This window comes from Cupriavidus gilardii, assembly GCF_017598945.1.
In the GTDB taxonomy this organism is placed as follows: domain Bacteria; phylum Pseudomonadota; class Gammaproteobacteria; order Burkholderiales; family Burkholderiaceae; genus Cupriavidus; species Cupriavidus gilardii_E.
Genome location: NZ_JAGFTW010000010.1, coordinates 1 through 55,524 on the forward strand (window position 1 = coordinate 1; position 55,524 = coordinate 55,524).

Consider the following 55,524-nt stretch of genomic DNA (forward strand, 5'->3'; position numbering starts at 1 on the left):
CGCCGGCAAGCCCTTCAAGGTTGCCATTACCGCGTGTATGCGCAAGCTGCTAACGGTCCTCAACGCGATGGTGAAGTCCGGTCAGCCATGGCAGAACAACATGCCCACTTGACACGGTTGCTCTCCCCTGAGGGGAGAGGGAGAACACACTCGATACACGTCGATACCGACAACCACGGAGACCCCATGTCCGACACCATGTACTTCGAAGACTTTGTCGTCGGCAGCCGGCGCGAACTCGGTTCGCGAGCGATCACCGAGGACGAGATCGTCAGCTTCGCCACGCAGTACGATCCGCAGCCGTTCCACGTCGACAAGGAGGCCGCCAAACGCAGCATCTACGGCGGGCTGATCTCGAGCGGCTGGATGACCTGCGCGGTGATGATGCGCATGCTGGTCGATAACATGACGTCGAAGTCGGCCAGCATGGGCTCGCCCGGCGTCGACGAGATCCGCTGGCTCAAGCCGGTCTATGCCGGCGATACGCTGACCGTGTTCGTCTCGGTGCTCGACAAGCGGCCGTCGCAGTCCAAGCCCGATCGCGGCGTCGTGCACACGCAGTGGGAGGCGGTCAACCAGCGCGGCGAGCTGGTCTGCACCGTCAAGGGCATGGGCATGTACGGCCGCCGACCCGCCTGAACCGCTTCGCCACGGCATCGGCCACCTCATTGGCTAAATTGCCGATCACATCGCCGGCCACATCGCCGGCCACCTCATTCGACAAGGAGACACCATGCGCACCATCGCTTCGCTGGAGGAGCTGGAAAGCCTGCAAGGGCAGGAGGTCGCCGTCAGCGACTGGACCGAGATCACGCAGCACCAGGTCAACCTGTTCGCCGAGGCGACCGGCGACCATCAGTGGATCCACGTCGACCCCGAGCGCGCACGGCGCGAGTCGCCGTTCGGCGCGCCGGTCGCGCATGGCTTCCTGACGCTGTCGCTGCTGCCCGCGCTGATGCAGAGCGCGATGCAGATGCCGGGCGTCAAGATCGGCGTCAACTACGGCCTGAACCGCGTGCGCTTCACCGCGCCGGTGCCGGTCGGCAGCCGGCTGCGCGCGCGCATCAAGCTGCTGAAGGTCGAGCGCATCGCGCCGCCGCCCAATGCACCGGACCTGGTCGGCGCGCAGTCGACCTGGGAGGTCACCATCGAACGCGAAGGCAGCGACCGTCCGGTCTGCGTCGCGGAATCGATCAGCCGGCGCTATTCCTGACGCCCCGGCGCGGTGCGCCGCACCGCTTTGCGTCATCGCACCATCGTGATGCAAAGCGCCGGCGCACCGCCACGGTGCGGCGATGTCAAGGCAGTCTCCCACGCGGCTTGATGCCGCGTTCTTTTTTGGTGGCACGCTAGTTGCAGAAGTCCCTCCCGGGGTGCGTTGTTCCTCGAACACAAACACAAGCTAGGGAGCTGCAATGAAACGACGGGAAATGTTGATGCTGTCGGCGGTGGCCGCCGCGGCGATGATCGGTACCAGCCCGCTGGCGTTCGCGCAATCGAAAGAGCCGATCAAGGTGGGCGTGCTGCATTCGCTGTCGGGCACGATGGCGATCTCGGAAACGTCGCTGAAGGACGTTGCGCTGATGGCGATCGACGAGATCAACAAGAGCGGCGGCGTGCTGGGCCGCAAGCTGGTGCCGGTGGTGGTCGATCCCGCGTCGAACTGGCCGCTGTTCGCCGAGAAGGCACGCCAGCTGATCAGCAACGACAAGGTCGCGGTGACCTTCGGCTGCTGGACCTCGGTCTCGCGCAAGTCGGTGCTGCCGGTCTACGAGGAACTGAACGCGCTGCTGTTCTACCCGGTGCAGTACGAGGGCGAGGAGATGTCGAAGAACGTCTTCTACACCGGCGCCGCGCCGAATCAACAGGCCATTCCCGCCGTCGAGTACCTGATGAGCAAGGAAGGCGGCGGCGCCAAGCGCTTCTTCCTGCTGGGCACCGACTACGTGTACCCGCGCACCACCAACAAGATCCTGCGCGCGTTCCTGAAGAGCAAGGGCGTGGCCGACAAGGACATCGAGGAGGTCTACACGCCGTTCGGCCACAGCGATTACCAGACCATCGTCGCCAACATCAAGAAGTTCTCGCAGGGCGGCCGCACCGCGGTGATCTCGACAATCAACGGCGATTCCAACGTGCCGTTCTACAAGGAACTGGGCAACGCGGGCCTGAAGGCCAAGGACGTGCCGGTGGTGGCGTTCTCGGTCGGCGAGGAAGAACTGCGCGGCATCGACACCAAACCGCTGGTCGGCCATCTGGCCGCATGGAACTACTTCATGTCGGTCAAGAACCCGGAGAACGAGGCCTTCAAGAAGCAATGGGCGGCCTGGGTCAAGGCGAACAATCTGCCGGGCGGCGACAAGCGCGTGACCAACGATCCGATGGAGGCGACCTACGTCGGCATCCATATGTGGGCGCAGGCGGTCAAGAAGGCCGGCACCACCGACCCGAACAAGGTCCGCGCCGCGATGATCGGCCAGACCTTCAAGGCACCGAGCGGCTTCACGCTGACGATGGGCGAGAACCACCATCTGTACAAGCCGGTGATGATCGGCGAGGTCAAGGGCGACGGGCAGTTCTCGGTCGTGTGGAAGACGCCGAAGCCGCTGCGCGCGCAGCCGTGGAGCCCGTTCATCGCGGGTAACGAGGGCAAGCCGGACAAGGTGATGTGAGGGTTGTTGGGGGAGGGTGGTGAAACCACCCCCTCTCCCCAGCCCTCTCCCCCTGAGGGGGAGAGGGAGAACACCATCGCAAAGGCCAGTGCACCACGTGTGTTGTCCTCTCCCGCTTGCAGAAGAGGAAAACACAGTTGGACCGCCGGTTTTCTCCCCTCTCCCGCTTGCGGGAGAGGGGCGGGGGAGAGGGCAGCGGCGCTCGCCAGCCCACCTCCCCCCGTTCTTCGTTGACCGCTTGATCCCCGACCACAGCACCGATTCCATGTCCCGACCCCTGCTGCCCCGCGCCCCCTGGTGGCGCGCCACGCTTGCCGCGCTGCTCGCGCTGCCGCTGTTGCTGGCGGCGCCCGCGCTGTGGGCGGCCGCCGCGCTGACGCAGGCCGATCTGCAGCCGCTGGCCGAAGACGATTTCGATGCCAAGCGCGGTGCCATCGCCGCGCTGGCCAAGGCCGATCCGAAGCAGGCCGGTCCGATCCTGCAGGCGCTGCAGGACGATACGCTGCAGTTCGCACCGGGCATCGGCATGGTGCGCGTCGAAGGCGAGCGCGCGCTCGATGCGATCACCGGCAAGCCGGTCGAGGTCGATGCCGGCGCGCTGCAATCGCTGACACTGAACAACAGCCTGCGCGCCCAGGTCGACGGCGCGGCCGGCAGCCTGCTGCTGTCCTCGCCCGACGCCGCGGTGCGCGCGCAGGCCATCGCCGCACTGCTGGAACGTCCCGAAGACGCGCCGCGCGAGGCCGTCGCCACCGCGCGCCAGTCGGAAGCGGACGCCGCCTTGCGTGCCCGGCTCGACGTGATCTGGGCCAATACCGTGCTGGCCGACGGCAGCCGCGACGAACGGCTCGAAGCGATCCGCATTCTCGGCCGCGACAGCGATCCGGCCACGCGCCAGCGGCTGCAGCCGCTGATCGAGCGCGGCGACAACGGCCAATACCGCGAGCCCGACCCGCAACTGCGCGCCGCCGCGCAGCAGGCGCTCGACAACCTGCGCGCCAGCGAGCGCCAGGCCGAGTTGATCGGCAATCTGTTCGCCGGCCTGAGCCTGGGCAGCGTGCTGCTGCTGGCGGCGCTGGGCCTGGCCATTACCTACGGGCTGATCGGCGTGATCAACATGGCCCACGGCGAATTTCTGATGATCGGCGCCTATGCCACCTGGCTGGTACAGACGCTGTTCCGCACCTATCTGCCCGATGCCTTCGACTGGTATCTGCCGGCGGCTTTGCCCGCGGCCTTCCTTGCCGCCGCTGCGGTCGGCTTCGTGCTCGAACGACTGGTGCTGCGCCATCTGTACGGCCGCCCGCTGGAAACGCTGCTTGCCACGTTCGGCATCAGCCTGCTGCTGATGCAGGCGGTGCGGATGCTGTTCGGCGCGCAGAACGTCGAGGTCGCCAATCCGAGCTGGATGAGCGGCGGCGTGCAGTGGATGCCCGGTCTGGTGATTCCGTACAACCGCATCGTCATCGTGGTGTTCGCGCTAGCCGTGGTAGCGATCGCGTGGGCGGTGCTCAATCGTACCCGGCTGGGCCTGTTCGTGCGCGCCACCACGCAGAACCGCACGATGGCCGCCTGCGTCGGCGTGTGGACCTGGAAGGTCGACAGCTATGCGTTCGCGTTCGGCGCCGGCATTGCTGGCCTGGGCGGTTGCGCGCTGTCGCAGATCGGCAATGTCGGGCCCGACCTGGGGCAGGCCTACATCATCGATTCGTTCATGGTCGTCGTGCTCGGCGGGGTGGGGCAGCTGGCCGGCACCATCGTCGGCGCCTTCGGCCTGGGCATCATCAACAAGTTCATCGAGCCGTTCTACGGCGCGGTGCTGGCCAAGATCATCGTCCTGGTGCTGATCGTGCTGTTCATCCAGAAGCGGCCACAGGGACTGTTCGCGCTCAAGGGGCGCAGCGCGGAGGCATGATGCAAAGCTCGATCGATCCCGGAAGGTCCGCCTTCACGCTGGCCGTGCCCGCGCGCCAGCCCCTGTTCTCTGCGCGCGGCTGGCTGGCGCTGGCGGTAGTCGCACTGCTGGCGGCCGTGGCGGTGCCGGTGTGCGCGCTGGTCCTGCCCGACACGCATCCGCTGCATCTGTCGGCCTATGCGCTGACGCTGATCGGCAAGATCATGTGCTTTGCGCTGGCCGCGATCGCGCTCGATCTGGTCTGGGGCTACTGCGGCATCCTGAGCCTGGGCCATGGCCTGTTCTTCGCGCTCGGCGGCTATGCGATGGGCATGTACCTGATGCGCGCGATCGGCCGCGAGGGCGTCTATCGCAGCGAGCTGCCGGACTTCATGGTGTTCCTCGACTGGAAGGAACTGCCGTGGTTCTGGCACGGCACCGACCATCTGGGCTACGCGCTGCTGCTGGTGGTGCTGGTGCCGGGTGTGCTGGCCTGGCTGTTCGGCTTCTTTGCCTTCCGCTCGCGCATCAAGGGCGTCTATCTGTCGATCATCACGCAGGCGCTGACCTATGCCGCGATGCTGCTGTTCTTCCGCAACGAGACGGGCTTTGGCGGCAACAACGGCTTCACCGATTTCAAGCGTATCGCCGGCTTTGCCATTGCCGCGCCCGAGACGCGCACCGTGCTGTTCGTGCTGACGGCGTTCGCGCTGCTGGGCGGGTTGATCGCCTGCCGCTATATCGTGACCTCGAAGCTGGGCCGGGTCGTTACCGCGGTGCGCGATGCGGAGACGCGCGTGATGTTCTCCGGCTACAACCCGCTCGGCTACAAACTGTTCGTCTGGACCTTCTCGGCGGTGCTGTGCGGCATCGCTGGTGCGCTGTACGTGCCGCAGGTCGGCATCATCAATCCGGGCGAGATGTCGCCCGCGAACTCGATCGAGATGGCGGTATGGGTCGCGGTTGGCGGGCGCGGCACGCTGATCGGCCCGGTGATCGGCGCCTTCCTGGTCAATGGCGCGAAGACGCTGTTCACCGCCCACTTCGCCGAGTACTGGCTGTTCCTGCTCGGCGCGATGTTCGTGCTGGTGACGCTGTATCTGCCGAACGGCGTGGTGGGGCTGCTGGCGCGCCTGCGGCGCGGCGACGCGGCGCAGGCATCGACACCCAAGCCTGCGCCCGTGGCGGTGCCGGCCGGCAGCGGAGGCAAGGCATGAATGCCGCACTGAATCCGGCCCACGATGCCGCGCAGGCAGAGAGCGGCGACGCTACCGGCCTGGGCCGCGTGCTCGAGCGCGGCGCCATCGATGTCTCGCACGGACCGATCCTCTATCTGGAGGACGTGACCGTGCAGTTCGACGGCTTTCGCGCGCTGAACAAGCTGACGCTGTCGATCGACCACGGCGAGCTGCGCTGCGTGATCGGACCCAATGGCGCCGGCAAGACCACGATGATGGACGTGATCACCGGCAAGACCGGGCCGCGCAATGCCTCGGTCAGCGGACGCGTGTTTCTCGGCCAGAGCATCGACCTGATGCGGCTGAACGAGCCGACCATCGCGCAGACCGGCATCGGCCGCAAGTTCCAGAAGCCCACCGTGTTCGAGCAGCACGCGGTGTGGGAGAACCTGGAGCTGGCGATGAAGGCCGACAAGCGCTGGTGGTCGTCGCTGCGGGCGCGGCTCGATGGCGATGGCCGCCGCCGCATCGAGCAGACGCTGGCGCTGATCGGGCTGGAAGACGAGGCCTATCGGCCGGCCGGGCTGCTGTCGCACGGCCAGAAGCAGCGGCTCGAGATCGGCATGCTGCTGATGCAGCGGCCGCAACTGCTGCTGCTCGACGAACCGGTGGCTGGCATGACCGACGAGGAAACGATGCAGCTGGCGGCGCTGCTCAATGGCCTGCGCGGCAGCTGCTCGATGATGGTGGTCGAGCACGACATGGAGTTCGTCGCCGCGCTGGCCGGCGAGTCCGGCAAGGTCACGGTGCTGGCGGAAGGCAGCGTGCTGGCCGAGGGCACGCTGGACGCGGTCAAGCGCGACGAGCGCGTGATCGAATCGTATTTGGGGCGCTGAACTGCGGCGCTGCATTGGAACGCAGAAAGGAAGACCGATGCTGCAAGTCAGCGGATTGAACCAGTACTACGGCGGCAGCCATATCCTGCGCGACGTCAGCTTCGAGGTGCCCGAGGGCCGCCTGACCACGCTGCTCGGCCGCAACGGCGTGGGCAAGAGCACGCTGCTGAAATGCCTGATGGGTGTGGTGCCCACGCGCAGCGGCACCATTCGCTGGAACGGCCGGACGCTGGACAAGGCGCCGCCCTACGAGCGCGTGGCTGCCGGGCTGGCCTATGTGCCGCAGGGACGCGAGATCTTTCCGCGGCTGACCGTCGAGGAGAATCTGTTGATCGGCGCCGCGAGCCGCGGCAAGCCGGCCGGCGTGCCGGATCGCATCTATCAGTTGTTTCCGGTGCTGCGCACGATGCGGCAGCGGCGCGGCGGCGATCTGTCCGGCGGGCAGCAACAGCAGCTGGCGATCGGGCGCGCGCTGATGAGCGAACCGAAGCTGCTGATTCTCGACGAGCCCACCGAAGGCATCCAGCCGTCGATCATCCAGGACATCGGCCGCGCGCTGCGGCTGCTGGTCGACGAGTTCGGCATGACGGTGCTGCTGGTCGAGCAGTACTACGAGTTCGCGCGCCATCTGGCCGATCACTACGTGGTGATGAGCCGCGGCGAGGTGGTGGCCAGCGGCGAGGGCAGCCGGATGGAAGACGAAGGCGTGCGGGAAATGATCGCGGTCTAGGCCACCGATCGTTCGTCCTCGCTCAAACGATGCGCCATCCCGATTTCCCCGCCGACGATCCCGCCGCGACGCTGGCCATGCCGCCGGCGTGGCACGCGCAGCTGCGGCTGCGTTTCGCCGTGCGCGGCGAACGCACGGCACTGGTCGAACGCCGTCATGTCGGGCCGCTGATGGTGCAGAAGCCGCTGTATCCCGAGAGCGGCATCTGCCATGCGGTGGTGCTGCATCCGCCGGCCGGCATCGCGGGCGGCGACGTGCTCGATCTCGATATCGCGCTGGAGCCGGGCGCGCACGCGGTGCTCGCTACACCGGGCGCGACCAAGTGGTACAAGTCGCTCGGCCGCGATGCCAGCCAGCGGGTGCGCATCTCGGTCGCGCCGGGCGCACGACTTGATTGGCTGCCGCAGGAGAACATCGTGTTCGACGATGCGCGGGCGCGGCTCGCTACCGTCGTCGACGTCGCGCCGGGCGGCAGCGCGATCGGCTGGGATGCATTGGTGCTGGGCCGGCAGGCCTCCGGCGAACAATGGCGGCGCGGCACCGCGTGGATGGACACGCGGATCGGGCAGGGCACGCGCACGCTGTGGCGCGAGCAAGCCCGCCTCGATGCGGATTCGCCGCTGCGCCAGGCGCGCGTCGGGCTCGACGGCCTGCCGGTGCTCGGCACGTTGTGGGCGGTCGGGGCGGGTGCGACGCAGACGCTGGCGGAAGCGCTCGCGGAGAGCCTGCCGTATCGCGCCGATCTGCGCGCCGGCGTGACATGTCTGGCCGACACCGAGCAGCCGATGCTGCTGCTGCGCGCGCTGGGCACGCATATCGAGCCCGTACGCGAACTGATGATCGCGGCGTGGAGCGCGTTGCGCGTGCCGATCCACGGGGTAGCGGCCAGGCCGCTGCGGCTGTGGTCGACGTGATCATCGATGTGATGATCGATGTGATGATCGATGTGATGATCGACGCGGCGGCCGATGGGATGACCGACGTCCCCGGCGAAGCCGAATACGAAGAACCGAACACCGAGGACAGGCGATGGAACTGACGCCCAGAGAGAAGGACAAGCTGCTGATCTTCACCGCCGCGCTGCTGGCCGAGCGCCGCCGCGCGCGCGGACTGAAGCTGAACTATCCGGAAGCGGTGGCGCTGATCACCGCCGCGATCATGGAAGGCGCGCGCGATGGCCGCACCGTCGCGGAGCTGATGCACGCCGGCACCACGGTGCTGGCGCGCGAGGACGTGATGGACGGCGTCGCCGAGATGATCCCGGAGATTCAGGTCGAGGCGACCTTTCCCGACGGTACCAAGCTGGTCACCGTGCATCAGCCGATCGTCTGACACGGGTCGCCCGCATCGCAGCGGCTCATCGCATTTTCCGTATTCCACTGAGGACCACCATGCCCGGTTTCATTCGCTCGCTTTCCGTTCAGCACCCCATGCAACGCGGCCTGCCACGCGCTGCTGTTTCCATTGCCGGTTTGGCCGCGATGCTGGCCAGCGCGCCGGCACTGGCTCACCCGGGCCACGACGTGGCAAGCGTCGGCGCCAGCCTGGCCTCCGGTCTGTTGCATCCGCTGACCGGCGCCGACCATTTGCTGGCGATGGTCGCGGTCGGGGTCTGGAGCGCACTGGCGGTGGGCGCGGGCGGTGGCGGTGGCGTGGGCGTGCTGCGCGTGCCGCTGGCCTTCGTCGCGCTGATGCTGGTCGGCGCCGTGCTGGGCCTGGCCGGCTTGGCGTTGCCCGCCGTCGAGCCGATGATCGCGGCCTCGCTGCTGGTGGTGGGCCTGCTGGTTGCGCTGCGCGCGCGGATGCCCGCGGGCGCGGCGATGGCGCTGGTTGGCGGCTTCGCGCTGTTTCACGGCTATGCGCATGGCGCGGAGTTGCCGGCGAGCGCGGGCGCGCTGCCGGCCGTGCTGGCCTATGTCGGCGGCTTCGCGGCGGCGACCGTCGCGCTGCATCTGGCTGGCATCGCCGCCGGCACGGTGCTGCGCCGGCATGCACCGTGGCTCGCGCGAGCCGCGGGGGCCGGTGTCGCGCTCTATGGCGTCGGCCTGATGGTGGCCTGATCCCAGGCCTCACCCAAGACAGGAAACGCCATGATCCCCGGTGAACTGATGCCCGCCGACGGCGAGCTCGAATTGAACGTTGGCCGCGCGACGATACGGCTGACGGTCGCCAATACCGGCGACCGGCCGATCCAGGTCGGCTCGCACTTCCACTTTCACGAGACCAACGCCGCGCTGGACTTCGATCGCGATGCCGCGCGCGGCTTCCGGCTCAATATCGCCGCCGGCACCGCGGTGCGTTTCGAGCCCGGACAGTCGCGCACCGTCGAGCTGGTGGCGCTCGATGGCGACCGCATCGTCTACGGCTTCAACGGCAAGATCATGGGAGCGCTGTGATGGCGTTGAAAATCGGACGGCAGGCCTATGCCGAGATGTTCGGCCCGACCATCGGCGACCGCGTGCGGCTGGCCGACACGGCCCTCGTCATCGAGGTGGAGAAGGACTTCACGATCTACGGCGAGGAGGTCAAGTTCGGCGGCGGCAAGGTGATTCGCGACGGCATGGGCCAAAGCCAGCGGCTGGCGCGCGACTGCGTCGACACGGTGATCACCAACGCGCTGATCGTCGACCATTGGGGCATCGTCAAGGCCGATATCGGCATCAAGGACGGACGCATCGCCGGCATCGGCAAGGCGGGCAATCCCGATATCCAGCCGGGCGTGACGATCGTGATCGGACCGGGCACCGAGGTGATCGCCGGCGAGGGGATGATCGTGACCGCCGGCGGCATCGACAGCCATATCCACTTCATCTGCCCGCAGCAGATCGAGGAGGCGCTGATGAGCGGCGTCACCACGATGATCGGCGGCGGCACCGGCCCGGCCACCGGCACCTTTGCGACCACGGTGACGCCGGGACCCTGGCATATGGAGCGGATGCTGCAGGCGGTGGACGCCTATCCGATGAATATCGGCCTGCTGGGCAAGGGCAACGCCAGCCTGCCGCAGCCGATCGTCGAGCAGGTCGAGGCCGGCGCGATCGGGCTGAAGCTGCACGAGGACTGGGGCACCACGCCGGCGGCGATCGATACCTGCCTGTCGGTGGCCGATGCGACCGACGTGCAGGTCGCGATCCATACCGACACGCTGAACGAGGGCGGCTTCGTCGAGGCGACCATCGCCGCGTTCAAGGGCCGCACCATCCATACCTATCACACCGAAGGGGCGGGCGGCGGCCACGCGCCGGACATCATCAAGGTCTGCGGCGAGGCCAACGTGCTGCCGTCGTCGACCAATCCGACACGGCCCTACACGATCAATACGATCGACGAGCATCTGGACATGCTGATGGTCTGCCATCACCTCGATCCGTCGATCGCCGAGGACATTGCCTTCGCCGAAAGCCGGATCCGCCGCGAGACCATCGCGGCCGAGGACATCCTGCACGACCTCGGCGCGTTCTCGATGATCTCCAGCGATTCCCAGGCGATGGGGCGCGTCGGCGAGGTGATCCTGCGCACCTGGCAGACCGCGCACAAGATGGCGGTGCAGCGCGGCAAGCTGCCGGGCGATCCGCACGATGCGCGCGGCGGCCATGACAACTTCCGCGTCAAGCGCTATGTCGCCAAGTACACGATCAATCCGGCGCTGACGCATGGCGTCGCGCACGAGGTCGGCTCGATCGAGGTCGGCAAATGGGCGGACCTGGTGCTGTGGAAGCCGGCGTTCTTCGGCGTCAAGCCCAGCCTGATCCTGAAGGGCGGCATGATTGCCGCCGCGGCGATGGGCGACCCCAATGCCTCGATCCCGACGCCGCAGCCGGTGCACTACCGGCCCATGTTCGCCAGCGCCGGCGGGGCGCTGCACCGGTCGTCGCTGACCTTCGTCTCGCAGGCCGCGCTCGCCACCGATGTGGGCGGGCGCTACGGCCTGCAGAAGACGCTGTCGGCGGTGCGGGGCACGCGTACGGTCAGCAAGCGCGACATGGTCCACAACGACTGGCAGCCGACCGTCTCCGTCGATCCCGAGACCTACCAGGTGGTCGCCGACGGCCAGCTGCTGACCTGCGAGCCGGCGACCGAGCTGCCGATGGCGCAGCGCTATTTCCTGTTCTGACCATGCACAAGATCGACAAGCATCTTCCCGCGCCGCACGGCATCGCACCGGTGCTGGTGCGCCGCGCGCCGAAGCTGGTGCTGCCCTTCGCCGATCGCAGCAAGAGCCGCCTGCGCGCGGTGCTCGACAACGGCGAGGAAGCGGCGATCTTCCTGCCGCGCGGCACGGTGCTGCGCGGCGGCGATCTGCTGGTGACCGCGGACGGCCTGTTCGTCGAAGTACAGGCCGCCGCCGAATCGGTGCTGCAGGTACGCGCCGACGATCCGCACGCGCTGATGCGCGCGGCCTACCACCTGGGCAACCGGCACACGCCGATCGAGATCGGGCGCGACTATCTGCGTCTGGAATACGACCCGGTGCTGGCCGACATGCTGGTCCGCCTTGGCGTGCATGCCGAACGCGCCGAGCTGCCGTTCGAACCGGAAGCGGGCGCCTACGGCGGCGGCCACAAGCACGGCCACGACGCGACTTTCGCGGAGGACTATGCGGCGGCCCAGGCGGTGTTTCACCAGCACCATGGGCACTCGCACTCGCACCCGCATGATGATCAAAAGCATGTGCATGGCCATCACGTGCATCATGCAGGTTGCGATCACCAGCACTGAGGGGTAGCCGTGAGTCCAGCCAACCGCAGCTTTGCGCAATCGTTGCGACAGCGTCAGTCCGACGCCGAGCACCGGCTGTGGTTTCATCTGCGCGCACATCGGATGCTGGGCTACAAATTCAAGCGGCAGGTGCCGATCGGGCGGTATATCGTGGACTTTCTGTGCATGCGCCTCGGCCTCGTCGTTGGGGCAGACGGTGGGCAGCATGCGAATGGCGCGGATATTGTCCGCGATCAATGGCTCGCCAGTCAGGGGCTCAAGGTCTTGCGGTTTTGGAATCATGACGTGCTTCAGCAGACCGAAGCCGTGCTGGAAGCAATTCGTATCGAAGTGGAAGCGTTGGCTGCCCTCTCCCCCATCCCCTCTCCCGCAAGCGGGAGAGGGGAGCGTGGTGCTGGCGAGCGGGCACGCAAATCCACCCGCAGGCCTGCCAGGGCCGCCAAGGCCCGCGCCCATGCGCGCCGCGACGGTTTTCTCCCCTCTCCCGCGCGCGGGAGAGGGGCTGGGGGAGAGGGCACGGCGTCTCCTGCGCGAAGCGCTCCATCTATCGCAACGTCGCCAGCCGACCGATGACCCAACTCCCCCAACTGCTCTCGCTGCTGCATCTGGCCTCGCCGGCGCTGCCGATCGGCGGGTTCAGCTATTCGCAAGGGCTGGAGGCGGCGATCGATTGCGGCATCGTGCGGGATGCAGACAGCGCGCGGCAGTGGATTCGCGACAACCTGCTGCACGTGCAGGCTCATGCGGAAGCGCCGCTGTGGCTGCTGTTGCATCGCGCCTGGCGGAATGGCGATCGCGAGGGCGTGCGGTACTGGAACGACTGGTTCCATGGCAGCCGCGAGAGCGCCGAACTGCGGCTCGAAACGGAGCAGATGGGATGGTCGCTGGCGCGGCTGATCGGTCAGATGGAATGGGGCGAGGCGGCGTTGCGCGATGCGCTGGCGGCGATGTCGCCGGTCTGCCTGCCGACGGCGTTTGCCGCGGCCTGTGTCGCGCTGCAGGTCGACGAGCGCGACGGGCTGGCGGCCTACTGCTTCAACTGGGTCGAGAACCAGATCGCCGCGGCGATCAAGGCAGTGCCGCTGGGGCAGGTGGCCGGCCAGCAGATCCTGCGCGGCATGCATGGCTGCGTACTGGAGGCGGTGGCCGAGGCGACGCGCCGGGCCGATGCCGAACCGCCTGCGCTGTCGACGCTGTCGCCGATGCTGGGCCTGCTGTCGGCGCGGCACGAAACGCAGTATTCGCGGCTGTTCCGCTCCTGAGCGCGGCCGCACATCCAATCGGAACAGACATCATGACCCGTACCAAGACACTTCCTCCGCTGCGCGTCGGCGTCGGCGGCCCGGTCGGCTCCGGCAAGACCACCTTGCTGGAGATGCTGTGCAAGGCCATGCGCGAGCGCTACGACCTGGTGGCGATCACCAACGACATCTACACCAAGGAAGACCAGCGCCTGCTGACGATTTCCGGCGCGCTGCCGGCGGAACGCATCATGGGCGTGGAAACCGGCGGCTGTCCGCATACCGCGATTCGGGAAGATGCGTCGATCAACCTCGAAGCGGTCGACCGCATGCTGGCGCGTTTTCCCGATGCCGACGTGGTGTTTATCGAATCGGGTGGGGATAATCTGGCGGCGACGTTCAGTCCGGAATTGTCGGACCTGACGATTTACGTGATCGATGTCGCCGGCGGCGAAAAGATTCCACGCAAGGGCGGGCCGGGTATCACCAAGTCGGATCTGCTGGTCATCAACAAGACCGACCTTGCGCCTTATGTCGGCGCCAACCTGGAGATAATGGAAAGCGATGCGCGCAAGATGCGCGGGGAGCGCCCGTTCGTGATGGGCAGCGTCAAATCAGGGAAGGGTCTCGATGCGGTAATCCGATTTATCGAGCGGCAGGGCATGCTGGCGATGTAGCCGCGCGGCGGCCGCCATCACGCGGCATTTTGTCCGACACTGCGCTTGCGGGCGAGGGCCCGTGCCACCGAGGCGACCAGGTCCTGGTCGTCATTATCCAGCCTTGCCATATAACGCCGCGCATTGCGTTGCGCGGTCGTTTCTTCGGCGCCGAATGGGGTGCGTAATTCCTCCACCGTCAATACCGAGTTCTCGCTTTCGAACTTCAACATTTCGCTGGGAGGAACGCCGAGGGTATCGGCCAGGGTGCAGATGTTGATCAGGGCCACATTGCGCAGCCCCCGTTCGATGCCGCTGAGGTAGGAGCGCGCCATTCCGCTTTCGAGCGCGAGTTTTTCCTGCGACCAGCCCCTTTGTTTGCGCAGGGCCGTTAGTCTTTGGCCAAATAGCTTGAGAGGATCGCCGATCATGGTCAGGGGGAGAGAGGAATTTGAGGGAAGTTAAGGGATTCGGCCGGTCGACTCGACATCCTAGAGTCCGTCGCACAATCGGTGTCAGACAGCATAACGCTGCCATACAAACACTATAGGTTGCAGAGAGTGTTGAAAATCCGCACAAGCATCGGGAAACGAACCGCACGCAACGCTTTTTTCTCATGTTTGCAAGGGAATGTCATACAGGTGTTCACCTGAACCGGTTTCTCAATTAACGAAAGAACCGCTCCTCTTTGTTAAGGAATGCCGGTGCACGTGATTCCTTCGGAGCCCTGTACGGCGGCGAAAACCGGCCGCCCAATGGAAAAGGCCCCCGGCTTTCGCCTGGGGGCCTTCGTTGCGCGGCCTGCTATTCACGCGCCCTTCGCACACGCAGGCGCCGGTCCGGCCGGGCGGATCACCGACCCGCCGGTTCTGGCACTCGCGCCGCTCAACGGCGGGCGTATTGGGTGGCGCCAAACAGGATCTCGCGCTCCTTGTCGGTATGCAGCGGCTTGCGCTCGCGCGCCAGGACTTCGACGCCGCGCTTGACCGCGGGGCGTTCGGCGATCGTATTGAACCAGCGCTTCAGGTTCGGATAGTCGTCCAGCTCGACGCCCTGGTTCTGCCAGCTGCGCAGCCACGGGAAGGTCGCGATATCGGCGATCGTGTAATCGTCGCCGGCCAGCCAGGGCCGGTTCGACAACTGCTTGTCGATCACGCCATAGAGGCGGCGCGCCTCGTTGGTATAGCGCTGGATCGCATATTCGATTTTCTCCGGCGCATAAATGCGGAAATGGTGCGCCTGCCCGAGCATCGGACCGACACCGCCCATCTGGAACATCAGCCATTGCAGCGTTTCGTATTTGCCGCGCACGTCCTCGGGCAGAAACTTGCCGGTCTTGCCGGCCAGATACACCAGGATCGCGCCCGATTCGAACAGGGAGATCGGCTGGCCGTCCGGTCCTTCGCTGTCGACGATCGCCGGGATCTTGTTGTTCGGACTGATCTTCAGGAATTCCTCGCCGAACTGATCGCCGGCGCCGATATTGATGGGGTGGACCTGGTAGGGCAGGCCGCACTCTTCCAGCATGATATGAACCTTGTGGCCATTGGGCGTGGCCCAGCTGTAGACATCGATCATCGAGGAAGCTCCTGGACGGGAGAAGGGCGCCGCCGGCTCGCCGGCAGGACACCGTGCCAGCCGCTGCAGGCAGCCGTTGGCGCCTGCCGGTGCGGGCAGCGGAACGCCGGTTGAATGGACCGACGCATTTAATCACAGAAGAAAAAAACGCGCAGACAGGCTGCGCGCGTGGATGGCAGGCTGCCGTCGCAGCCGCCCTGGAGTGTCTTGTCGGACGACGGCTTCAGCCGCCGCGCGTGACCGGCATCTGGATCTCGTCCGGATTCAGGCTCATATGCTTGGCCAGCTCCAGCTTGGCGATCGAGTTGCGGTGCACCTCGTCCGGGCCGTCGGCCAGACGCAGCGTGCGCTGATGCGCCCACCACGAGGCCAGCGGGAAGTCCTCCGACACGCCGGCCGCGCCATGGACCTGGATCGCCCAGTCGATGACCTTCAGCGCGACGTTCGGCGCCACCACCTTGATCATCGCGATCTCAGCCTTGGCCACCTTGTTGCCGACCGTGTCCATCATGTATGCGGCCTTCAGCGTCAGCAGACGGGCCATTTCGATCTCGCAGCGCGCTTCGGCGATGCGTTCCTGCGTGACGCCGTGACGGGCGATCTGCTTGCCGAAGGCGACCCGCTCCAGGCTGCGCTTGCACATCAGTTCGAGCGCGCGCTCGGCCACGCCGATGCTGCGCATGCAGTGGTGGATCCGGCCCGGGCCGAGGCGGCCCTGCGCGATCTCGAAGCCGCGGCCTTCGCCGAGCAGGATGTTCTCCGCCGGCACGCGCACGTTCTTCAGTTCGATCTCCATATGGCCGTGCGGCGCGTCGTCATAGCCGAACACGGGCAGATGGCGCTTGATGGTGATCCCCGGGGTATCGGCCGGCACCACGATCATCGACTGCTGCTCGTGGCGGCCCGCGTCCGGGTTGGTCTTGCCCATCACGATATAGACCTTGCAGCGCGGATCGCCGGCGCCCGACGACCACCACTTGGTGCCGTTGATCACGTAGTGGTCACCGTCGCGCTCGATGCGGCAGCGGATATTGGTCGCGTCGGACGACGCCACGTCGGGCTCGGTCATCAGAAAGGCCGAGCGGATCTCGCCGCGCAGCAGCGGCTCCAGCCACTTGTCCTTCAGTTCTTCCGAGGCGTAGCGCTCCAGCGTTTCCATGTTGCCGGTGTCCGGCGCGGCGCAGTTGAAGACTTCCGGCGACCAGGGCACCCGGCCCATGATTTCGCACAGCGGCGCGTATTCCAGATTGGACAGCCCTTCGGGCGCGCGCTTCGAACGCGGCAGGAACAGGTTCCACAGGCCGGCTTCGCGCGCCAGCGGCTTCAGCTCCTCGATCAGCTGGCTCGGCACCCAGGCGTTGCCGGCCTTGCGGTTGGCCTGGATCTCGGCGTGGAAGCGCTTCTCGTTCGGATAGATGTGCTGGTCGAAGAAGGCCAGCAGCCTGGCGCGCATCTCCTTGACCTTGGGCGAGTATTCGAAATCCATGGTGTCTCCTCACAACCCCTGCGATTTGGCCCCGCCGCGCTGCAGGACCGTACGGCGACGGACCGGCAGGCGGCGGGCGGGCGCGATATACGCCGACTGAGGGCACTCTATCTCATTGCGCGGAATATGAAAAATGAATTTTCTGGATTCGACGGTATCAATCTGCTGCATTCCATGACACAATCGCCGCCATGCAGCTCTCCCGCATCGACCTGAACCTGTTCGTCGTGTTTGACGCCATCTACACCGAAGGCAGCATCACGGCGGCCGCCCGGCAGCTGAACCTGACGCAGCCGGCGGTCAGCCATGCGCTCGGCCGGCTACGCACGCTGTTCGACGACCCGCTGTTCGAGCGGCGCGGGCAGGGCATGGCGCCGACGCCGCTGGCGCGCTCGCTGGCCGGAGAGGTACGCACCGCGCTGCAGTCGTTCGCGCGCACGCTGCAGGACACCCCGCACTTCGATCCCGCAGCGACGGTGCGGCGCTTCACCATCGGCATGCGCGACGCGCTCGAATCGACGTTGCTGCCGCCGCTGATGTCGCGCGTCGCCGCGGTGGCGCCGCACGTCGATATCGCGGCAGTCCGCTTCGATCGGCGCGAGATGGAATCCGAACTGCTGGCCGGCACGCTCGATGCCGCGATCGACATCCTGCTGCCGGTCTCGCCCGCGATCCACCACGCGGCCTTCATGTCCGATCCGATGGTGGTGCTCGCCAGGCGCGACCATCCGCTGGTGAAAAAGGAACTGACGCTGGAGCGCTATCTGGCCGCCGAACACGTGCACGTGTCGTCGCGGCGGCGCGGCGCAGGGCTCGAGGATCAGGCCCTGCACCGGATGGGCATGACGCGCCGGGTGCGCCTGCGCTGCCAGCACTACGCGGCGGCGTGCCGCATCGTCAGTTGCACCGATCTGCTGGCGACGCTGCCGCTGCGCTATGCGCGCATCGCCAACGAGGCGTATGGCAATCGGCTGCTGACGCTGCCGTTCAAGGTGCCGTCATTGGAACTGCATCTGTACTGGCATGCGGGTGGGGAGAACGATGGCGCGAATCGGTGGCTGCGGGAGCAGCTTGGGGCGGTGATTGGGGAACTCGGGCGCGGCGCCGCCGACGTCGATGCACGGCGAGGGGCCGATACCTGAGCCGTGACGGCACGCGTTGCCCGATCGCGTCCTCATGCGGCCCTTAAGGCGATCCAGTGACCGTTGCCGCAAGTTGCGGTTCGCCATTTCGGTGCGTGACGACATCGCTGCGTGACGAGGCAGGGGGAAGGTCGGCCCTGGACCCGTCGGCCGATGGGCTGTCCAGCCCGCGCTGTTCCGCTGGGGCGCCGATCGGTTCCTCGGGCGGCCGATTTGCAGCTTCGGCGCCGTTACTCGTCGACGCTGGCGACCCTGGCAACGGTGGCGCGACCGAAGCGTCGATCCGAGGAATGTTGCGCAGTTGTCGTGCCGCCGCTTCCGCCCGCAGGACCTGCTCGTTCGCAACGGCCGGCGCAGCCGCTGGCCGCTGCCTGTGGGTGCCGCGGCCCGCGCTCAGTGCGGCGCTTGCTGGATAGTGCAGGTCCGTTCGCCGGGGTCCGGTACGTCGGTGCAGTTGCTCGTTGCCATTTGCCGGAATGATGACGAATTGCGCAGTGCCGTTGTCCTGCTTGTCGAGCTTGCGTGCCGCAAAGGATCGCAGTACGCCAGGGACATCTCCTACGCGCTGGAGGTCTCCGTCGCCGCGCTCCAGGCGGTGGAGCAGCATGGCTCGCGTCGGCGCGAGGGCGGCCAGGTTTGGGTCAAGCGCCTCCGAGGCGGCGAGCGCATTGTCATCCGACTCCAATGCTGCGTTGTCCCGGGGGCCGTATAGCGAATGGGGCCGATGCATCAGGAAGGCGTTTCGTTCCTGCCCCGACAGCGGCTTGAATGCGGCGCCATCCACGCGGCGGCAGCCCTCCTCGAAAGCATTGGCAAAGGCCTGGGCAATAGCTTCGAACAGTGCGGAGATGATGCTGGACAGGCCACGAGGGCGATCGCTCGGGCCATGCGCGAGCATTGGCACGTCGAGATGCGGGTCGCGCCAGGCGATCTGGCCGATTTCGGTGCGGATTCCCGCCTTGAACTCGGTGGTCTCCCGACCGGTGAGCCAATTCCAGGCGTTGCGGATCGTTGTGTGAGCGGAATCGAAATAGACGTCGATCTGGTGGTCGATTTCGAGAATCGGATTGAGCGTGCTCATGCAGCGCGTTTTTCCAGTCTCGTCCCGATAGGAATACCAGTTCATCAGCTTGTTGATCCGCCATCCGCTTCCGTCGGCCAACGGCGAAATGCGCATGGTTATCTCGGTTGGCCGTGCATGCAGACCGAACCCGCGTTCGTGAAAGATCCTCGCCAGCGCCTCGCCTTCCGCATTCCAGATCGCCCGTTGTCCGAGCGTTGCGGCGAGCACGGCGGCATGTCCCGGATGCCAAAGCTGACCGCCCTCAACCAGTTGGGATTGCAGCTCGCCCTGAATGAATTCCAGCAACCTGGCGCCGGCGTCCTCGGGCGAGTCGGGCGCCGCGCTTTGCATCAGTGACCGGACCTGTCTGTCCGTATTGCTATCGTGTTTGCCGGCAAACTCGATGCGGCAACCTTGCGTGAAAAACAGCGCATGCGCGCTCGCTGCAAGGTCCATGCCCATTTGCTGGATATTGCTGCTTCCTGTCTTCGGGAATTCCGGGAAAGGGATGTCGATGTGGGCAATGTCGACAAAGGCTTTGGCACGTTGCTGGATTCGGGATTCACCAGGCATGGGATGTCCAATTGATAAAGGATGGAATCAATGGGAGCGATATGCCGCGCGCCGACCCTTGGGCTATCGTCTGTTTACTGCATGGTTGTCGCGATATGGCGGACGCGCAGGCGGACGCTCCGGTTACCACCGGACCTTGCAAGACAATGCGTGAATGTTCGCGGCGTTGTCTGGTAGTGGTGGCGGTGGGTCATGCGCGGAAGGCTGAATTGTTCCTTGCCGGCACCCACGGCGCTTTCCATGGCGAAGCCGGATTTGCGCGTTTTGACACTTCTGTAATCCCGGGCCGCCCGTCGTCGGCGATCGGCGGTCGGCGGTCGGCGTCAGCGGTCGCAGAATGCCTGCGCAATCCGGCTCAGCGCTTCGGCACAGGACGCCGACACTTTGAGAGCAAGCAGCGAGTCGGCGCGCGTCCGTCCGAGGTTGATGGCGGCGATCGGCTTGCCGGCCTGCGCGGCGGCTACGCAGAAGCGATAGCCCGAATAGACCATCAGCGACGACCCCACCACCAGCAGCGCATCGGCGCGTTGCAGAGCGTCGTGGACCGCCGCCACGCGATCGCGCGGTACCGAGTCGCCGAAGAACACCACATCGGGTTTGATCACGCCGGCGCAGCGCCGGCAATGGGGCACGGAGAAATCGTGCAGGTCCTCGGCTTCGAGATGCGCATCCCCGTCCGCGGAAGGCACGGCCGACAGGCCGGCGATGGCCGGGTTGGCCGCTTCGAGTTCGTGCTGGATGTCGGCGCGCGGATGCCGCTCGCCGCAGTTCAGGCAGACCACCGTGCCGAGGCTGCCATGCAGCTCGATCACGCCGGTGCTGCCCGCGGCCTGATGCAGGCCGTCGACGTTCTGCGTGACCAGCGCCTCGATGTGTCCCGCCTGCTGCAGCCGCGCGAGCGCGAGGTGCGCCTCATTGGGCCGGGCGCGCGACATGATCGGCCAGCCCACCATGCTGCGCGCCCAGTAACGCTGGCGGCGCGCATGCGAGTCGAGAAATTCGCGGTGCTGGATCGGCGTGCTCGCCCGCCAGTTGCCATCGGCATCGCGATAGCCGGGGATGCCGGAATCGGTGCTGATGCCGGCGCCGGTCAGCACCAGCAGGCGCGGGTGCCGGCGCACGAAGTCGATCAGCGCATCGGCATCGCCATGTGGCGGTACGCCGGCCGCCAGGGCGCCGATAGCGTCGAAAGAGGCGACAGCGTCCAGCCTCACGGCGAAGCGGCCTCCTGGGGGTGCCGTGCCAGCCAGTCCCTCAATTCCTGCCGGTAGCGCTCCATTTCCTCGTAATAGAAATCGAAGATGCAGGGGCTGCAACCGCTGCCGCAGCAGGCGTCGTCGTCGGGCCGGTTGGGCGGCAGCGGGCGGGGATCGTCGTGGGGAGAGGGGGTGGACACAGCGAACGGGCGAAAACCTATAGCAACGGCCAGTATACGCTTGCCGCCCCGGGGCTGCCCGTCGCGACACAGGCCCGGAGGGCCTGTGGCCGCCGTCAGTCGAGCTTGATGCCCGCCTGCTTGACCACCGCGGCCCAGCGCGTCTTCTCGGTGGCGAAGAAGCGGTTGGTCTCGGCGGGCGTCATCGTCACGACCTCGGCGCCCTGGCCGGCCAGTTGCGCGCGCACTTCCGGCGAACGGATGATGCGCACCAGTTCGGCGTTCAGGCGCGTCACCGCGGCGTCCGGCATCTTGGCCGGCGCCATCACGCCTTGCCACGTGCCCGACTCGAAGTTCGCCACGCCCTGTTCCGCGATGGTCGGCAGATTGCCCACCAGCGGCATGCGGGTGCGCTTGGACACCGCGATCGCCTTCAGCTTGCCGCTCTGCACGTGCGGCAGCGTGGCCAGCATGCCGTTCATCAGCACCTGTGCGGTGCCGCCGACGGTATCGGCGATCGCCTGCGCGCCGCCCTTGTACGGCACGTATTGCCATTTGGCGCCGGTGGCCTGCTGCACGGCCACGCCGGCCAGATGCGGGGCGCTGCCGATCGCCGTGACGGCGAAATTGAGCTCGCCGCGCTTGGACATCTCGACCAGGTCCTTCAGCGTATTGGCCTGCACCGACGGGTTGACCACCAGCATATGCGGCGAATAGGCCAGCATGGAAACGCCCTTCAGATCCTTGGCGGGATCGAAGGTCAGCTTGGTGTAGACCGACGGGCTGATCGCCAGCGCGCCGACATCGCACAGCAGCAGCGTGTGGTTGTCGCCGCCGGACTGCGCCACGAAGGCCGCGCCGACGTTGCCGTTGGCGCCGGGGCGGTTGTCGACCACCACCGGCTGACCGAGCGCTTCGCCGAGCTGCTTGCTGATCAGCCGGGCGATGATGTCCGACGACCCGCCGGCAGGGTAGGGCACCACCAGCCGGATCGGCCGGTTCGGCCAGGTGTCGGCGGCCAGGGCAGGCGTCGCCAGCGGGGCGGCGACAGCGGCGAGGGCGGCGGTGGAGGCGAATTTGAGGAAGCGGCGGCGTGCTTGCATGATGTCTCCGGGAACGGTTATTTGTCAGTCGTCATACAACAATGGTCGCCATCATAAGAGCCGGCATGCGCGCCGTCCAGCGGTAAGACAGCGAAATTTGGCATGTTTCAGGGAAATCCCGGAGGCGAGAGCGGAGGCTCTCGTTATATGTCGTCAGACAATGAAAAACGCCACTTTTGCCATGGACGAAAGCAAAAAAGGCTGGCACGGCTCTTCGCCGTGCCAGCCTTCATCCGGCCAGCCCTGACCGAATGTGTCCTGATCAGGCGATCCGCTGCTTCGCCTTCTGCGCGTACTGCCAGCCCATCTCGGCCATCGGCCGGGCCCGCCTGCCGGCGTCGACCGCCTGCGCCGACGACGCCGTGCCGTCGACCACGCGCTTGGCGATGCCCTGCAGGATGCCGGCAATGCGGAACATGCTGAAGGCCAGATAGAAGTTCCAGTCGCCGGTGATCTCGCGGCCGGTGCGCTGCTCGTACATGCGGCGATACGTCGCCTCGTCGGGAATGCCGAGCGCCGCATAGTCGAGTCCGGCGATGCCGCGGAACTGGCCCGGCGCGATATGCCAGCTCATGCAGTGGTAGCCGAAGTCGGCCATCGGATGGCCCAGCGTCGACAGTTCCCAGTCGAGCACCGCCAGCACGCGCGGCTCGGTGGGGTGGAACATCAGATTGTCGAGCCGGTAGTCGCCATGGACGATGCTGGTCAGGTCCTGGTCTTCCTCCGGGATATGGTGAGGGAGCCAGTCCATCAGCGCGTCCATCGCCTCGATCTTCTCGGTCTCGGACAGCTTGTACTGCTTGGTCCAGCGCTCGATCTGGCGCGCGAAGTAATTGCCCGGCTTGCCGTAGTCGCCCAGGCCGATGGCCTGGTAGTCGACGGTATGCATCGCGGCGATGACGCGGTTCATCTCGTCGTAGATCGCGGCGCGTTCGCTCGGGCTCATGCCGGGCAGCGACTGGTCCCACAGCACGCGGCCGTTGACGTACTCCATGATGTAGAACGCGCGGCCGATCACGGCCTCGTCTTCGCACAGCGCGTACATGCGCGCGACCGGCACGTCGGTGTTTGCCAGCGCCGCCATCACGCGGTACTCGCGCTCGATCGCGTGCGCCGACGGCAGCAACTTCGACTTCGGCCCCGGCTTGGCGCGCATCACGTAGGTGCGGCCCGGCGTGATCAGCTTGAAGGTGGGATTGGACTGGCCGCCCTTGAACTGCTCGACCGTCAGCGGCCCGGCGAAGTCCTCGACATGGTCGCGCAGCCAGGCTTCGAGCGCAGCGGTATCGAAGCGCTGCTGCTCGGCGACCGGGCGCGTGCCCTCGAACTGGGAAAGATTGCTGCTCATGCTGTCTCCGGTATCTTTTTTATCGGGATCGGGTCGGTAACGATGCGGCGGCGCTGTTCAGCCGCGGTCTTCAACCATAGTTGGGCTTGCGCTTTTCCAGGAAGGCGCTGATGCCTTCGCCGCCGTCCGGGTGATGCAGCGCGGCGACGAAGTTCTCGCGTTCCCGGGCCAGATGTTCGTTCAGCGACAGCGTGCCGGCCTGATTGATCAGCCCCTTGATGCGGCCCATCGCGTGCGAGGACTGCGCGGCCAGCGATTCGCCCAGGCGCAACGCTTCGGCCAGTGCCTGGCCTGGCTCGGTGACGCGGTTGACCAGGCCGAACTGCGCGAGCCGCTGCGCGTCGACGGTCTTGCCTTCGATCAGCAGTTCCGACGCCAGCTGACGCGGCAGCGCGCGCGCCAGTTCATACGAGCCGCCGCCGTCCGGCGTCAGGCCGACCTTGACGTAGGCCATCACGAACTTCGCATTGCTGGCGGCCACGACGAAATCGCAGGCCAGCACCACCGAGAAGCCCGCGCCGGCGGCGGCGCCTTCCACCGCGGCGATGATCGGCTTCGGAAACGCATGCAGGCTCTCGATCCATGCATGCAGCATCGTGATGCTGTCGGCCTGCACCTGCGGCGGCTGCGCGCGATTGCCCAGCAGCCGGTTCAGGTTGCCGCCGGCGCAGAACATGCCGTCGGCGCCGGTCAGCACCACCGAGCGGATGCTGCTGTCCTGCTCGGCTGCCTGCAGGGCTTCCTTCGTCGCGTGGTAGATCTCCGGGCCGAGCGCATTGCGCATTTCCGGATTGGAGATAGTCAGCACCAGCGTCGCATCGACGCGTTCGGACAGCAGTTGGGCAGGCATGGCGGCTCGGCTCGGTGGCGTGTTGGGGGGAAAGGAGCGCCCCGGGGAGGGCGGCCCGGAAACGTCAGGCTTCCTCGGTCAGCAGCGACAGGCCGAGGCTGGCACGGCGCCACAGCCAAGGGCTCGGACGATAGCGCATGTCGCCGGTCAGCCGCTCCATATTGCGCAGCACTTCGAGGATCAGCTGCGGGCCGATCGCATCGCCCAGCGCCAGCGGACCCTTCGGATAGCCCAGGCCAAGATTGACGGCCAGGTCGATGTCCGACGGCGTCGCGATGCGCTGCTGCGCGATATCCGAAGCGATATTGACGATGCACGAGACGATGCGCTGGGCGACGAAGCCGGCCGAGTCGCGGATCACCGTGACCGGCACGCCGTCGCTGGCGAACAGGCCGTGGGCGGCGTCGCGCATCGCGGCGCTGGTGGCGGGCGTCGTCATCAGCGTGCGGCGCCTGGTGGCTTCGAACGGCAGCAGCGTGTCGATGGCGATCACGCGGCTCGCATCGAGCCCCTGCTGCAGCGCGCAGGCGGTCGCATCCAGACCCAGCGGCGTCACCACGATCAGCGCATCGGCCGACGGTGCGTTGCCGCCCTCGGGCGTGATGCCCATCGCGGTCAGCAGCTTGACCACCATCGCATGGCCGCGTTCGCTGTCGCGGCTGACCCAGACGCTGGCCGGACGCGCGTTAGGCACCGGGGCCGTGGCGGGCAGCTGCTTCTGGCCATCGACATAGCGGTAGAAGCCGCCGCCGGTCTTGCGCCCTAGCAGCCCGCCGACCTGGCGGATCGCCGTGATCGGCGACGGACGATAGCGCGGCTCCTGGTAGAACTGGTTGTAGATCGACTCCATCACCGGGTGCGACACGTCGAGCCCGGTCAGGTCCATCAGCTCGAACGGGCCCATGCGGAAGCCCGCCTGCTCGCGCATGATCGCGTCGATGTCGGCGAACTCGGCCACACCTTCCTGCGCGGCCTTCAGCCCTTCGATGTTCATGCCGCGGCCGGCATGGTTGACGATGAAGCCCGGCATGTCCTTGCAACGCACCGGCGTATGGCCCATGCGACGCGACAGCGCCATCAGCGCATCGCCCACCGCCGGATCGCCGGACAGGCCGTCGATCACCTCGACGACCTTCATCAGCGGCACCGGATTGAAGAAGTGGTAGCCGACGATGCGGCCCGGGTGCTTCGCGCCGACCGCGATCGCGGTGACCGACAGCGACGAGGTGTTCGACGCGATCACGGCATCCGGACGCACGATGGCTTCGAGCCCGGCGACCAGGTCGCGCTTGACTTCGAGCCGCTCGACGATGGCCTCGAGCACCATGTCGCAGTCGGCCATTTCCTCGAGCGCGCCGCACGGCTGCACGCGCGCGAGCGTGGCGGCGGCATCGTCGCTGCTGATCTTGCCCTTGTCGGCAAGCTTGGCCAGCGTGTCCTGCAGATACTGCCGGGCGGCCGCAACGGCCTGGGGATTGGTGTCGAACAGGCGGACGGTCAGGCCCGCCTGCGCGGCGATCTGGGCAATGCCCCGGCCCATTGCGCCGGTGCCCACGATGCCGAGGGTGTCGATAGTCAAAGTGCTCATCGTGCTTCCAAAAAGTTGTGGTTAAATTAGCACGCTCGTGCGGTTTTTGCACCCGTTGCGTGAACACCGCCGCGCAGGCGCGTGCGCTGATCGGCCAAAAAAAGCCGAGGCGCGGCCACCGATCCCGTCCGGGAGAACGCAGCACAACAAAGGAGACACCCCATGCTGAAGCTCTGCGGCTTTGCTGCCAGCAACTACTACAACAAGGTCAAGCTGGCGCTGATGGAAAAGAATGTGCCGTTCGAGGAGGTGCTGGCCTGGATCGGCGAGACCGACCTGGACGCCTCGCCGCTGGGCAAGGTGCCGTACATCGTGGTCGATGGCGGCACGCTGTGCGAATCGGAGGTGATCGCCGAATACCTGGAGGCCGCCTATCCGCAGAACCCGCTGCTGCCGGCCGACCCGCTGGCCGCCGGCAAGGTGCGCGAGCTGGTCACGTATCTCGAACTGTATCTGGAACTGACGGTGCGCGAGCTCTACCCCGAGGCGTTTTTCGGCGGCAAGGTCAGCGATGGCGTCAAGGAGCGCCAGCAGAAGCTGCTGAACCGCTACATTCCCGCCTTCGCCAAGCTGGCGAAATTCTCGCCGTATATCGCGGGCGACCGCTTCACGCTGGCCGACTGCGCCGCGGTGGTGCATCTGCCGCTGGTGTCGGCCGCGACCAGGATCATCTACGGCGCGGACATGCTGGCCGACCTGCCGGTCAAGGACTATCTGAAGCGGATGAGCGAGCGGCCGACCGTGCAGAAGGTCAACGCGGAACGCAAGGCCAATACCGAGTTGATGCTGAGCCGGAACAAGTAGGAACGCGATCGCGCTTCGACACCACCCCCTCTCCCCAACCCTCTCCCCCTGAGGGGGAGAGGGAGAACACCATCCGGTGGGCGAATGTTCGTGCTGCTCGTCGTGACCGCACCGGTTTTCTCCCCTCTCCCGCTTGCGGGAGAGGGGCGGGGGAGAGGGCAGCGGGCGGTCGCATTGCGGCGACTGCCCGCTCTACCTTAAAGCTTGCGCAACCGCTCCAGCGCCAGCCCCAGCGTCTCCTCCCGCTTGGCAAAGCAGAACCGCACCACGCCCGATTCGCGCGGCTGCGAATAGAACGCCGACACCGGAATCGCCGCGACGCCGATCTCGCGCGTCAGCCACATCGCGAAATCCGCTTCGCTCATGTCCGAAATCGCCGAATAGTCGACGCACTGGAAGTACGTCCCGTCCGACGGCAGCAGCTTGAAGCGCGTATCGGCCAGCCCGGCACGGAAGAAGTCGCGCTTGGCCTGATAGAACGCCGGCAATTCGAGATAGGGCGCCGGGTCCGACATGTAGTCGGCCAGCCCGTGCTGCACCGGCGTATTGACGGTGAATACATTGAACTGGTGGACCTTGCGGAATTCGGCCATCAGCGCGGCCGGCGCGGCGACATAGCCGACCTTCCAGCCGGTCACGTGATAGGTCTTGCCGAAGCTCGACACGACGAAGCTGCGCCGTGCCAGTTCCGGATGGCGCGCCACCGACTGATGCGCCTGGCCGTCGTAGACCATGTGCTCGTAGACCTCGTCCGACAGCAGCAGGATGTCGGTGCCCGCCAGCAGCGCGGCCAGCTGCCGCATGTCGTCCTCGCGCCAGATCGTGCCGGTCGGGTTGTGCGGCGTGTTGATCAGGATCATCCGCGTGCGCGGCGTGATCGCGGCGGCGAGGCGGTCGAACGGGATGCGGAAGTGCGGGGCGTCCAGCATCACCGGCACCGGCTTGCCGCCGGCCAGTTCGATCGCGGGCAGATAGCTGTCGTAGCACGGTTCCAGCACGATCACTTCGTCGCCCGGATGGACCGCGCACAGGATCGCGGTCAGCAGCGCCTGCGTCGCGCCGGCGGTCACCGTGATCTCGCTGTCGGCGTCGTAGGCGCGGCCGTAGAGCTTGCCGATCTTGTCGGCGATGGCCTGGCGCAGCTTCGGCACGCCGGCCATCGGCGGGTACTGGTTCAGGCCGCCCTGCATCGCGCGCGTGACCGCGTCGACGATCTTCGGATCGCAGTCGAAGTCCGGAAAGCCCTGACCCAGGTTGACCGCATTCTTTTCGGCGGCGAGCGCCGACATCACGGTGAAGATCGTGGTGCCCACGTTGGGCAGGCGGGACGGGGGAGGGCTGAGCGGAGCGTCGGCAGACATGGCGTCAATCGTCAATTCGTCAATCGGTTGGCAGGGAGATGTCGAGCGGAATCGGGGCGAGCGGCGCAGTGGCGCGCCGGGGCTCGCTCGCGCCGCATCGACCGGCGATTCTAGCGCGCCGGCCGCGCGGCCAGCCACGGCGCGAAGGCCTGCGGCGTCAATACCGCGACGCCGCTGCTGCGGCGCAGCCGGCCGGCCAGCTTGAGCACCGCCTTGTCCTTCGACACCAGGCAATCGGCGCCGGCAAAGTGCGCCAGCTCGATGAACTTCTGGTCGTCGCCGTCGCGGCACCGCGGCAGCCGGGTCGCCTCGGCCTGCGTCGGGCAGGGCGGCGCGACCGCGGTGGTCAGCCGGTCCACGGTGGCCAGCGCCTCGTCGATATCGACCTCGAAGCGCGCGAACTGCGGATAGGCCAATACGCGGCGCAATTCCTCGCGGCAATCGGCGCGGATCAGCGGCGCGATCGCGCCGTCCTGCAGCGCGGTGCGGATCGGCTCGGCATGCCGATCGCGAAAGACCAGCAGATCGATCCAGACGTTGGAGTCCAGTACCACGCGGGGTGCGGAATCAGGGGCCGGGGGCGATGCGGGATCGGCAAAGGGTTCGGTGCCGGATGCGGTGTCCGGCCCGGTAGAGGGGTTGAGCATTCGTTACAATCTGGACTTTGTTTCTGCCGCATTCTGCCATGTTGATCGTTCTGTCGCCCGCCAAGTCGCTGGACTACGAGACGCCGCCCCGCGTCCGGCCCCCGCTCGATGCCAGCCACCTGCCGCGGCTGATCCCGCGTTCGGCGCAGCTGATCGAGCGTTTGCGCGCGCTGGCGCCGCAGGAAATCGGCACGCTGATGGACATCTCCGACAAGCTGGCGGTGCTGAACGCGACCCGCTACGCCGACTGGTCGCCGAAGTTCACCGCGCGCAACAGCAAGCCCGCGGTGCTGGCCTTCAACGGCGATGTCTACGAGGGGCTCGACGCGCCCAGCCTGTCGGACGACGACCTCGCCTTCGCGCAGCGCCATGTGCGCATCCTGTCGGGCCTGTACGGCGTGCTGCGGCCGCTGGACTGGATGCAGCCATACCGGCTGGAGATGGGCACGCGGCTGGCGAACGAGGCCGGCAAGGACCTGTACGCGTTCTGGGGCGACGACGTGACACAGCTGCTGAACAAGGATCTCGCCGGGCTGAAAGGCGAGGGCGCGCCGACGCTGGTCAATCTCGCTTCCGAGGAATATTTCAAGGCGGTCCGTCCCAAGGTGCTGAACGCGCGCGTGATCACGCCGGTGTTCGAGGACTGGAAGGGCGGCCGCTACAAGATCATCTCGTTCCATGCCAAGCGGGCGCGCGGCACCATGACGCGCTTTGCCGTGACCCGCCGCATCACCGACCCGGCCGGCCTGAAAAAATTCGCCGAGGACGGCTATGCCTACGACGCGAAGGCGTCGGACGCGACGCGCTGGGTGTTCCGGCGCCGGCTGGAAGACTGACGCCGCCGCGCCGGCGCATCGGCCGCCGGCCACACGCCACGGCGTCCCACCACGAATTCGTCTTGCGAGGCTCTGACATGAAGACCGCAGCGCTGCATATCTCCAGCCGGTTCGATTCCGGTGCGATCGAAGTCGAGGCGCTGGATCGCGCCGACGATATCCGGCTGCGCATCCGCGCCGATTCGCATGCCGACTTCCGCCAGTGGTTCCATTTCGGGCTGCATGGCGCGGCCGGGCAGGCCTGCCGGCTGCAGTTCCTGAACGCCGGCGATTGCACCTATCCGGACGGCTGGCGCGACTACCGCGCCGTGGCCTCGTACGACCGCGTGCAGTGGTTCCGCGTGCCGACGCGCTTCGACGGGCAGGTAATGACGGTCGAATTCACGCCGGCCCACGACAGCATCTGGTTCGCCTATTTCGAGCCGTATCCGGAGGAGCGCCATCTCGCATTGCTGGGCACCTGTCAGCGTTCGCCGCGCGCGCGGCTGACGCATCTGGGCAGCACGGTGCAGGGCCGCGACATGACGGCGGTGACGATCGGCGCGCCGGCTGACGGCGACAATGACGGCGGCAATGACGGCCGCAAGACGATCTGGATGATCGCGCGCCAGCATCCGGGCGAGACCATGGCGGAGTGGTTCGTCGAAGGCGTGCTGCAGCGGCTGACCGGCACCGGTATCTGGGCCGGCGACGGCGTGGCCGAGCGGCTGCTGCAGAAGGCGGTGTTCCATATCGTCCCGAACATGAATCCGGACGGCTCGGCACTGGGCAATCTGCGCACCAACGCCGCGGGGGCCAATCTGAATCGCGAATGGATGGCGCCGAGCCTCGATACCAGCCCGGAGGTCTACCACGTGCGCCGTGCGATCGAAGCGACCGGCTGCGACCTGTTCTTCGACATCCACGGTGACGAGGGGCTGCCGTACAACTTCGTCGCCGGCAGCGAGATGCTGCCGAGCTTCACCGAGTCCCAGCGCGTCGCGCAGGCGCGCTTCGTCGAGGCCTTCAAGCGCGCCACGCCGGACTTCCAGGACGTGCATGGCTATGCAGCGAGCAAGTACAACGCCGATGCACTGAAGCTGGCCTCCAAGTACATCGGCCACGCGTTCGGCTGCCTGTCGCTGACGCTGGAGATGCCGTTCAAGGACAACGCGGACCTGCCGCAGCCCGAGGTCGGCTGGAATGGCGCCCGCAGCGCGCTGCTGGGCGCGGCGATGCTGCAGGCGATCCTGGCGCAGCTGGACTGAGCGCCGCTGCCGGGCCGGCCCGGCAGCGATGCGGTGGGGAACTTCAGCGCGACGGCTTGCTGGTCTTCTTCGTCGATTTGCCGGCGCTGCTCGAACCGCCGGACTTGGCCGCGGCCTTCTTCGCGCTGCCCGATGACTTGGCCGACGTGGCCTTGCCCGATCGGCTCGACTTGGTCGCCTTGCCCTTGGCCTTTGCACCCCTGGCCGTCGCATTGCGCGGGGCCACGCTGACCGCGGGTTTGGCGGCCGGCTCGACGATGATGTCGCCGTCGTCGTCCAGCAGTTCGTAGGCCAGCATCATGCCGTCGTCGTAGCCGCAGCGGACCTTGACCGGGTCCCAGCGCGATTGGCCCGCTTGGCCCGACTGGCCGTTGCGGCGGTGCGCGGCGGCCGAGAAGGTGACCACCGAGGTCACCGGCACCGCCTGCTTGCCGCGCGAGAAGCGGCCTTCCCAGCTTTCGACCGAGGCCTGTCCGGATGCCAGCGCGCCGGTCGGAATGCGCAGCGCGTCGTAGGTCGCCGAGCGCGGCACCACCCAGCTCGCATGCGCGGCGCAATCGGCCACATCGGCGCTGGCGTTCTCGCTTTGCATCAGCTGCTGGCGCATCTGCGCACGATATTCGGCCAGGCTGACGCGGCCCGTGGACGGCAGCGTGACGGTCTTGGTCGGGGAGTTGTCGTTGTCCGGCGGCGGCACCGCCGGCTTGTCGGAGTAGGAAGTCGCGCCGCGCGGTGCGGGCGCGGGGGCCTGCGCAGCAGGGCTGGCGGCCGGCGCCTGGGCCTGCTGGCCCGCGGTGTTGCCCGGCTCGTCGGGCGCGGTGGCACAGGCTGCCAGCATCAAGGCGGCGGTTGCGGCGGCGAGGGCGCGCAGCCGCATGGAAATTCGTCGGATCACGGGATCTGCTTGCTTCGGGGGCGAAGTGGTTGGCAAAAGACTGCCATGATAGAGGAAACCCTTTGCACAAAGTTCCTCAGCGCCACCAACCTAGGGTCAGTCCCGAGCGGCGGACCGGGCCCGGTCCGCCGCCCTGGGGAGCGAACGGACCGGGCCGGAACGACGCTGCGCTAGCGCGCCGCGGCCGAACGGGCGAAGCGGTCGAGCTCGGCAAGCAGGGCGTTCAGATTGCCCTTGAGCTTGTCGAAGCCCTCGCTGCGGGTCAGCGCCACTTCGTCCATATACAGCTTGCGATTGATCTCGAGCTGCAGGCTGTGGCGGCCGGCCTGGGGCTGGCCGACCACGCGCACGATCTCCACGCCCTTGTACGGATGGTTGCGCCAGACCTCGTAGCCCATCTCCTTGAGTACGCCTTCCACCAGATCGGTGAAACGCTTGTCGCAGGTGGTGCCGTCGCGGTCGCCGACCACGAAATCCGGATGCTGCAGGCCCGGATGCTCGGTCGCGTATTGCGCCGCTTCGCTCGGCATCGAGTGGCAGTTGATGTGCCATGCGCTGCCGTGCTCGGCGATCGCCCGGTCGGCCAGCTTCTGCAGCTGGGCGTAGTAGGGCAGGTAGTAGCGCTCGATGCGCGCCTGCACCTCCGCCACGCTCAGCTTGCGATCGTAGATCGCCTCGCCGGTGTCGAGCACGCGCCAGACCAGGCCCTTGCCGAGCCGGGTCTTGGGCGTTTCCTGCATCGGGCCCGGCCACGGGGCATCGAGCAAGGCCTGGTCGATCTCCTCGATGCCGCGGTTGGCATCGAGGTAGCTGCGCGGAAAGCCCGCGCACAGCAGCGCGATGCCCTGCTTCGGCGCGTCGGCGTACAGCTCGTCGACGAAGGTGTCCTCGGCCTGGCGCAGCAGGTTCAAGGGCAGCCCGCCGGCGTAGCGGAAGTCCGCCGGATACGTGGTCGCGCTATGCGGTGAGTCGAGAAAGAGCGGGCTGCTCTCGCCTTCCGGCAACTGCAGGAAGTAAGGGCGCTCCGCGCTCTTTCGGTCTGCTTCGGTCATGATGCTTGCGGCTTAGTCCATCGAGATCTTGGCGGCGGCGGCGATGCGCTTGTTCTTGGCCACCTCGTTCTTGATCTGCGTGGCGAACTGCGCCGGCGTGTCGCCGACCGGGGTCGCGCCCAGCTTCTCGAACTTCTCCTTGACCTCGGGCATCGCCAGCACCTTGACGGCGGCGTCGTGCAGTCTGGTCTGGATGTCGGCCGGCAGGTTGGCCGGCGCGATCAGGCCGAACCACGACGAGTCATTGACTTCGGCCAGGCCCAGCTCGGCGAAGGTCGGCACATTCGGCAGCGTGGGGACGCGCTTGGGCGCGGCCACGGCCAGCGCGCGCAGCTTGCCGCCCTGGATGAACGGCAGCGACGACGGCAGGTTGTCGAACAGGATCTGGACCTGGTTGGCCAGCGTGTCGTTCAGCGCCGGGCCGACGCCCTTGTACGGCACGTGCAGCAGCTCGGTCTTGCTGCTCATCTTGAACAGCTCGCCCATCATGTGCGAGACGCTGCCGTTGCCGGCCGAGCCGTAGGCCAGCTTGTTCGGCTGCGACTGCGCCAGCGCGATGAAGGCCTTCATGTCGTTGGCCTTGACCGACGGGTGGATGCTCATCACGTTCGGCACCGAGGCCAGATTGGTGATGGTGGTGAAGTCCTTGGTGGCGTCGTACTGCAGGCGCGGATAGATCGCCGGGTTGATGCCGTGAGTCGACGCCGTGGCGATGCCGATGGTGTAGCCGTCCGGCGTGGCCTTGGCCAGATAGCTGGTGCCGATGCTGCCGCCGGCGCCGCCGCGGTTGTCGACCACCACGGCCTGGCCCAGTTGCTGGCCCAGCTTGTCGGCGACGATGCGGGCGACGATGTCGGTGGTGCCGCCGGCCGGGAAGGGCACGACCAGCGTGATCGGCTTGGTCGGATACGAACCCTGCGCGGCAGCCTGGAACGACAGGCCGGCGGCCAGGGCGGCCGAGCCGGCAGCGATAAGGCGGAGCATGTTACGGCGTTGCATGAATGATCCTGAAAAGGGAGTCCAACACGGAATGGGGTAGGGGGAAGGGCGTCGGCAGGGCGCACCCGTCGTTGCTGTGCCAGGAAGCCTCGTTGAGCTTTGCCTGCGATTCTGCGCAAATCTGCAAGAAACGTGCAAACGAATTAAAATCGCACGGTCATTCCATTTGGTCGTGAAGTCTGGGAAATCGAGGAAGTCGCATGCGGCGCCTATGCCCGTCGTTGACCGGGCTGCAGGCCTTCGAGGCCGCCGCCCGTCATCTCAGTTTTACGCTGGCCGCCCGCGAGCTTCATGTCACGCAGGGCGCGGTCAGCAAGCAGGTCCGCCAGCTCGAGTCGTCGCTGGGCGTCGATCTGTTCGAACGCGTCCGTCAGCGCCTGCTGCTGACCGATGCCGGCCGCCGGTACCTCGAGCGGATCCGGCCCAGCCTGCAGGAGATCGAGGCCGCCACCGTGGAACTGGTGGCCAGCCAAGGCCGCGGCGGCACGCTGCATATCGCCAGCATGCCGACGCTGGGCGCCAAGTGGCTGATTCCGCGGCTGCCGCAGTTCTTCGAGCGCCATCCCGAGGTCACGCTGGAATTCGTGCCGCACGCGCAGGGCTATGACTTCTCGCAGCCGGACCTGGACGCGGCGATCCGTTTCGGCGACGGCGTCTGGCCGGGCAGCCTGGCGGACTACATGACCGGCCGCGAGGTGCTGCCGGTGTGCCGGCCCGGTCTGCTCGCCAACGAGCCGAACGGCGTGGCGGCATCGCCGCGGGCGCTGCTGCACTACCCGCTGCTGCACCATACGACGGTGCCCGAGGCCTGGTCGGACTGGCTGGGCGAGCTCGGCGTGACGACGCGCGAGGCCTGGAGCGGTCCGCGCTTCGACCAGTTCTCGCTGCTGACGCAGGCCGCGCTGTCGGGGCTCGGCATCGCGCTGATCCCGCGCTGCCTGATCGAGCAGGAACTGGCCAGCGGCGCGCTGGTGGTGGCGCACCCGGCGCGGGTGCTCAGCAAGAAGGGCTATTACCTGTGCTACCCCGAGCAGAAGCAGCATCTGCCGGCGCTGCAGACGTTCCGGCAGTGGCTGATGGAAGGGGTGGACGTGGTGGTGTGAGGGCGGCTCGGCCCCCGGGGCGGAGCGACGTTGGCCGGCTTACTTCGACAGTACCTTCATCGCCTGCTCGAGCCCGGCGAGGGTGACCGGATACATCCGCGACTTCATGATCTGGTTGATCACGGAGATCGACTGGCGGTACTGCCACAGGCCCTCCGGCTCGGGATTGAGCCAGACGAAGCGGGGGAACTGGTCGATCAGCCGGTTCAGCCAGACCGCCCCGGCCTCGGGATTGTTGTACTCGACCGAACCGCCGGGCTGCAGGATCTCGTACGGGCTCATGGTCGCGTCGCCGACGAAGATCACCTTGTAGTCCGGCGTGTATTTGTGGATCAGGTCCCACGTGGCGATCTTTTCCGCGTGCCGGCGGCGGTTGTTCTTCCACACGTAGTCGTAGACGCAGTTGTGGAAGTAGTAGTACTCCAGGTGCTTGAACTCGGTCTTGGCCGCCGAGAACAGTTCCTCGACGCGCTTGATGTGGTCGTCCATCGAGCCGCCGACATCCATCAGCATCAGCACCTTGACCTTGTTATGCCGCTCCGGCCGCAGCTTGATGTCGAGCAGGCCGGCGTTGGCCGCGGTCGAATGGATGGTGTCGTCCAGATCCAGCTCGGTGTCGGCGCCCTCGCGCGCGAACCGGCGCAGCCGCCGCAGCGCCACCTTGATGTTGCGCGTGCCCAGCTCGACCTGATCGTCGTAGTCGCGATAGGCGCGCGTCTCCCAGACCTTGATCGCGGTGCGGTTGCCCTTGGACGGCCCGCCGATGCGGATGCCTTCCGGGTTGTAGCCGCCGTGGCCGAACGGCGAGGTGCCGCCGGTGCCGATCCACTTGTTGCCGCCCTCGTGCTTTTCCTTCTGCTCCGCGAGCAGCTGCTTCAGGCGCTCCATCAGCTTGTCGAGTCCGCCCATCGCCTCGATCTTCGCCTTTTCCTCGGGCGACAGTTCGCGCTCCAGCGTCTTGTGCAGCCAGTCCAGCGGGATGTCGGACTTCCAGTCGACCAGGCTCTCGACGCCCTTGAAGTACGCGGCGAAGGTCTGGTCGAACTTGTCGAAGTGCTTCTCGTCCTTGACCAGCGTCATGCGCGACAGGTAGTAGAACTCGTCGATCGACGGCGCGATCACCTGGGCCTTCAGCGCCTCCAGCATCGTCAGGTATTCCTTGACGGAGACCGGCAGCTTGGCGTGCCGCAGCGAGAAGAAGAAGTCGATCAGCATGGCGGGGCTCGGTATCGCGGTGGGTGGCTGGCTGGGCGAGCGAGGAAAGGCCCGGCGCTCAGCGCGGCATCTCCAGCCGGTAATGCAGATGGCGTTTGACCGTCGGCCATTCGCTGGCGATGATCGAGAAGACCACGGTGTCGCGCAGCGAGCCGTCGGGCATCACCTGATGGTTGCGCAGCACGCCGTCCTGCTTGGCGCCCAAGCGGGCGATCGCGGCGCGGCTCTGGTGGTTCATCCAGTGCGTGCGGAATTCGACCGCGATGCAGCGCAGCTGCTCGAAGGCATGCGCGAGCAACAGCAGCTTGCACTCGGTGTTGACCGCGGTGCGCTGCACGCTCTGCGCATACCAGGTGTGGCCGATCTCGAGCCGCCGATGGGTCTCGTCGACGTTGAACATGCGCGTCGAGCCGACCACCGGGCCGACGACGCCGTCCTGCACGCGCCGCACCACGAAGGGCATCGCGCCGAGGCGGTCGCGCTGGTCCAGCGCGGTGTCGATCCACGCCCGCATGCCGTCGGGCGTCGGCACCGAGGTGTACCACAGCTTCCACAGCTCGCCGTCGCTCGCCGCCGCGCGCAGCTCGGTTTCGTGCGCGGCATCGAGGGGTTCGAGCATGACGTGGCGGCCTTCCAGCACGATCGGCGCGATCAGACGGGTCATCGAGGTTCCTGGCGAAGTGGGACGGTCGGCGAACGCAGCAACGGAAGCACGCTCAGCGATTGGCGCGGTTCATGAACACCAGCCGCTCGAACAGATGCACGTCCTGTTCGTTCTTCAGCAGCGCGCCGTGCAGCGGCGGGATCGCGGCCTTCTTGTCGGGGCTGCGCAGCGCCTCGGGCGGAATGTCCTCGGCCATCAGCAGCTTGAGCCAGTCGATCAGCTCCGAGGTCGACGGCTTCTTCTTCAGGCCCGGCAGGTTGCGCATCTCGTAGAAGGCTTCGAGCGCGGCCGACACCAGCTCGCGCTTGATGCCCGGATAGTGGACATCGACGATGCGCTGCATCGTGTCGGCGTCGGGGAACTTGATGTAGTGGAAGAAGCAGCGGCGCAGGAAGGCGTCCGGCAGCTCCTTCTCGTTGTTCGACGTGATGATGACCAGCGGGCGATGCTTCGCGCGGATCAGTTCGCGCGTCTCGTAGACGTAGAACTCCATCCGGTCGATCTCGCGCAGCAGGTCGTTGGGGAATTCGATGTCCGCCTTGTCGATCTCGTCGATCAGCAGCACCACCGGCTCGTCGGACTCGAACGCCTGCCACAGCACGCCCTTGACGATGTAGTTGCGGATGTCGTGCACGCGATCGTCGCCGAGCTGCGAATCGCGCAGGCGCGACACCGCGTCGTATTCGTACAGGCCCTGCTGCGCCTTGGTAGTCGACTTGATATGCCATTGCAGCAGCGGCATGCCCAGCGCGGCGGCGACTTCCTCGGCCAGCATGGTCTTGCCGGTGCCGGGCTCGCCCTTGATCAGCAGCGGACGCTGCAGCGTGCGCGCGGCATTGACGGCGAGCTTCAGGTCGTCGGTGGCCACGTAGTGGGCGCTGCCCTCGAAGCGGGCGGAGGGGGCGGCAGAGGCGCCAGCGGCGGCTTGGGCGGTATCGGTCATGTGGCGTTCTGAGGCTCGTTCTGAGGCTTCGTTCGGGTCGGAATGGGCCAGTATAAAAGAGCTTTCCCGTTCGCGTGCGGCCATGGCGCCGCTCTATGGACTGCCGCGTGCCGCGTGCGGTACAATGCGCCGGTTTGACGCGCCCCCACGTCCATCCTCCTTCCCCGGCCGCCCACGTCGCACCCTGGCGGCCCAGGTCGGGAAGCGGCGATCACGAAAGAATGGCCGGCATGACGGTCGATGCGCACGGCCCCGGCCGTGCATTCGGCGGGAGTTCCATGTCTGGCCGCTCGGGCAGGTCACGCAAGGTTCAATCCTTCCAATCCGACTACGACAATGAAAAAGCTCCTCACGATGGTGGTGCTTGGCGCCGCCGCGACGGCAGCGCAGGCCCAGGAAGTCAAGGGCAATGTGGAGGCAGCCCGGGACAAGGTGGCGATGTGTATCGGCTGCCACGGCATTCCGGGATATCGGGCTTCGTTTCCCGAGGTGTATGAAGTGCCGATGATCGGGGGCCAGAGCGCGAAGTACATCGCGAACGCGCTGCAGGAGTACAAGAAGGGCGGCCGCAAGCATCCGACCATGCGCGGCATCGCGGCGACGCTGAGCGACCAGGATATCGCCGACGTGGCTGCGTACTACGCGCAGCAGAAGCGCGATACCCGCGACAATCCGCAGAAGTGAGGGGACCCGACATGAAGACGCTCAAGACGCTCTCGTTCGCGCTCGGCGCACTCGTGCTGGGTGCCTCGGCGATGTCGGCCTCCGCCGCCGATATCGAAGCCGGCAAGGCCCTGGTGCAGAAGGGCAATTGCGCCGCCTGCCACGGCGCGGACATGAACTCGCCGATCGCGCCGGACTATCCGAAGCTGGCCGGCCAGCACGCCAGCTACCTGTATCACGCGCTGGTCGCCTACCAGGTCCACGGCAACCCGCAGGTCGGCCGTTCCAACGCGATCATGCAAGGCCAGGTCAACGCCAACCCCGGCGTGGTCGGCAAGGACGGCAAGCCGCGTCCCTTCACGCGGCAGGAATTGAAGGACATGGCCGCCTATCTCGAATCGCTGCCGGGCGATCTGGTGTTGAAGAGATAAGCTCGGTCGTTTGGTAAAAAAAGCCGCTTCATGACGAAGCGGCTTTTTTGTTTTTTTACGAGGATGCAGAACCATTCCGTCCTGGAGTAAATGCAATGGTTGCATGGCACGTCACCCGCCTGGCTGTCCTGCCCAATCATCGCCTGGATGTTGAATTCGCCGATGGCACGCGAGGCATCGTGGACATGTCGCGCGATGAATTCCGTGGTGTGTTCGCGCCGTTGGCGGATGAGACCTACTTCGCCAAGGCGTTCATTGCCGATGGCGCGGTGGTGTGGCCGAACGGGCTCGATATTGCCCCGGATGCGATGTACGAGGAAGTGACCGGACGCCCGTTGATCCGATCGTAGACTCCCTGCCAAGTGGCGGCCCGATGGCCGCCACCTCCGCATTTCAATTCCCGCTGCCCTTCGCCAGTCGCCGTGCCTTGACCGCGTTGGCCAGGATCTCCAGCACGCGGACCGAATCGTCCCAGCCGATGCAGGCGTCGGTGACCGACTGGCCGTAGGTCAGCGAGTCGATCGGCGCGCCCTGGACATGGTCCTGGCGGCCGGCGATCAGGTGGGATTCGACCATCACGCCGATGATGCGGTCGTCGCCGGCGGCGAGCTGGCGGCCGATGTCCTCGCAGACCGGGATCTGGTTCTCATGCTTCTTGCTGCTGTTGGCGTGCGAGGCATCGATCATCAGCCGCGCCGCGAGGCCGGCCTTGGAGATTGCGTCGCAGGCCTGCTGCACGCTGTCGGCGTCGTAGTTCGGGTTCTTGCCGCCGCGCAGGATGATGTGGCAGTCCTCGTTGCCCGAGGTCGACACGATCGCCGAATGGCCGCCCTTGGTGACCGACAGGAAATGGTGCGGCTGCGACGCGGCCTTGATGGCATCGACCGCGATCTTGACGTTGCCGTCGGTGCCGTTCTTGAAGCCGACCGGACACGACAGCCCCGAGGCCAGCTCGCGGTGCACCTGCGATTCGGTGGTGCGCGCGCCGATCGCACCCCAGCTGACCAGGTCCGCGATGTACTGCGGCGAAATCATGTCGAGATATTCGGTGCCCGCCGGCAGGCCCATCTCGCTGATATTGAGCAGCAGCTCCCGCGCGGTGCGCAGGCCGTCGTTGATCTTGAAGCTGCCGTCCATGTGCGGATCGTTGATCAGCCCCTTCCAGCCGACCGTGGTGCGCGGCTTCTCGAAGTAGACCCGCATCACGACCTCGAGCTCGTTGCTGAAGCGATCGCGCTGCTCCTTGAGCAACTTGGCGTATTCGAGCGCGGCGCGGGTGTCGTGGATCGAGCAGGGCCCGATGATGACGATCAGCCGGTCGTCCATGCCATGCAGGATGCGGTGCATCGCCTGGCGCGCGCCGTAGATGACGTCCGACGCCTTCTCCGACAGCGAGAACTCGCGGATCAGGTGCGCCGGCGGCAGCAGCTCCTTCAGTTCGCGAATACGAAGGTCGTCGGTGTTCTTCAACATGATGGCTCCAGGTCTTGTCAGGTCGTGAGAGTGGGGGATATTCGGGTGCCGGCGGAGGGCGTCGGGAAAGTCGGGCCAAAAAAAAGCCGCCAGTCTTGCTGGCGGCTTTTTTGCAATCTTGGGAGGCGCTTACGACTGATCCTCTCCTTCCGCCAGCGGTGCGAGATCGCTAAAAAAGTAAAAGTAAAACTTGGCGGACATGCGGGAGGAACGTACGGTGATCAGTCGGTGTTGAGGCGCTATCGATTCTGTACTGCTTCTGTATCGCACGCGACGGAGCGTGCTGCGCCGACGACGAAGCCACTTTATAGCCCGTTTCGGCACGCTTGGCAAGCGCGCCGAAACGCCTGGGCGGCGCCGATTGTGGCGTCGGCGCAGCAGCAGCGCCGACGCGCGCGGCCCTCAGGCGGTCCCGCCCACCGTCATGTTTTCGATGCGCAGCGTCGGCTGGCCGACGCCGACGGGCACGCTCTGGCCTTCCTTGCCGCAGACGCCGACGCCCGAGTCCAGCCGCATGTCGTTGCCGATCATCGTGACGTCCTTCAGCGATTCGGGACCGTTGCCGACCAGCGTCGCGCCCTTGACCGGTGCGGTGATCTTGCCGTCCTCGATCAGATAGGCCTCGCTGGCCGAGAACACGAACTTGCCGTTGGTGATGTCGACCTGGCCGCCGCCGAAGTTGACCGCGTACAGGCCGCGCTTGACGCTCGCGATGATCTCCTGCGGGTCGCGGTCGCCGTTGAGCATGTAGGTGTTGGTCATGCGCGGCATCGGCAGCGCGGCGAAGCTCTCGCGGCGCGCGTTGCCGGTCACCGGCATCTTCATCAGCCGCGCGTTCAGCGTGTCCTGGATATAGCCGCGCAGGATGCCGTCCTCGATCAGCGTGGTGCACTGGGTCGGGTTGCCCTCGTCGTCGAGGTTCAGCGAGCCGCGGCGGCCCTCCAGCGTGCCGTCGTCGACCACCGTGACGCCCTTGGCCGCAACGCGCTCGCCCATGCGGCCGGCGAACGCCGACGAGCCCTTGCGGTTGAAGTCGCCCTCCAGCCCGTGGCCCACCGCCTCGTGCAGCAGCACGCCGGGCCAGCCCGGGCCGAGCACGACCGTCATCGCGCCGGCGGGGGCGGGGCGCGCCTCCAGATTGACCAGCGCCGACGACACCGCCTCGTCGACATAGCCGCGCAGCAGCTCGTCGGTGAAGTAGCCGTAGTGATAGCGGCCGCCGCCGCCCGAGGTGCCCATCTCGCGCCGCCCGTTCTGCTCGGCGATCACGGTGACCGACACGCGCACCAGCGGCCGCACGTCGGCGGCGATCACGCCGTCGCTGCGGGCGATCAGCACCACGTCGTATTCGCCCGCCAGGCCCGCCATCACCTGCACGATGCGCGGATCCTTGGCGCGCGCCATCTTCTCGACACGCTCGAGCAGCGCGACCTTCTCGGCCGCCGGCATCGAGTCGAGCGGATCGTTGGGCGCGTACAGGTCGCGGCCGCCGTGCGAGGCGAGCGATCCCGCCACCTTGGTGCGGCCGCTGCCGACCTTGCCGATGGTGCGGGTCGCGGCGCTGGCCTGCAGCAGCGCTTCCAGGCTGATCTCGTCGGAGTAGGCGAAGGCGGTGCGGTCGCCCGACACGGCGCGCACGCCGACGCCCTGGTCGATATTGAAGCTGCCCGACTTGACGATGCCTTCCTCGAGGCTCCAGGCCTCGCTGCGGGTGTACTGGAAATACAGGTCGGCGTAGTCGACCTTGTGCGTGAAGATGTCGGCCAGCACGCGCTGCAGCTGGGCCTCGTCGAGCCCGTACGGGTTCAGCAGCAGCTGCTGTGCGGTGGCGAGATTGCGGATTCCGAGATCGCCGGCGTTCATGAATGTCCTCTGTTGGATTCGGTGTCGCGCTGCCTGGCATCGGGCCGGCAGCCGCAAGGGTGGGGCGCCGGCCGAGGCGGCGCCCATGGATTCGGATGGAGGCTACGGGTGTCCATGCTACAGCACCCGATGCCGCAGCGCAGGCAGGTTCTGCCGCACTTCCGCGATGCGCGCCGGGTCCAGCGTGCCGCTGACCACGCCTTCGCCCTCGGGCAGCATGGCCAGCACTTCGCCCCACGGATCGACCAGCATCGAATGGCCCCATGTGCGGCGGCCGTTCTCGTGCTTGCCGCCCTGGGCCGCGGCCAGCACATAACACTGGTTCTCGATCGCGCGGGCGCGCAGCAGGATCTCCCAATGCGCCTGTCCGGTGGTGTAGGTGAAGGCGGCCGGCATCAGGATCAAGGCCAGGCCGTTCTCGCTGTCGGTGCTCGCCATCTGCCGATAGAGCTCGGGAAAGCGCAGGTCGTAGCAGACCGACATCGCGACCCGCCCGCACGGCGCATCGAAGGTGATCGGCTCGCGGCCGGCGAGGATGGTGCGCGACTCGTCGTAGCGCTCCTCGCCGCGGGTGAAGCCGAACAGGTGGATCTTGTCGTAGCGCGCCACCCGTTCGCCCTGCGGATCGAAGGCCAGCGAACTGTTGTGGACGCGCTGGTCGTCCTCGCACCACATTGGCAGCGTGCCGCCCACCAGCCAGATGCCGTGACGCCGCGCCGCATCGGCCAGAAAGCGCTGGATCGGCCCGTCGCCATCCTGCTCGCGCACGGCGACCTTGTCGCTCTCCTGCCTTCCCATCAGGCAGAAATACTCGGGCAGCAGCACCAGTTCGGCACCGCCGCGCGCGGCCTCGGCGATCAGCGCGTCGGCGCGCGCCAGATTGGCGTCGAGCGCGGTGCCGGTCACGGTCTGGATCGCGGCAACACGCATCGCGCGCATCGCGGGCGGCGCGGCGGAGCGGGAGGCGGCAGGGCTGGTTGGCGTGGTGGCAGGATCGGCGGCTGGCATGGCGTTTCCTCGGCGCGCGATGGCGCAATTACGGCATATAGGATTGCTCGGGCTGGCGGCGGTCGGGGGCCCGGCGCTGCCCGTCGGCGCTATTGTCCCCCACCTTGGCGATACGCGGCTCGGCCCAGCTTCCGGTGACCTTGTAGTGCTGCGTGAAGGCCTTGGAGAACTCGTCGGCGAACAGCAATTGGGCCGCCAGCGTGCCGATCCCCAGCGCCGGATTGATGAAGGCGGCGGCGACCGAGGCCGAGGTCGCGTTGATGCGCGGCACCAGCGCGACCTCGAGATCCTGCGTTTCCTGCGGGAGATTGGCGCTGCCCGTCATCGCCGCGCTGACCTGCGGGCTCTTCAGGCGGAAGTCGCTGGTGCTGGCGATGCCGTTCTCGATGGTGCCGGTCGCGCTGATCTCGTCGAACACCAGGCCCTCGCCGGCGATGCCGCGAAAGTCCAGCGTCACCAGCCGCATCACGCTTTGCAGGCTGAGCACGCCCAGCAGCTTGGCGGCGCCGGGCTCGACGCTGACGATCTGGCCGTTCTCGAGCTTCAGCGCCATGCGCCCGTTCAGCGAGGCATAGTCGATCGCCAGCGGCGAGCCGATCCAGCGGATGCGGCCCTCCAGCTTGCCCTTGCCGTCGCGCAGCGTATGGGGCATGCCGAGCCGGTCGAGCACGTCGCCGGCATTGCGCACGTCGACGTTGAAGCTCAGCAGCGTGCGGCGCTGGCCGCCGGCCTTGCCGCTGTCGCGCACGCGCCGCGGCACGCGCCAGCTGCCCTGGCCGGTGAAAGTCGCGCCGGGTTGTTCCAGCGTCAGCGATTCGAGCGTCCAGACCGGCTCGCCATTGTCCAGCGCGCTGTGCGCCTTGACCTGCAGCTTGCCGAAGTCGTGGCCGCGCAATTCGAAGTGCTCGGCCTGCAGATCGATCGACGGCAGCTCCTCGATCTGGCCGGCCAGCGCGTCGGCCACCTTGCTGGTGTCCTGGCTGTCGGGGATGTTCAGCCGCGACAGCCGCAGCGTCAGCGCGCCGCCCGGGCTGGACGGCACCGCGCGCCATTGCATCTGGCCGGCAATCTGGCGCGAGTCCAGCCGGAATTGCCAGCCGGGATCGCCGGACTGCGGCGCGCGCACGGCGTCCAGCGTCACGTCGTCGAGCTCGCGGCCGAAGGCCAGCAGCGTACGCGATCGTGCGGTGATGCGCTCGGGCAGGTAGGCCGCGGTGGCCGGTTCGCCGGCCCCGCCGCTGCCGTCTTTGGCGGGACCGTTGCCCGGGCCGCTCGCCAGGGCCGCGCGCCAGCCGTCCAGATCGAAACGGTCGACCGCCAGGGCGGCGGTGACTCCGGTGGCGGGCGTGGGCGTGGGCTGGCCGATGCCGATACCGCCATTGACCACCTGGACGCCGCCCGGGCCACGGCGCAGCAGATAGCGCGCGTTGAGCATCGTGCCGTATTGCAGTTCGAGTTCTTCATGGCCGGCGCGGCCGGCCAGCGGGCGCAGTTCGAAGCGCAGCGGCGCCGGCTGCCCGGCCGGCTTGGCCAGCGGCGCCGGCAGGTCGACCGCCATGCCGGCGAGGTCGGCGGTGAACGAGACCACCGGCTGGCGCTCGCGCACGCCGATCACCGCCTGGTAGCTGGCATTGCCGTCGAAGCGGCGTGCCAGCGGCGTCAAGCCGGCGCCGGCCAGCGCCTCGGCGATGCCGCGCGCGTTCGCAGTGCCGGCAGCGGTCACGCGCACCGTGCCGTCGGACTGGGTGCCGCCGCCGGCCCGCACCTCGCCGCCGAGCAGGCGCGCCCGCACCGCGTCGAGCTGGAAGCCGTGCTCGTTGAACGCGACCGTACCGGTGGCGCCGCCCAGCATCGGCAGGCCCGGCGCGAGCACCACGTCGTTGCCGGTCAGGCGGTACTGGCCCTCGACCTTGCTGCGGGCGGCATCGGCCAGCGGCAGATCGACCTTGAGCCGCAGTTCGCCATTGCCCTGGCCGCGCGCCTCGCCGGTGACATTGCCGGTCCACTCGCGCACCGGGCTGCTGGCGACATAGCGCAGGAAGCCCTGCATCGGGCCGCTGGCGCTGCCGTCCAGCGTCAGCCGCCCGCGGTGGTCGAGTTCGTCGATGCGGCCCTTGATGTCGCGCAGCGCGACGCCGGCGATGCCCTGCACCGAGGCGCGCTCGACCGTCAGCCCCATCGCGCCGCGCTCGAACTGCAGGCTGCCGTCGATCTCGGTGAACAGCGGCCAGACCGGCTTGCCGTCGGCGCCGTGCGGATCGATCTGATAGGACGCCTGGCGCAGCGGCACGTCGACGCGGAAGTCGCCATGCCGGGCGGCGTCGCCGTGGAACGGGAAGTGGGCGAGGTCGCCCTTGACCTGGAAGCGCACCGCTTCCGACTGGCCCCCGGCCAGCGCGCCGGACAGATAGTGGCGCGTGCTGGCGGGCACATGTAGCGGCAGGTAGCGCGGCACGCGGGCGATCTGCGCGCGATCGAGCTGGCCATCGAGTTCGGCGATGCCGGCGTGGCCGTCGCCGCCTTCGCGCCAGTTGCCGCGCACGGTGCCGGCCGTATCGGCGTTGGCAAAGCGGATGCCGTCGGTGCGCACCACCAGCTTGCCGCCCTCGCGCCGCCACTGGAGGGCACCGGCCAGTTCGTCGAAGGGCAGGCGCGGGTCTTCGAACACGCCGGGGAAGGTCAGCGTCGCCTGGGTGCCCTCGAAGCGGGCGCTGCCGCCTTGCTGGTCGAAGGAGAAGTTGCCCGACAGGCCGCTGAAGCCGGGCACGCCCAGGTTCGCATGGCCGTTCTTGTCGAACGCCGGTTCGGCCGGCTGCTCGCGGACCGACACGTTGCGCAGTGTGCCCTGGACCCGATAGCGGGTCGGACCGCCTTGCCGCTGCAGCAGGCCGCCGCGCTCCCGGCTCCAGTCGATGTCGAGGTTGTCGAGCCGGCCCGACGGCCGCAGCGCGCGCACCTGACGGGCCAGCGCGGTATCGAGCGGCATCGCGGTCGACAGCGCGCGCAGCGCGTCGAGGTCGAGCGTCGGCGCCTTCAGCGCCAGCCGGCGCAGCATGCCTTTGTCGTCCCGCGCCCAGCGCAGCGTGACACGGCGCATGCCCTCGCGCCAGGCGCCGCCGGTGGCCTGCGCCTGCGCGCCGGCGGGCTCCCACAGCAGCGTGTCCACGGTCAGCTGGTTGTCGGCGCCTTCGCGCCGATGCAGCAGCAGCGCCTGCGACTGATTCAGCCGCAACGGCTCGGCCGCGCCGGCCAGGCGCAGATCGACCGCGTTGGCGCGCAGCCGTGCCTGGCTGCGCAGCATCTTGCCGTTGGCGAATTCGATGGTGCCGTCGCTGCTGAGCACGCCGCTGTCGACCTGCTCGAACAGGCTCAGATAGCGCTGCACCGCCGGCAGCTGCAGCTGGCCGATATCCCAGCTGGCCTGGCCGCGCCAGTTGCGCCAGTCGCCGGGGGCATGCAGATAGGTATGGCGGAAGGTGCCGGTGACCACCAGCGGGCGCGCGGCCAGCGCGGCCGAGCGCGCCTCCAGCCGCAGGTCGTGGCGAGCGCCGCTGCGGGTCGAGCGCAGCAGGATGTCGCCGACCTCCAGCACCGGCAGGCCGCGCTGTTCGTCGAGCCAGCGGACCTTGCCGCCGGTCAGCGAGACCGAGCCCTGCGCCAGCAGCCAGTCGAGGAAGCGATGATCGTCGCCGCTGCGGTCCTGGGTCCGGACCGGCATGCCGGCGATCGCCAGCCGGCCCTGCGGGGAGCGGTGCACCAGTACGTCGGCGCGGTCGGCATCGAAGCGGGCGAAGCGCAGCTCGAGCGCGCCCAGCGAGTGCCAGGACAAGGCGCCCTGCAGCGTGTCCGCCGACAGCAGCACGCGCTGCTGCTCGTCGAGCAGACGCACGCCGCGCGCACGGAAGGCCGGATGCCAGCCGTCCCAGGAGGTCTCCAGCGCCGCGATGGTGAGGCGCGCCGACAGCGCCTGCGAACCGCGCTCCTCCAGCCACGCGCGCGCGCCGGCCGCCTGGGGCCACAGCACGAAGCGCATCAGCAGGAACAGCACTGCGGCGACGCTCGCGAGCGCGACGCCGATGCGCAGCAGCCAGCGCGCGATCCAGCCCCAGCAGCGGTGGCGCACCGCCGCCGCGACGGCGTGGCCGATGGCGTGCGGCGAGGCCTTCAGGGAGCGAAACAGCTGACCGGCCTGGCGGCGCCAGACCGAGGTCGAAAACGACTTGCCGGAGCGAGGGGAGGTCGAGGAGGCGGGACCGGCGCCCGGGGCCGCCGTGGCGCCGGCCGGGGAACCGGCGGGGCCTGGGGCGGCTGCCGCGCCGCTGGACGGGGTGGGGCGTTCGGCGGGTGGGGTGGCGCGGCTGGACATGCGCAGATTATCCGACAATACTAGCCGCTCTCCAATTCGAAGCCAGCCCGGGCGGCGTTACCGGTGGCGCATGGTTCCTCGCGCGGCGTGCCTCTGCCGCGATCCATCCAAGTGACAGGAATGACTTCCCCAGATATTGCGAGTTCCCAGGCAGGCGCCGGTCGGCACGCTGCCGACGCCGCCGCTGCCATCGATCCCATCGATGCCGCCACCGCCGCCGGCGGCCTGGGCGGCATGGCCAGCGGCGCCTTCGCGCTGGCCCCCGCGACGGCTTTCGACCCCGCCGATTGCGAGGGACACGCATTGTACTCGGCGGCCGCCTCGCATTATGTGCGGCGCGTGATGCAGGCCCGGCCCGAGTTGGCGGCGCTGGTCGCCCAGGCCAGCGCCGAGCCGCTGACCCGTGTCTGGATGGAGTCGCGGCTGGCGGCGCTGCGGCAGCCCGCAGCCGATGCCGAGCAGGCCATCGGCCAGGCGCTGCGCCGGCTGCGCGCCGAGGTGATGTGCACCGTCATCGAGCGCGATCTGCGCGGCCTGGCCACGCTGGCCGAGGTCACCGGCGCGATGACCGACCTGGCCGAACTGTCGATCCAGCATGCGCTCGCCACGCTGACGGACGACATGGCGCCGACCTTCGGCCGGCCCGTCGGCGAGCACAGCGGCGAGGTGCAGGAGCTGATCGTGGTCGGCATGGGCAAGCTCGGCGGCCGCGAGCTGAACGTGTCGTCGGATATCGATCTGATCTTTCTCTACGACGAGGACGGCGACACCGCGGGCGGCCAGCGCAGCCTGTCGAACCACGAATATTTCACGCGGCTGGGCCGGCGCCTGATCAGCGTGCTGGCCGAGACCACCGCCGACGGCTATGTGTTCCGCGTCGACATGCGGCTGCGGCCCAATGGCGACGCCGGACCGCTGGCCTGCAGCCTCGGCATGCTGGAGGAATACCTGGTGGTGCAGGGGCGCGAATGGGAGCGCTATGCCTGGATCAAGGGCCGCGTGGTGTCGTCGATGGCGACGCCGCACGCGCAGCGCACCGCCGACCAGCTGGCGCGGCTGACCACCCCCTTCGTGTTCCGCCGCTATCTGGACTACGGCGTGATCGCCGCGATCCGCTCGCTGCATGCGCAGATCCGCGCGGAGGCCGCCAAGCGCAGCGGCGGTCTGGCCGGACATGGCGTCAACCAGCGCTCGGCCGACATCAAGCTGGGCCGGGGCGGCATCCGCGAGATCGAATTCATGGCGCAGGTGTTCCAGCTGATCCGCGGCGGCCAGGACCTGGCGCTGCGCGCGCGGCCGACGCTGGAGGTGCTGGCGATCGCCGTCGAGCGCGGGCTGCTGCCGGCAGGACAGGCGTTGCAGCTGTCCGACGCCTATCGTTTCCTGCGCCAGCTGGAACACCGGCTGCAGTATCGCGACGATGCGCAGACCCACCATCTGCCGACCAGCGAGGAGGAACAGCTGGCCGTCGCGCGCATGATGGGCTGCGCGGACTGGCCGGCGCTGCTGGCGCGATTGGCGGAACTGCAGGAGCCGGTGGCGCAGCAGTTCGAGGTCACCTTCTCGGACCCCGAACAGGGCCAGGCGCCCGCCGAGACGCTGTGGCCGGCGCTGGCGCATGGCGAGGACGAGGAGGCGCCGTGCGCGCGTCTGGCGCAGGCGGGCTACAGCGACTGCGGCGGGCTGCTCGAACGGCTGCGCGCCACGGCCGCGTCGCCGCGCTACCGGGCGCTGTCCGAGCAGAGCCGCGGGCGTTTCGACCTGCTGGTCAATCGCGCGCTGGACCTGGCCGGACGGCAGGACGATGCCGACGCCACCATCGCGCGCTTTCTCGACTTCTTCGACGCGATCAGCCGGCGCGCGTCCTATCTGTCGCTGCTGTCCGAGTATCCGCAGGCGATGGAGCGCGTCGCCCATACGCTGCACGCGTCGCGCTGGGCTGCCACCTATCTGACGCGGCATCCGCAACTGCTCGACGAGCTGCTCGATGCCGAGGCGCTGGCCAGCGTACCGGACTGGGAGGCCTTCCGCGCCCGGCTCGGCGAGCGGCTGCTGGCCGCCCACGGACAGGTCGAGGCGCAGATGGACATCCTGCGCCGCGAGCACCATGCCGAGACCTTCCGCGTGCTGCTGCAGGACCTGCACGGCAGGCTGACCGTCGAGCAGATCGCCGACCGCCTGTCCGACCTGGCCGACGCGATGCTCGACGTCACGCTGACCGCGGTCTGGCAGCAGCTGCCGATGCGCCATCGCGAGACACCGCGCTTCGCGGTGATCGCCTATGGCCGGCTGGGCGGCAAGGAGCTCGGCTACGCGTCGGACCTCGACATCATCTTCCTGCACGACGACGATGACGACGGCGCCGCGGAGATCTACGCCGCCTATGCGCGCCGCCTGATCACCTGGCTGACCAGCCATACCGCGGCGGGCATGCTGTTCGATGTCGACACGCGGCTGCGGCCCAATGGCGCGGCGGGTCTGCTGGTCACCAGCTTCGAGTCGTTCCGCCGCTATCAGCTGCGCCAGGGCGACAACACCGCCTGGGTGTGGGAGCACCAGGCGCTGACGCGCGCGCGCTTCTGCGCCGGCGATCGCGAACTCGGCGCGCGCTTCGAGCGGCTGCGCGAGGAAGTCCTGTGCCAGCCGCGCGATGCCGACACGCTGCGCCAGGAGATCGTGGCGATGCGGCACAAGGTGGCCGAAGGCCATCCGAACCGCAGCGACCGCTTCGACCTGAAGCACGACCGCGGCGGCATGGTCGACATCGAGTTCACCGTGCAATACCTGGTGCTGCTGCACAGCCGCGCCCATCCCGAGCTGACGCGCAATGCCGGCAATATCGCGCTGCTGCGGATGGCCGGGCAGCTTGGCCTGATCGACGCCAAGCTGGCCGAGGCGGTCGGCGACGCCTACCGGACCTTCCGTGCGCGCCAGCACAAGCTGCGGCTCGATGGCCAGGATCAGGCGCGCGTGCCGGCGCAGACCATCGAGGCGCAGGCGCGCGATGTCCGCGCGCTATGGCAGGCCGTGTTCGGCGAGGATTGAGCGGCGGTGCGCGCCGAGCACGACGGCGGCGCGGCGCCGGCCGCGACGCGATCTTCGGCCTGGTTGCGCGTGCTGCCGGCCCTCGGCGCGATCGCGGCGATCGGCGCGCTGTCCGCCGCCTTCACCTTCGTGCCATGGCTCCATGCGCACGGCCTGTATCTTCGCGATGCGCTGATGCTGCCTGGCGGCGACCGCCAATGGTGGCGGCTGCTGACCGCGATGTGGGTCCATCTCGATGGACGCCACTGGCTCGGCAATCTGCTGGCAGCCTCCGGTTTGCTGTTGCTGGCCGGCCGCGCCGCCGGCGCACGGCAGATGCTGCTGGCCTTGCTGGTCTGTGGGGTGGCGGTGCAGGTCGCGCTGCTGTGGCAGCCGGCGGTGCGCTGGTATGGCGGCCTGTCGGGGGCGCTGCATGGGCTGGCGCTCTGGGGCGCCTTGCGCCTGCTGGCCGCCGACCGCTGGTCCCGCGCCATCGGCGTCGCGCTGGCCGCCGGCGTGCTGATCAAGCTGTGGCTGGAACAGTCGTGGCTCGCGCCGGTGCGCTTCGATGCGGTCTGGGGTTTCGGCGTGGTGCGCGCCGCCCATGCGGCCGGCGCGATCGCCGGCTTCGGCTGGTGGCTCGTCCAGCAGTGGTGGGGGCAGCGGCGCGCCGCGCAGGGCTAGCGCGCCGGCCCTTGCTTCAACGTTGCGCCTGACGGCGACGGCCCGCGGGCAGCAGCAGGCCGAACAGGCCGGCCAGCGCCAGTGCCGCGCCGCCCCACAACGAGACCGCACCGCCGCCGCCACCGTCGTCGCCACCGGCGCCATTGCCGCCACCATTGCCGCCGCCGGTGCCCGGCGCCGGTGCCGGAGCCGGCGGAAGCGGCGCGCCCGCGGCCGCGAGCAGCGCGCGATCGGCGTCCAGCAGGCCGGCGCCGCACGTGTTCGTATTGCTGCCGGTCGTGCAATAGGTATTGGCAGGATGCGGACGCGCGCTGCTCTTGAGCAGCTCGGTCACCTGCGCCGTCGACAGATTGCCGTTGACCGCCAGCATCAGCGAGGCCACGCCCGACACCATCGGCGCCGCGAAGCTGGTGCCTTGCGAGTTCACCAGCGTGTAATTGCGCGCCGTCGTTTCGCCATCGTTGGTCAGCGTGCGGATCGCCGACGGCGGCGCCAGGCAGGCCCCGTTGGAGATCTTGCTGTTGCCGCAGCCACCGCCGGGCGCGCTGATCGCGATCTGAGGGCCGACGTTGGCATAGCTGGCGTTCTCGCCGTCGTTGACATGCGCGGTCACCGCGATCACGCCGCGGCAGTCGGCCGGCGCTTCCACCGCGCCGGCGCTGTTGCCCGCGGCCGCCACCACCACGACGCCGCGCGCGGCCAGTTCATCGACCGCCTGCTGTTCGAAGCTGCTGCAGGTGCCCGCACCGAGGCTGATATTGACCACGCGCGCCGGCGTGGGGTTGTTCGGCACATTCGGCACCGGCAGGCCGCCGGCCCAGCGCATCGCGTCGACGGTATCGGACAGCAGCGCGCCGCAGCGGCCGGAGACGCGCAGCGGCTGGATGCGGGCGCTCCAGTCCACGCCGGCGACGTCCTGGCCGTTGTTGGTGACCGCACCGAGCACGCTGGCGACCCGGGTGCCGTGCCAGGTGCTGGGCCGCAGGTTCTGGGCGGCCGGCATGCCCGGACACGCGAAGCCCTGCGGCACGTAATCGCCGGCGTCGGTCGGGTCGCCGTCGCGGCCGTCGCCATCCTGCGAATACTGCGGATCGGCGATGAAGTCATAACCGGCCACCAGCCGCGAGGCCAGATCCGGATGCCGCAGCACGCCGGTATCGACCACGGCGATCACCAGCCCTTCGTTGCCGGGGGAGCGATCCCAGGCGGCGGGCAGATTGGCCGCGCCCGGGATCACGGAGGGCGAGCCCAGATACGGCTGGTTGATCGCGAATTCGGGATCGTTGGGCACCGTGTCATGCGGCCGCAGCCAGCGGTCCGGCACCGCGTCCGCCACGCGCGGATCCTGGCGCAGTTGGGCGGCCACCGCTTCGGGATCGGCTCCCTTGCCGGCCGGCAAGCCGAGCAGGGCCAGGTTGCCGCCCATCTGCCGCTTGACGGTCAGTCCAATGCCGGTCTGCTCGGCGAGCTTGCGCACCTGTTCGGCGGCGGCCTCGGCCGGCATCAGCGCGGTACCGGCAGGGGCGTCCTTCCAGCGCACGATGATGTTGCCGCTGTAGACCGGCGCCGGGCGGGCGCCGGCATTGGCATCAGGCGCGGCCAGCGCGGCCGACGGAGACAGGATGGCGCCCGCCGACACGGCGGCGGCCAGGACCAGACGCAGGGCGACGGGCGGAATCGAACGCGGCATGAACACCTCCGGAGGGGCGAAGCCGGTATGCGGTGGCCGGCGCTCGCGGGCATGTGACTCAACGACGATAGACAGGGTAATGCGGTCGGGCAATCAGCCGTCGTCCGACAGCGCACGCTGTCGGGGTGACGCCGGCGGCCGTTTCCCGTCCTCGATCGGTTAACGGCCGCCGTCGGCTGGTCTTCAGTCGGCCGGCATGTCGCGCCCGGTCGGCTTCGGGCGGCTAGGCGTCAGGCGGCGGTCCGCCTCGGCCGCTTCGATGCGCGGCAGGCCGCGCAGCGTGGAGACCGCCTGCTCGATGGTGGCGTCCGGCGACGGCGAGATCGCGGTGACCAGCCAGGTACCGCCGGACATCGGGCGCTTGACCACGAAGCGGATCGGCCCCTTGGCCTGGGCCAGCAGTTCCCCGGCCTGCAGCGAGGTATCGACGGCCGGCGGCGTGAAGCGGACCAGGATGTCGCCGACCGCGCGATCGTCGGTGATGCTGCCCGGCGGCGGCATGGCCGGCTTCGAACTGCACGCGGCCGCCAGCGCCAGGCCGCACAGCGCCACCGCGAGCGTCAGCCGGCGCGTGGTGCGGCTGACGCCGCGGCGGGCCTGGATGGCCTCACAGCGCGTACCGGACGGGGCGTCGAGAGTCGAGGGCGGTTTGGCGAAGAACATGGCATTTCCCGTGATCGGTACGGTTCGGTGCGGTTTGGTGCGGTTCGGGGGGAGGGGACGTCGGAGGCGTCGCAGGCGTCGGATACGTCGGATACGTCGGCACGTTCAGCTGGCCGCCCGTCGCGCCCGCCGGCCTTCCTTGGCAGCCGGGGCGCCGCGCGCACCTTGCGCCAGCATCTCCTCGGCGTGTTGCAGCGTGGTGGCGGTGACCGTGGCACCGCCCAGCATGCGCGCGGTCTCCACCACCCGGCCGGCGGCATCGAGCACGCGGATCTGCGAGCGCGTCACGGCCTCGCCGCCGTCGCCGACGGTCTCCTTGCTGACCAGCAGATGCGTGCCGGCCTGCGCCGCGACCTGGGGCAGGTGGGTCACGCACAGGACCTGACGGGCGCGGCCGAGCTCCTGCAGCCGGCGGCCGACCACTTCGGCGACCGCGCCGCCGATGCCGGTATCGACCTCGTCGAAGATCAGCGTCGGCGTCGGCGCGGCCTCGCTGGTGATCACCGAGATCGCCAGGCTGATGCGCGCCAGTTCGCCGCCGGAGGCCACCTTCGCCAGCGGCCGCGCGCTGACCCCCGCGTGGCCCGCCACCAGGAACTCGACCTGTTCGAGCCCGTGGCTGGCGCCTTCCTCGATCGGGTGCAGCGCCACGGTGAAGCTGCCGCCGGCCATCGACAGGCCCTGCATCGCCTCGGTCACGGCTGCCGACAGCCGCTCGGCGGCCTCGCGACGGCTGTCGCTGAGATGGCGGGCGATGGTCAGATAGGCGGCGCGGGCCGCGGCCTCGCGCGCGGTGATCTTGTTCAGGTCCTGCGCGGCCTGCAGATCGTCGAGCTGCTGGCGGCGCGCCAGCAGTTCCTCGGGCAACTGTTCGGGCGGCACGCGGAACTTGCGCGCGGCGGTGTGCAGCGCCTGCATCCGTTCCTCGACGACCTGCAGCCGTTCGGGATCGAGTTCGAGCCGGTCGACATAGCGGGTCAGCGAGTGGGCCGCTTCCTCGGCCTGCACCTCGGCCGCTTCCAGCGCCGTCACCACATCGGCCAGCGCGGGGTCGACCTCGGCCAGCTGGCGCAGCCGGTGCACCATCGCGCTGAGCGCGGACAGCACCGCGCCGTCGGCTTCGGACAGCGCATCGAGCGCGGCGCGGCCGCCCTCGAGCAGGCTGGCCGCATGCGACAGCCGCTTGTGCTCGGCCTGGATCGCTTCCCATTCGTCCGGCTGCGGCGCCAGCTTGTCGAGCTCGCCGACCTGCCATTCGAGCCGCTCGCGTTCTAGCTGCATCTCGCGCGATTGCTGTTCGACCGCCTCGCGCTGGCGCACGCAGGCGCGCCAGGTGCGCCAGGCCTCCGCCACCGCAGCCGCCTGCGCGGTCAGGCCGGCATGCGCGTCGAGCAGCAGGCGCTGCGCGTCGGGCCGCAGCAGCAGCTGGTGGGCGTGCTGGCCGTGGATGTCGACCAGCTGGTCGCCGACTTCGCGCAGCTGCGCCAGCGTGGCGGCGTTGCCGTTGATGAAGGCCTTGCTGCGGCCGTTGGCATCGACGACCCGGCGCAGCAGCACGTTGCCGTCATCCTCGGCCAGCGCCTGCTCGTTGAGCCAGGCGTCCAGCGCGGGGTGCGTGGAGAAGGTGGCGCTGACGCTGGCGCGCGCCGCGCCCTCGCGCACCACGCCGGCATCGGCGCGCTCGCCGAGCACCAGCGCGAGCGCATCGATCAGGATCGACTTGCCGGCGCCGGTCTCGCCGGTGAACACGGTGAAGCCGGCGGAAAAGTCGAGGTCGAGCGTATCGACGATGACGAAATCG

The 55,524-nt window shown here is 68.0% G+C and carries 52 protein-coding genes and 1 pseudogene (1 of these 53 only partly in view); 28 read left to right on the forward strand and 25 right to left on the reverse strand.

All coding sequences use genetic code 11. The features are described from left to right. From J5T34_RS04675 to ureG, 18 genes and pseudogenes are all read left to right on the forward strand, one after another. A pseudogene (locus J5T34_RS04675) lies at window positions 1-112 on the forward strand (IS110 family transposase); the annotation flags it as partial. Between the two features lie 74 nt (window positions 113-186). Continuing rightward, a complete protein-coding gene (locus J5T34_RS04680; protein WP_208578827.1) occupies window positions 187-639 on the forward strand; it encodes a MaoC family dehydratase in 453 nt (150 codons plus the stop codon). A 94-nt stretch (window positions 640-733) separates the two neighbouring features. Then, a complete protein-coding gene (locus tag J5T34_RS04685) occupies window positions 734-1,213 on the forward strand; it encodes a MaoC family dehydratase (protein ID WP_208578828.1) in 480 nt (159 codons plus the stop codon). A gap of 202 nt (window positions 1,214-1,415) precedes the next feature. Beyond that, on the forward strand, window positions 1,416-2,672 hold the full coding sequence (gene urtA, locus J5T34_RS04690) for an urea ABC transporter substrate-binding protein (RefSeq protein WP_208578829.1): 1,257 nt from the start codon (window positions 1,416-1,418) through the stop codon (window positions 2,670-2,672). 265 nt (window positions 2,673-2,937) lie between these two features. Continuing rightward, window positions 2,938-4,587, forward strand: a complete 1,650-nt coding sequence (gene urtB, locus J5T34_RS04695) for an urea ABC transporter permease subunit UrtB (protein WP_208578830.1) — start codon at window positions 2,938-2,940, stop codon at window positions 4,585-4,587. Further along, a complete protein-coding gene (gene urtC, locus J5T34_RS04700) occupies window positions 4,584-5,783 on the forward strand; it encodes an urea ABC transporter permease subunit UrtC (protein WP_208578831.1) in 1,200 nt (399 codons plus the stop codon). Before urtB ends, urtC begins: the two co-directional genes overlap by 4 nt. Then, window positions 5,780-6,640: an urea ABC transporter ATP-binding protein UrtD gene (gene urtD / locus J5T34_RS04705; RefSeq protein ID WP_208578832.1), complete on the forward strand. Its 861-nt coding sequence runs from the start codon at window positions 5,780-5,782 to the stop codon at window positions 6,638-6,640. The genes urtC and urtD overlap by 4 nt, the downstream gene beginning before the upstream one ends. Window positions 6,641-6,677: 37 nt before the next feature. Then, on the forward strand, window positions 6,678-7,370 hold the full coding sequence (gene urtE, locus J5T34_RS04710; protein ID WP_174108087.1) for an urea ABC transporter ATP-binding subunit UrtE: 693 nt from the start codon (window positions 6,678-6,680) through the stop codon (window positions 7,368-7,370). Window positions 7,371-7,399: 29 nt separating this feature from the next. Then, on the forward strand, window positions 7,400-8,284 hold the full coding sequence (locus J5T34_RS04715) for an urease accessory protein UreD (protein ID WP_208578833.1): 885 nt from the start codon (window positions 7,400-7,402) through the stop codon (window positions 8,282-8,284). Further along, a complete protein-coding gene (locus tag J5T34_RS04720; protein WP_208578834.1) occupies window positions 8,272-8,409 on the forward strand; it encodes a hypothetical protein in 138 nt (45 codons plus the stop codon). The genes J5T34_RS04715 and J5T34_RS04720 overlap by 13 nt, the downstream gene beginning before the upstream one ends. Then, the gene (locus J5T34_RS04725) at window positions 8,400-8,702 is read left to right on the forward strand and encodes an urease subunit gamma (protein WP_174108085.1); all 303 of its coding nucleotides are present in this window, start codon (window positions 8,400-8,402) and stop codon (window positions 8,700-8,702) included. Before J5T34_RS04720 ends, J5T34_RS04725 begins: the two co-directional genes overlap by 10 nt. Window positions 8,703-8,800: 98 nt before the next feature. Continuing rightward, window positions 8,801-9,430: a HupE/UreJ family protein gene (locus J5T34_RS04730; protein WP_208578835.1), complete on the forward strand. Its 630-nt coding sequence runs from the start codon at window positions 8,801-8,803 to the stop codon at window positions 9,428-9,430. Between the two features lie 30 nt (window positions 9,431-9,460). Continuing rightward, window positions 9,461-9,766 (forward strand): urease subunit beta, encoded by a 306-nt coding sequence (locus tag J5T34_RS04735; RefSeq protein ID WP_208578836.1) that lies wholly within the window; start codon window positions 9,461-9,463, stop codon window positions 9,764-9,766. Continuing rightward, window positions 9,766-11,484, forward strand: coding sequence for an urease subunit alpha (gene ureC, locus J5T34_RS04740; protein WP_208578837.1), 1,719 nt, complete (start codon window positions 9,766-9,768; stop codon window positions 11,482-11,484). Before J5T34_RS04735 ends, ureC begins: the two co-directional genes overlap by 1 nt. 2 nt (window positions 11,485-11,486) lie before the next feature. Further along, entirely contained in the window at window positions 11,487-12,089 is a 603-nt protein-coding gene (gene ureE, locus J5T34_RS04745) for an urease accessory protein UreE (RefSeq protein ID WP_208578838.1), read from the forward strand. A gap of 9 nt (window positions 12,090-12,098) precedes the next feature. Beyond that, window positions 12,099-12,662, forward strand: a complete 564-nt coding sequence (locus J5T34_RS04750; protein ID WP_208578839.1) for an endonuclease domain-containing protein — start codon at window positions 12,099-12,101, stop codon at window positions 12,660-12,662. Further along, window positions 12,659-13,351 (forward strand): urease accessory protein UreF, encoded by a 693-nt coding sequence (locus J5T34_RS04755; protein WP_208578840.1) that lies wholly within the window; start codon window positions 12,659-12,661, stop codon window positions 13,349-13,351. The genes J5T34_RS04750 and J5T34_RS04755 overlap by 4 nt, the downstream gene beginning before the upstream one ends. A gap of 32 nt (window positions 13,352-13,383) precedes the next feature. After that, window positions 13,384-14,007, forward strand: coding sequence for an urease accessory protein UreG (gene ureG / locus J5T34_RS04760; protein ID WP_208578841.1), 624 nt, complete (start codon window positions 13,384-13,386; stop codon window positions 14,005-14,007). Window positions 14,008-14,024: 17 nt separating this feature from the next. Here ureG and J5T34_RS04765 read toward each other — a convergent pair whose 3' ends face one another. The 3 genes from J5T34_RS04765 to J5T34_RS04775 form a co-directional block, all read right to left on the reverse strand. After that, window positions 14,025-14,417, reverse strand: coding sequence for a helix-turn-helix domain-containing protein (locus J5T34_RS04765; RefSeq protein ID WP_208578842.1), 393 nt, complete (start codon window positions 14,415-14,417; stop codon window positions 14,025-14,027). Window positions 14,418-14,871: 454 nt separating this feature from the next. Next, window positions 14,872-15,564, reverse strand: coding sequence for a glutathione binding-like protein (locus tag J5T34_RS04770; RefSeq protein WP_208578843.1), 693 nt, complete (start codon window positions 15,562-15,564; stop codon window positions 14,872-14,874). A 223-nt stretch (window positions 15,565-15,787) separates the two neighbouring features. Continuing rightward, on the reverse strand, window positions 15,788-17,050 hold the full coding sequence (locus J5T34_RS04775) for an acyl-CoA dehydrogenase family protein (RefSeq protein WP_208578844.1): 1,263 nt from the start codon (window positions 17,048-17,050) through the stop codon (window positions 15,788-15,790). 191 nt (window positions 17,051-17,241) lie between these two features. Between J5T34_RS04775 and J5T34_RS04780 the strand changes: the two genes are divergently transcribed. After that, window positions 17,242-18,192, forward strand: a complete 951-nt coding sequence (locus J5T34_RS04780; protein ID WP_208578845.1) for a LysR family transcriptional regulator — start codon at window positions 17,242-17,244, stop codon at window positions 18,190-18,192. Window positions 18,193-18,235: 43 nt separating this feature from the next. On the opposite strand, the gene J5T34_RS04785 is transcribed toward J5T34_RS04780, so the two are convergent. The 7 genes from J5T34_RS04785 to J5T34_RS04815 form a co-directional block, all read right to left on the reverse strand. After that, window positions 18,236-19,828, reverse strand: a complete 1,593-nt coding sequence (locus tag J5T34_RS04785; protein ID WP_208578846.1) for a hypothetical protein — start codon at window positions 19,826-19,828, stop codon at window positions 18,236-18,238. A 323-nt stretch (window positions 19,829-20,151) separates the two neighbouring features. Next, window positions 20,152-21,009, reverse strand: a complete 858-nt coding sequence (locus tag J5T34_RS04790) for an NAD-dependent protein deacetylase (protein ID WP_432207631.1) — start codon at window positions 21,007-21,009, stop codon at window positions 20,152-20,154. A 29-nt stretch (window positions 21,010-21,038) separates the two neighbouring features. Beyond that, window positions 21,039-21,224 (reverse strand): oxidoreductase-like domain-containing protein, encoded by a 186-nt coding sequence (locus tag J5T34_RS04795; RefSeq protein ID WP_347880633.1) that lies wholly within the window; start codon window positions 21,222-21,224, stop codon window positions 21,039-21,041. Between the two features lie 95 nt (window positions 21,225-21,319). After that, window positions 21,320-22,306: a Bug family tripartite tricarboxylate transporter substrate binding protein gene (locus J5T34_RS04800; RefSeq protein ID WP_208578847.1), complete on the reverse strand. Its 987-nt coding sequence runs from the start codon at window positions 22,304-22,306 to the stop codon at window positions 21,320-21,322. A gap of 262 nt (window positions 22,307-22,568) precedes the next feature. Continuing rightward, window positions 22,569-23,654 (reverse strand): phosphotransferase, encoded by a 1,086-nt coding sequence (locus J5T34_RS04805; protein WP_208578848.1) that lies wholly within the window; start codon window positions 23,652-23,654, stop codon window positions 22,569-22,571. A 70-nt stretch (window positions 23,655-23,724) separates the two neighbouring features. Then, window positions 23,725-24,504, reverse strand: coding sequence for an oxepin-CoA hydrolase, alternative type (locus tag J5T34_RS04810; protein ID WP_174108072.1), 780 nt, complete (start codon window positions 24,502-24,504; stop codon window positions 23,725-23,727). Between the two features lie 64 nt (window positions 24,505-24,568). Next, window positions 24,569-26,092: a 3-hydroxyacyl-CoA dehydrogenase gene (locus tag J5T34_RS04815; protein WP_208578849.1), complete on the reverse strand. Its 1,524-nt coding sequence runs from the start codon at window positions 26,090-26,092 to the stop codon at window positions 24,569-24,571. A gap of 162 nt (window positions 26,093-26,254) precedes the next feature. Here J5T34_RS04815 and J5T34_RS04820 point away from each other — a divergent pair, with 162 nt between their 5' ends. Continuing rightward, the gene (locus J5T34_RS04820) at window positions 26,255-26,896 is read left to right on the forward strand and encodes a glutathione S-transferase (RefSeq protein WP_208578850.1); all 642 of its coding nucleotides are present in this window, start codon (window positions 26,255-26,257) and stop codon (window positions 26,894-26,896) included. A gap of 197 nt (window positions 26,897-27,093) precedes the next feature. Here J5T34_RS04820 and J5T34_RS04825 read toward each other — a convergent pair whose 3' ends face one another. Further along, the gene (locus tag J5T34_RS04825; RefSeq protein ID WP_208578851.1) at window positions 27,094-28,257 is read right to left on the reverse strand and encodes a pyridoxal phosphate-dependent aminotransferase; all 1,164 of its coding nucleotides are present in this window, start codon (window positions 28,255-28,257) and stop codon (window positions 27,094-27,096) included. Between the two features lie 110 nt (window positions 28,258-28,367). Further along, window positions 28,368-28,904 (reverse strand): putative toxin-antitoxin system toxin component, PIN family, encoded by a 537-nt coding sequence (locus J5T34_RS04830; protein WP_208578852.1) that lies wholly within the window; start codon window positions 28,902-28,904, stop codon window positions 28,368-28,370. Between the two features lie 38 nt (window positions 28,905-28,942). On the opposite strand from J5T34_RS04830, the gene yaaA reads away from it, so the two are divergent. Continuing rightward, the gene (gene yaaA, locus J5T34_RS04835; RefSeq protein WP_208578853.1) at window positions 28,943-29,740 is read left to right on the forward strand and encodes a peroxide stress protein YaaA; all 798 of its coding nucleotides are present in this window, start codon (window positions 28,943-28,945) and stop codon (window positions 29,738-29,740) included. A 77-nt stretch (window positions 29,741-29,817) separates the two neighbouring features. Further along, a complete protein-coding gene (locus J5T34_RS04840) occupies window positions 29,818-30,987 on the forward strand; it encodes a M14 family metallopeptidase (RefSeq protein ID WP_208578854.1) in 1,170 nt (389 codons plus the stop codon). Between the two features lie 43 nt (window positions 30,988-31,030). Here J5T34_RS04840 and J5T34_RS04845 read toward each other — a convergent pair whose 3' ends face one another. The 3 genes from J5T34_RS04845 to J5T34_RS04855 all read right to left on the reverse strand — a co-directional run bounded on the left by J5T34_RS04845 (window position 31,031) and on the right by J5T34_RS04855 (window position 33,933). After that, window positions 31,031-31,882 carry a BspC domain-containing protein gene (locus J5T34_RS04845; protein ID WP_432207628.1) on the reverse strand — a complete coding sequence of 284 codons (852 nt, stop codon included), beginning with the start codon at window positions 31,880-31,882 and terminating at the stop codon, window positions 31,031-31,033. A gap of 170 nt (window positions 31,883-32,052) precedes the next feature. Beyond that, a complete protein-coding gene (locus J5T34_RS04850) occupies window positions 32,053-32,934 on the reverse strand; it encodes an N-formylglutamate amidohydrolase (RefSeq protein ID WP_208578856.1) in 882 nt (293 codons plus the stop codon). Window positions 32,935-32,946: 12 nt separating this feature from the next. After that, window positions 32,947-33,933: a Bug family tripartite tricarboxylate transporter substrate binding protein gene (locus tag J5T34_RS04855; RefSeq protein WP_208578857.1), complete on the reverse strand. Its 987-nt coding sequence runs from the start codon at window positions 33,931-33,933 to the stop codon at window positions 32,947-32,949. A gap of 200 nt (window positions 33,934-34,133) precedes the next feature. Between J5T34_RS04855 and gcvA the strand changes: the two genes are divergently transcribed. Further along, window positions 34,134-35,036 (forward strand): transcriptional regulator GcvA, encoded by a 903-nt coding sequence (gene gcvA, locus J5T34_RS04860; RefSeq protein WP_208578858.1) that lies wholly within the window; start codon window positions 34,134-34,136, stop codon window positions 35,034-35,036. A gap of 39 nt (window positions 35,037-35,075) precedes the next feature. On the opposite strand, the gene J5T34_RS04865 is transcribed toward gcvA, so the two are convergent. Genes J5T34_RS04865 through J5T34_RS04875 form a run of 3 tightly spaced genes read right to left on the reverse strand, consistent with a single transcriptional unit; the run spans window position 35,076 to window position 37,858 of the window. Next, on the reverse strand, window positions 35,076-36,251 hold the full coding sequence (locus J5T34_RS04865; RefSeq protein ID WP_208578859.1) for a vWA domain-containing protein: 1,176 nt from the start codon (window positions 36,249-36,251) through the stop codon (window positions 35,076-35,078). Between the two features lie 58 nt (window positions 36,252-36,309). Continuing rightward, window positions 36,310-36,915, reverse strand: a complete 606-nt coding sequence (locus J5T34_RS04870) for a GNAT family N-acetyltransferase (RefSeq protein ID WP_149319340.1) — start codon at window positions 36,913-36,915, stop codon at window positions 36,310-36,312. A gap of 52 nt (window positions 36,916-36,967) precedes the next feature. Next, a complete protein-coding gene (locus J5T34_RS04875) occupies window positions 36,968-37,858 on the reverse strand; it encodes an AAA family ATPase (RefSeq protein ID WP_053821478.1) in 891 nt (296 codons plus the stop codon). Window positions 37,859-38,194: 336 nt separating this feature from the next. Here J5T34_RS04875 and J5T34_RS04880 point away from each other — a divergent pair, with 336 nt between their 5' ends. The 3 genes from J5T34_RS04880 (at window position 38,195) to J5T34_RS04890 (ending at window position 39,302) form a co-directional block, all read left to right on the forward strand. Continuing rightward, window positions 38,195-38,542, forward strand: coding sequence for a c-type cytochrome (locus J5T34_RS04880; protein ID WP_006578948.1), 348 nt, complete (start codon window positions 38,195-38,197; stop codon window positions 38,540-38,542). Between the two features lie 11 nt (window positions 38,543-38,553). Beyond that, window positions 38,554-38,952, forward strand: a complete 399-nt coding sequence (locus tag J5T34_RS04885) for a c-type cytochrome (protein WP_208578860.1) — start codon at window positions 38,554-38,556, stop codon at window positions 38,950-38,952. Window positions 38,953-39,047: 95 nt separating this feature from the next. Beyond that, window positions 39,048-39,302, forward strand: coding sequence for a DUF2442 domain-containing protein (locus tag J5T34_RS04890; protein ID WP_208578861.1), 255 nt, complete (start codon window positions 39,048-39,050; stop codon window positions 39,300-39,302). 43 nt (window positions 39,303-39,345) lie between these two features. Here J5T34_RS04890 and aroG read toward each other — a convergent pair whose 3' ends face one another. From aroG to J5T34_RS04910, 4 genes are all read right to left on the reverse strand, one after another. Further along, the gene (gene aroG, locus J5T34_RS04895) at window positions 39,346-40,425 is read right to left on the reverse strand and encodes a 3-deoxy-7-phosphoheptulonate synthase AroG (RefSeq protein WP_006578951.1); all 1,080 of its coding nucleotides are present in this window, start codon (window positions 40,423-40,425) and stop codon (window positions 39,346-39,348) included. 402 nt (window positions 40,426-40,827) lie between these two features. Beyond that, entirely contained in the window at window positions 40,828-42,288 is a 1,461-nt protein-coding gene (gene tldD / locus J5T34_RS04900; protein ID WP_208578862.1) for a metalloprotease TldD, read from the reverse strand. A 117-nt stretch (window positions 42,289-42,405) separates the two neighbouring features. After that, a complete protein-coding gene (locus J5T34_RS04905; RefSeq protein WP_208578996.1) occupies window positions 42,406-43,227 on the reverse strand; it encodes a carbon-nitrogen hydrolase family protein in 822 nt (273 codons plus the stop codon). A 97-nt stretch (window positions 43,228-43,324) separates the two neighbouring features. After that, a complete protein-coding gene (locus tag J5T34_RS04910; protein WP_208578863.1) occupies window positions 43,325-47,662 on the reverse strand; it encodes a YhdP family protein in 4,338 nt (1,445 codons plus the stop codon). 120 nt (window positions 47,663-47,782) lie between these two features. Here J5T34_RS04910 and glnE point away from each other — a divergent pair, with 120 nt between their 5' ends. Beyond that, complete coding sequence (glnE, locus tag J5T34_RS04915) at window positions 47,783-50,707, forward strand: bifunctional [glutamate--ammonia ligase]-adenylyl-L-tyrosine phosphorylase/[glutamate--ammonia-ligase] adenylyltransferase (RefSeq protein WP_208578864.1); 2,925 nt, start codon at window positions 47,783-47,785, stop codon at window positions 50,705-50,707. Between the two features lie 6 nt (window positions 50,708-50,713). Continuing rightward, complete coding sequence (rrtA, locus tag J5T34_RS04920; RefSeq protein ID WP_432207629.1) at window positions 50,714-51,370, forward strand: rhombosortase; 657 nt, start codon at window positions 50,714-50,716, stop codon at window positions 51,368-51,370. A 16-nt stretch (window positions 51,371-51,386) separates the two neighbouring features. On the opposite strand, the gene J5T34_RS04925 is transcribed toward rrtA, so the two are convergent. From J5T34_RS04925 to recN, 3 genes are all read right to left on the reverse strand, one after another. Continuing rightward, window positions 51,387-53,060: a S8 family peptidase gene (locus J5T34_RS04925; RefSeq protein WP_208578865.1), complete on the reverse strand. Its 1,674-nt coding sequence runs from the start codon at window positions 53,058-53,060 to the stop codon at window positions 51,387-51,389. A gap of 183 nt (window positions 53,061-53,243) precedes the next feature. Continuing rightward, on the reverse strand, window positions 53,244-53,723 hold the full coding sequence (locus tag J5T34_RS04930) for a hypothetical protein (RefSeq protein WP_244258702.1): 480 nt from the start codon (window positions 53,721-53,723) through the stop codon (window positions 53,244-53,246). 105 nt (window positions 53,724-53,828) lie between these two features. After that, window positions 53,829-55,524, reverse strand: partial view of a DNA repair protein RecN gene (recN, locus tag J5T34_RS04935; RefSeq protein ID WP_208578866.1) — the 3' portion only. The gene runs 23 nt beyond the window's last position; 1,696 of the gene's 1,719 nt are visible here — the last part of the coding sequence; its start codon lies off the right edge, out of view; its stop codon occupies window positions 53,829-53,831.

What these genes read in the sequence shown, in the direction of transcription:
- ureC (WP_208578837.1), top strand. Translation starts at nt 9,766, where the DNA reads ATGGCGTTGAAAATCGGACGGCAGGCCTATGCCGAGATGTTCGGCCCG.
- J5T34_RS04840 (WP_208578854.1), top strand. Translation starts at nt 29,818, where the DNA reads ATGAAGACCGCAGCGCTGCATATCTCCAGCCGGTTCGATTCCGGTGCG.
- ureE (WP_208578838.1), top strand. Translation starts at nt 11,487, where the DNA reads ATGCACAAGATCGACAAGCATCTTCCCGCGCCGCACGGCATCGCACCG.
- J5T34_RS04925 (WP_208578865.1), bottom strand. Translation starts at nt 53,060, where the DNA reads ATGCCGCGTTCGATTCCGCCCGTCGCCCTGCGTCTGGTCCTGGCCGCC.
- J5T34_RS04820 (WP_208578850.1), top strand. Translation starts at nt 26,255, where the DNA reads ATGCTGAAGCTCTGCGGCTTTGCTGCCAGCAACTACTACAACAAGGTC.
- J5T34_RS04725 (WP_174108085.1), top strand. Translation starts at nt 8,400, where the DNA reads ATGGAACTGACGCCCAGAGAGAAGGACAAGCTGCTGATCTTCACCGCC.
- urtE (WP_174108087.1), top strand. Translation starts at nt 6,678, where the DNA reads ATGCTGCAAGTCAGCGGATTGAACCAGTACTACGGCGGCAGCCATATC.
- glnE (WP_208578864.1), top strand. Translation starts at nt 47,783, where the DNA reads ATGACTTCCCCAGATATTGCGAGTTCCCAGGCAGGCGCCGGTCGGCAC.
- J5T34_RS04765 (WP_208578842.1), bottom strand. Translation starts at nt 14,417, where the DNA reads ATGATCGGCGATCCTCTCAAGCTATTTGGCCAAAGACTAACGGCCCTG.
- gcvA (WP_208578858.1), top strand. Translation starts at nt 34,134, where the DNA reads ATGCGGCGCCTATGCCCGTCGTTGACCGGGCTGCAGGCCTTCGAGGCC.
- J5T34_RS04730 (WP_208578835.1), top strand. Translation starts at nt 8,801, where the DNA reads ATGCAACGCGGCCTGCCACGCGCTGCTGTTTCCATTGCCGGTTTGGCC.
- J5T34_RS04870 (WP_149319340.1), bottom strand. Translation starts at nt 36,915, where the DNA reads ATGACCCGTCTGATCGCGCCGATCGTGCTGGAAGGCCGCCACGTCATG.
- J5T34_RS04815 (WP_208578849.1), bottom strand. Translation starts at nt 26,092, where the DNA reads ATGAGCACTTTGACTATCGACACCCTCGGCATCGTGGGCACCGGCGCA.
- J5T34_RS04875 (WP_053821478.1), bottom strand. Translation starts at nt 37,858, where the DNA reads ATGACCGATACCGCCCAAGCCGCCGCTGGCGCCTCTGCCGCCCCCTCC.
- J5T34_RS04780 (WP_208578845.1), top strand. Translation starts at nt 17,242, where the DNA reads ATGCAGCTCTCCCGCATCGACCTGAACCTGTTCGTCGTGTTTGACGCC.
- yaaA (WP_208578853.1), top strand. Translation starts at nt 28,943, where the DNA reads ATGTTGATCGTTCTGTCGCCCGCCAAGTCGCTGGACTACGAGACGCCG.
- J5T34_RS04910 (WP_208578863.1), bottom strand. Translation starts at nt 47,662, where the DNA reads ATGTCCAGCCGCGCCACCCCACCCGCCGAACGCCCCACCCCGTCCAGC.
- J5T34_RS04785 (WP_208578846.1), bottom strand. Translation starts at nt 19,828, where the DNA reads ATGCCTGGTGAATCCCGAATCCAGCAACGTGCCAAAGCCTTTGTCGAC.
- J5T34_RS04810 (WP_174108072.1), bottom strand. Translation starts at nt 24,504, where the DNA reads ATGCCTGCCCAACTGCTGTCCGAACGCGTCGATGCGACGCTGGTGCTG.
- ureG (WP_208578841.1), top strand. Translation starts at nt 13,384, where the DNA reads ATGACCCGTACCAAGACACTTCCTCCGCTGCGCGTCGGCGTCGGCGGC.
- J5T34_RS04905 (WP_208578996.1), bottom strand. Translation starts at nt 43,227, where the DNA reads ATGCGCGCGATGCGTGTTGCCGCGATCCAGACCGTGACCGGCACCGCG.
- J5T34_RS04885 (WP_208578860.1), top strand. Translation starts at nt 38,554, where the DNA reads ATGAAGACGCTCAAGACGCTCTCGTTCGCGCTCGGCGCACTCGTGCTG.
- J5T34_RS04680 (WP_208578827.1), top strand. Translation starts at nt 187, where the DNA reads ATGTCCGACACCATGTACTTCGAAGACTTTGTCGTCGGCAGCCGGCGC.
- tldD (WP_208578862.1), bottom strand. Translation starts at nt 42,288, where the DNA reads ATGAACGCCGGCGATCTCGGAATCCGCAATCTCGCCACCGCACAGCAG.
- J5T34_RS04930 (WP_244258702.1), bottom strand. Translation starts at nt 53,723, where the DNA reads ATGTTCTTCGCCAAACCGCCCTCGACTCTCGACGCCCCGTCCGGTACG.
- J5T34_RS04850 (WP_208578856.1), bottom strand. Translation starts at nt 32,934, where the DNA reads ATGACCGAAGCAGACCGAAAGAGCGCGGAGCGCCCTTACTTCCTGCAG.
- urtD (WP_208578832.1), top strand. Translation starts at nt 5,780, where the DNA reads ATGAATGCCGCACTGAATCCGGCCCACGATGCCGCGCAGGCAGAGAGC.
- J5T34_RS04755 (WP_208578840.1), top strand. Translation starts at nt 12,659, where the DNA reads ATGACCCAACTCCCCCAACTGCTCTCGCTGCTGCATCTGGCCTCGCCG.
- J5T34_RS04800 (WP_208578847.1), bottom strand. Translation starts at nt 22,306, where the DNA reads ATGCAAGCACGCCGCCGCTTCCTCAAATTCGCCTCCACCGCCGCCCTC.
- urtA (WP_208578829.1), top strand. Translation starts at nt 1,416, where the DNA reads ATGAAACGACGGGAAATGTTGATGCTGTCGGCGGTGGCCGCCGCGGCG.
- J5T34_RS04770 (WP_208578843.1), bottom strand. Translation starts at nt 15,564, where the DNA reads ATGATCGATGTCTACAGCTGGGCCACGCCCAATGGCCACAAGGTTCAT.
- J5T34_RS04855 (WP_208578857.1), bottom strand. Translation starts at nt 33,933, where the DNA reads ATGCAACGCCGTAACATGCTCCGCCTTATCGCTGCCGGCTCGGCCGCC.
- J5T34_RS04715 (WP_208578833.1), top strand. Translation starts at nt 7,400, where the DNA reads ATGCGCCATCCCGATTTCCCCGCCGACGATCCCGCCGCGACGCTGGCC.
- J5T34_RS04685 (WP_208578828.1), top strand. Translation starts at nt 734, where the DNA reads ATGCGCACCATCGCTTCGCTGGAGGAGCTGGAAAGCCTGCAAGGGCAG.
- J5T34_RS04805 (WP_208578848.1), bottom strand. Translation starts at nt 23,654, where the DNA reads ATGAGCAGCAATCTTTCCCAGTTCGAGGGCACGCGCCCGGTCGCCGAG.
- J5T34_RS04735 (WP_208578836.1), top strand. Translation starts at nt 9,461, where the DNA reads ATGATCCCCGGTGAACTGATGCCCGCCGACGGCGAGCTCGAATTGAAC.
- J5T34_RS04865 (WP_208578859.1), bottom strand. Translation starts at nt 36,251, where the DNA reads ATGCTGATCGACTTCTTCTTCTCGCTGCGGCACGCCAAGCTGCCGGTC.
- aroG (WP_006578951.1), bottom strand. Translation starts at nt 40,425, where the DNA reads ATGTTGAAGAACACCGACGACCTTCGTATTCGCGAACTGAAGGAGCTG.
- J5T34_RS04830 (WP_208578852.1), bottom strand. Translation starts at nt 28,904, where the DNA reads ATGCTCAACCCCTCTACCGGGCCGGACACCGCATCCGGCACCGAACCC.
- J5T34_RS04890 (WP_208578861.1), top strand. Translation starts at nt 39,048, where the DNA reads ATGGTTGCATGGCACGTCACCCGCCTGGCTGTCCTGCCCAATCATCGC.
- J5T34_RS04825 (WP_208578851.1), bottom strand. Translation starts at nt 28,257, where the DNA reads ATGTCTGCCGACGCTCCGCTCAGCCCTCCCCCGTCCCGCCTGCCCAAC.
- urtC (WP_208578831.1), top strand. Translation starts at nt 4,584, where the DNA reads ATGATGCAAAGCTCGATCGATCCCGGAAGGTCCGCCTTCACGCTGGCC.
- J5T34_RS04880 (WP_006578948.1), top strand. Translation starts at nt 38,195, where the DNA reads ATGAAAAAGCTCCTCACGATGGTGGTGCTTGGCGCCGCCGCGACGGCA.
- urtB (WP_208578830.1), top strand. Translation starts at nt 2,938, where the DNA reads ATGTCCCGACCCCTGCTGCCCCGCGCCCCCTGGTGGCGCGCCACGCTT.
- J5T34_RS04775 (WP_208578844.1), bottom strand. Translation starts at nt 17,050, where the DNA reads ATGGATTTCGAATACTCGCCCAAGGTCAAGGAGATGCGCGCCAGGCTG.